At 72.0% G+C, this 56176-nt stretch carries 52 protein-coding genes (1 of these 52 cut by a window edge); 29 read left to right on the top strand and 23 right to left on the bottom strand.

Going from position 1 to position 56176, the window contains the following annotated elements:
- Window positions 1-158 carry the 5' portion of a sigma-70 family RNA polymerase sigma factor gene (locus IEY86_RS11965; protein WP_189131593.1) on the bottom strand. It extends 382 nt beyond the left edge of the window, so 158 of the gene's 540 nt are visible here — the first part of the coding sequence; the start codon lies at window positions 156-158; its stop codon lies off the left edge, out of view.
- 276 nt (window positions 159-434) lie between these two features.
- Here IEY86_RS11965 and IEY86_RS11960 point away from each other — a divergent pair, with 276 nt between their 5' ends.
- Window positions 435-803 carry an STAS domain-containing protein gene (locus IEY86_RS11960; RefSeq protein WP_189131592.1) on the top strand — a complete coding sequence of 123 codons (369 nt, stop codon included), beginning with the start codon at window positions 435-437 and terminating at the stop codon, window positions 801-803.
- Between the two features lie 19 nt (window positions 804-822).
- On the opposite strand, the gene IEY86_RS11955 is transcribed toward IEY86_RS11960, so the two are convergent.
- Window positions 823-2340, bottom strand: coding sequence for a class I adenylate-forming enzyme family protein (locus IEY86_RS11955; RefSeq protein ID WP_189131591.1), 1518 nt, complete (start codon window positions 2338-2340; stop codon window positions 823-825).
- Window positions 2341-2488: 148 nt separating this feature from the next.
- Here IEY86_RS11955 and IEY86_RS11950 point away from each other — a divergent pair, with 148 nt between their 5' ends.
- The 4 genes from IEY86_RS11950 to IEY86_RS11935 are packed head-to-tail and all read left to right on the top strand — an operon-like array spanning window position 2489 to window position 6670.
- Complete coding sequence (locus tag IEY86_RS11950) at window positions 2489-3682, top strand: amidohydrolase family protein (protein WP_189131590.1); 1194 nt, start codon at window positions 2489-2491, stop codon at window positions 3680-3682.
- Window positions 3672-4559: an SDR family oxidoreductase gene (locus tag IEY86_RS11945; protein ID WP_189131589.1), complete on the top strand. Its 888-nt coding sequence runs from the start codon at window positions 3672-3674 to the stop codon at window positions 4557-4559. The genes IEY86_RS11950 and IEY86_RS11945 overlap by 11 nt, the downstream gene beginning before the upstream one ends.
- Window positions 4559-5707 (top strand): acyl-CoA dehydrogenase, encoded by a 1149-nt coding sequence (locus IEY86_RS11940; protein ID WP_189131588.1) that lies wholly within the window; start codon window positions 4559-4561, stop codon window positions 5705-5707. Before IEY86_RS11945 ends, IEY86_RS11940 begins: the two co-directional genes overlap by 1 nt.
- A 27-nt stretch (window positions 5708-5734) precedes the next feature.
- Window positions 5735-6670: an acyl-CoA dehydrogenase family protein gene (locus IEY86_RS11935; protein ID WP_189131587.1), complete on the top strand. Its 936-nt coding sequence runs from the start codon at window positions 5735-5737 to the stop codon at window positions 6668-6670.
- Between the two features lie 31 nt (window positions 6671-6701).
- On the opposite strand, the gene IEY86_RS11930 is transcribed toward IEY86_RS11935, so the two are convergent.
- The gene (locus tag IEY86_RS11930; RefSeq protein WP_189131586.1) at window positions 6702-7991 is read right to left on the bottom strand and encodes a glycoside hydrolase family 18 protein; all 1290 of its coding nucleotides are present in this window, start codon (window positions 7989-7991) and stop codon (window positions 6702-6704) included.
- Between the two features lie 533 nt (window positions 7992-8524).
- On the opposite strand from IEY86_RS11930, the gene IEY86_RS11925 reads away from it, so the two are divergent.
- The gene (locus IEY86_RS11925; protein WP_189131585.1) at window positions 8525-9016 is read left to right on the top strand and encodes an ATP-binding protein; all 492 of its coding nucleotides are present in this window, start codon (window positions 8525-8527) and stop codon (window positions 9014-9016) included.
- A gap of 383 nt (window positions 9017-9399) precedes the next feature.
- On the opposite strand, the gene IEY86_RS11920 is transcribed toward IEY86_RS11925, so the two are convergent.
- Complete coding sequence (locus IEY86_RS11920; RefSeq protein ID WP_189131584.1) at window positions 9400-10326, bottom strand: cyclase family protein; 927 nt, start codon at window positions 10324-10326, stop codon at window positions 9400-9402.
- A 63-nt stretch (window positions 10327-10389) separates the two neighbouring features.
- Between IEY86_RS11920 and IEY86_RS11915 the strand changes: the two genes are divergently transcribed.
- The 5 genes from IEY86_RS11915 (at window position 10390) to IEY86_RS11895 (ending at window position 15853) form a co-directional block, all read left to right on the top strand.
- On the top strand, window positions 10390-11295 hold the full coding sequence (locus IEY86_RS11915; protein WP_189131583.1) for an SDR family oxidoreductase: 906 nt from the start codon (window positions 10390-10392) through the stop codon (window positions 11293-11295).
- 10 nt (window positions 11296-11305) lie between these two features.
- The gene (locus IEY86_RS11910; protein WP_189131582.1) at window positions 11306-12484 is read left to right on the top strand and encodes an acyl-CoA dehydrogenase family protein; all 1179 of its coding nucleotides are present in this window, start codon (window positions 11306-11308) and stop codon (window positions 12482-12484) included.
- On the top strand, window positions 12481-13266 hold the full coding sequence (locus tag IEY86_RS11905; protein WP_189131581.1) for an SDR family oxidoreductase: 786 nt from the start codon (window positions 12481-12483) through the stop codon (window positions 13264-13266). The genes IEY86_RS11910 and IEY86_RS11905 overlap by 4 nt, the downstream gene beginning before the upstream one ends.
- 71 nt (window positions 13267-13337) lie before the next feature.
- Window positions 13338-14786 carry an aldehyde dehydrogenase family protein gene (locus IEY86_RS11900; protein ID WP_189131580.1) on the top strand — a complete coding sequence of 483 codons (1449 nt, stop codon included), beginning with the start codon at window positions 13338-13340 and terminating at the stop codon, window positions 14784-14786.
- Window positions 14786-15853 carry a Zn-dependent alcohol dehydrogenase gene (locus IEY86_RS11895; protein ID WP_189131579.1) on the top strand — a complete coding sequence of 356 codons (1068 nt, stop codon included), beginning with the start codon at window positions 14786-14788 and terminating at the stop codon, window positions 15851-15853. The genes IEY86_RS11900 and IEY86_RS11895 overlap by 1 nt, the downstream gene beginning before the upstream one ends.
- 27 nt (window positions 15854-15880) lie before the next feature.
- Here IEY86_RS11895 and IEY86_RS11890 read toward each other — a convergent pair whose 3' ends face one another.
- Window positions 15881-17356: an MFS transporter gene (locus IEY86_RS11890; protein WP_189131578.1), complete on the bottom strand. Its 1476-nt coding sequence runs from the start codon at window positions 17354-17356 to the stop codon at window positions 15881-15883.
- On the opposite strand from IEY86_RS11890, the gene IEY86_RS11885 reads away from it, so the two are divergent.
- The gene (locus IEY86_RS11885; RefSeq protein WP_189131577.1) at window positions 17355-18368 is read left to right on the top strand and encodes a GlxA family transcriptional regulator; all 1014 of its coding nucleotides are present in this window, start codon (window positions 17355-17357) and stop codon (window positions 18366-18368) included. The genes IEY86_RS11890 and IEY86_RS11885 overlap by 2 nt on opposite strands.
- Window positions 18369-18434: 66 nt before the next feature.
- Here IEY86_RS11885 and IEY86_RS11880 read toward each other — a convergent pair whose 3' ends face one another.
- From IEY86_RS11880 to IEY86_RS11860, 5 genes are all read right to left on the bottom strand, one after another.
- Window positions 18435-19358 (bottom strand): formylglycine-generating enzyme family protein, encoded by a 924-nt coding sequence (locus IEY86_RS11880; RefSeq protein ID WP_189131576.1) that lies wholly within the window; start codon window positions 19356-19358, stop codon window positions 18435-18437.
- A 144-nt stretch (window positions 19359-19502) separates the two neighbouring features.
- A complete protein-coding gene (locus tag IEY86_RS11875) occupies window positions 19503-20114 on the bottom strand; it encodes a flavin reductase family protein (protein WP_189131575.1) in 612 nt (203 codons plus the stop codon).
- A gap of 37 nt (window positions 20115-20151) precedes the next feature.
- Window positions 20152-20991: an enoyl-CoA hydratase/isomerase family protein gene (locus IEY86_RS11870; RefSeq protein ID WP_373286999.1), complete on the bottom strand. Its 840-nt coding sequence runs from the start codon at window positions 20989-20991 to the stop codon at window positions 20152-20154.
- Complete coding sequence (locus IEY86_RS11865; RefSeq protein ID WP_189131736.1) at window positions 20988-23204, bottom strand: acetate--CoA ligase family protein; 2217 nt, start codon at window positions 23202-23204, stop codon at window positions 20988-20990. Before IEY86_RS11865 ends, IEY86_RS11870 begins: the two co-directional genes overlap by 4 nt.
- Window positions 23205-23429: 225 nt before the next feature.
- Entirely contained in the window at window positions 23430-24821 is a 1392-nt protein-coding gene (locus IEY86_RS11860; protein WP_189131573.1) for an NsdA family TPR-like regulatory protein, read from the bottom strand.
- A 248-nt stretch (window positions 24822-25069) separates the two neighbouring features.
- Here IEY86_RS11860 and IEY86_RS11855 point away from each other — a divergent pair, with 248 nt between their 5' ends.
- From IEY86_RS11855 to IEY86_RS11845, 3 genes are read left to right on the top strand one after another with little or no spacing between them, the layout of a single operon-like run.
- Complete coding sequence (locus tag IEY86_RS11855; RefSeq protein ID WP_308425132.1) at window positions 25070-26836, top strand: asparagine synthetase B family protein; 1767 nt, start codon at window positions 25070-25072, stop codon at window positions 26834-26836.
- Between the two features lie 28 nt (window positions 26837-26864).
- A complete protein-coding gene (locus IEY86_RS11850) occupies window positions 26865-27341 on the top strand; it encodes an NUDIX domain-containing protein (RefSeq protein ID WP_189131571.1) in 477 nt (158 codons plus the stop codon).
- Window positions 27342-27357: 16 nt separating this feature from the next.
- Window positions 27358-28677 (top strand): UDP-glucose dehydrogenase family protein, encoded by a 1320-nt coding sequence (locus tag IEY86_RS11845; protein WP_189131570.1) that lies wholly within the window; start codon window positions 27358-27360, stop codon window positions 28675-28677.
- A 5-nt stretch (window positions 28678-28682) separates the two neighbouring features.
- Here IEY86_RS11845 and IEY86_RS11840 read toward each other — a convergent pair whose 3' ends face one another.
- The gene (locus IEY86_RS11840) at window positions 28683-29456 is read right to left on the bottom strand and encodes a GNAT family N-acetyltransferase (protein WP_189131569.1); all 774 of its coding nucleotides are present in this window, start codon (window positions 29454-29456) and stop codon (window positions 28683-28685) included.
- A gap of 240 nt (window positions 29457-29696) precedes the next feature.
- On the opposite strand from IEY86_RS11840, the gene IEY86_RS11835 reads away from it, so the two are divergent.
- Window positions 29697-30110, top strand: coding sequence for a Zn-ribbon domain-containing OB-fold protein (locus IEY86_RS11835; protein WP_189131568.1), 414 nt, complete (start codon window positions 29697-29699; stop codon window positions 30108-30110).
- Between the two features lie 12 nt (window positions 30111-30122).
- On the opposite strand, the gene IEY86_RS11830 is transcribed toward IEY86_RS11835, so the two are convergent.
- On the bottom strand, window positions 30123-30326 hold the full coding sequence (locus IEY86_RS11830; protein WP_189131567.1) for a hypothetical protein: 204 nt from the start codon (window positions 30324-30326) through the stop codon (window positions 30123-30125).
- A gap of 179 nt (window positions 30327-30505) precedes the next feature.
- On the opposite strand from IEY86_RS11830, the gene IEY86_RS11825 reads away from it, so the two are divergent.
- Together IEY86_RS11825 and IEY86_RS11820 are read left to right on the top strand one after the other, a co-directional pair.
- Window positions 30506-31801 carry a sensor histidine kinase gene (locus tag IEY86_RS11825; protein WP_189131566.1) on the top strand — a complete coding sequence of 432 codons (1296 nt, stop codon included), beginning with the start codon at window positions 30506-30508 and terminating at the stop codon, window positions 31799-31801.
- Window positions 31798-32493: a response regulator gene (locus tag IEY86_RS11820; RefSeq protein WP_189131565.1), complete on the top strand. Its 696-nt coding sequence runs from the start codon at window positions 31798-31800 to the stop codon at window positions 32491-32493. The genes IEY86_RS11825 and IEY86_RS11820 overlap by 4 nt, the downstream gene beginning before the upstream one ends.
- Before the next feature lie 37 nt (window positions 32494-32530).
- Here the strand turns inward: IEY86_RS11820 and IEY86_RS11815 are convergent, their stop codons facing one another.
- Both IEY86_RS11815 and IEY86_RS11810 read right to left on the bottom strand, forming a co-directional pair.
- Window positions 32531-33556 (bottom strand): PLL family lectin, encoded by a 1026-nt coding sequence (locus tag IEY86_RS11815; RefSeq protein WP_189131564.1) that lies wholly within the window; start codon window positions 33554-33556, stop codon window positions 32531-32533.
- Between the two features lie 181 nt (window positions 33557-33737).
- Complete coding sequence (locus IEY86_RS11810; RefSeq protein ID WP_189131563.1) at window positions 33738-34895, bottom strand: thiolase C-terminal domain-containing protein; 1158 nt, start codon at window positions 34893-34895, stop codon at window positions 33738-33740.
- A gap of 220 nt (window positions 34896-35115) precedes the next feature.
- Between IEY86_RS11810 and IEY86_RS11805 the strand changes: the two genes are divergently transcribed.
- On the top strand, window positions 35116-36381 hold the full coding sequence (locus IEY86_RS11805) for an acyl-CoA dehydrogenase family protein (RefSeq protein WP_189131562.1): 1266 nt from the start codon (window positions 35116-35118) through the stop codon (window positions 36379-36381).
- Entirely contained in the window at window positions 36378-36890 is a 513-nt protein-coding gene (locus tag IEY86_RS11800) for a nitroreductase family deazaflavin-dependent oxidoreductase (RefSeq protein WP_229698350.1), read from the top strand. The genes IEY86_RS11805 and IEY86_RS11800 overlap by 4 nt, the downstream gene beginning before the upstream one ends.
- Before the next feature lie 206 nt (window positions 36891-37096).
- Here IEY86_RS11800 and IEY86_RS11795 read toward each other — a convergent pair whose 3' ends face one another.
- Both IEY86_RS11795 and IEY86_RS11790 read right to left on the bottom strand, forming a co-directional pair.
- Complete coding sequence (locus IEY86_RS11795; protein WP_189131561.1) at window positions 37097-37744, bottom strand: TetR family transcriptional regulator; 648 nt, start codon at window positions 37742-37744, stop codon at window positions 37097-37099.
- A gap of 4 nt (window positions 37745-37748) precedes the next feature.
- Window positions 37749-38531, bottom strand: coding sequence for an SDR family oxidoreductase (locus IEY86_RS11790; protein ID WP_189131560.1), 783 nt, complete (start codon window positions 38529-38531; stop codon window positions 37749-37751).
- A 60-nt stretch (window positions 38532-38591) separates the two neighbouring features.
- Between IEY86_RS11790 and IEY86_RS11785 the strand changes: the two genes are divergently transcribed.
- From IEY86_RS11785 to IEY86_RS11765, 5 genes are all read left to right on the top strand, one after another.
- Window positions 38592-39482: an enoyl-CoA hydratase family protein gene (locus IEY86_RS11785; RefSeq protein ID WP_189131559.1), complete on the top strand. Its 891-nt coding sequence runs from the start codon at window positions 38592-38594 to the stop codon at window positions 39480-39482.
- A complete protein-coding gene (locus IEY86_RS11780) occupies window positions 39475-40287 on the top strand; it encodes a CoA transferase subunit A (RefSeq protein ID WP_189131558.1) in 813 nt (270 codons plus the stop codon). The genes IEY86_RS11785 and IEY86_RS11780 overlap by 8 nt, the downstream gene beginning before the upstream one ends.
- Window positions 40284-41075 (top strand): CoA-transferase subunit beta, encoded by a 792-nt coding sequence (locus tag IEY86_RS11775; protein ID WP_189131557.1) that lies wholly within the window; start codon window positions 40284-40286, stop codon window positions 41073-41075. Before IEY86_RS11780 ends, IEY86_RS11775 begins: the two co-directional genes overlap by 4 nt.
- Window positions 41076-41085: 10 nt before the next feature.
- Complete coding sequence (locus IEY86_RS11770) at window positions 41086-42147, top strand: NAD(P)H-dependent flavin oxidoreductase (protein ID WP_373287007.1); 1062 nt, start codon at window positions 41086-41088, stop codon at window positions 42145-42147.
- 89 nt (window positions 42148-42236) lie between these two features.
- The gene (locus tag IEY86_RS11765) at window positions 42237-43025 is read left to right on the top strand and encodes a VOC family protein (RefSeq protein ID WP_189131555.1); all 789 of its coding nucleotides are present in this window, start codon (window positions 42237-42239) and stop codon (window positions 43023-43025) included.
- Window positions 43026-43129: 104 nt separating this feature from the next.
- Here the strand turns inward: IEY86_RS11765 and IEY86_RS11760 are convergent, their stop codons facing one another.
- On the bottom strand, window positions 43130-44281 hold the full coding sequence (locus IEY86_RS11760; protein WP_189131554.1) for an acetyl-CoA C-acetyltransferase: 1152 nt from the start codon (window positions 44279-44281) through the stop codon (window positions 43130-43132).
- Window positions 44282-44385: 104 nt separating this feature from the next.
- Here IEY86_RS11760 and IEY86_RS11755 point away from each other — a divergent pair, with 104 nt between their 5' ends.
- From IEY86_RS11755 to IEY86_RS11745, 3 genes are all read left to right on the top strand, one after another.
- Window positions 44386-45546, top strand: a complete 1161-nt coding sequence (locus tag IEY86_RS11755) for an acyl-CoA dehydrogenase family protein (RefSeq protein WP_189131553.1) — start codon at window positions 44386-44388, stop codon at window positions 45544-45546.
- Window positions 45543-46658, top strand: a complete 1116-nt coding sequence (locus tag IEY86_RS11750; RefSeq protein ID WP_189131552.1) for an acyl-CoA dehydrogenase family protein — start codon at window positions 45543-45545, stop codon at window positions 46656-46658. Before IEY86_RS11755 ends, IEY86_RS11750 begins: the two co-directional genes overlap by 4 nt.
- 157 nt (window positions 46659-46815) lie before the next feature.
- Window positions 46816-49113, top strand: a complete 2298-nt coding sequence (locus tag IEY86_RS11745; protein ID WP_189131551.1) for a serine/threonine-protein kinase — start codon at window positions 46816-46818, stop codon at window positions 49111-49113.
- 104 nt (window positions 49114-49217) lie between these two features.
- Here IEY86_RS11745 and IEY86_RS11740 read toward each other — a convergent pair whose 3' ends face one another.
- From IEY86_RS11740 to IEY86_RS11720, 5 genes are all read right to left on the bottom strand, one after another.
- A complete protein-coding gene (locus tag IEY86_RS11740; RefSeq protein WP_189131550.1) occupies window positions 49218-49760 on the bottom strand; it encodes a hypothetical protein in 543 nt (180 codons plus the stop codon).
- A 203-nt stretch (window positions 49761-49963) separates the two neighbouring features.
- Entirely contained in the window at window positions 49964-50980 is a 1017-nt protein-coding gene (locus IEY86_RS11735; protein ID WP_189131549.1) for an NAD-dependent epimerase/dehydratase family protein, read from the bottom strand.
- A gap of 152 nt (window positions 50981-51132) precedes the next feature.
- On the bottom strand, window positions 51133-51909 hold the full coding sequence (locus tag IEY86_RS11730) for an enoyl-CoA hydratase/isomerase family protein (protein ID WP_189131548.1): 777 nt from the start codon (window positions 51907-51909) through the stop codon (window positions 51133-51135).
- Window positions 51906-52379, bottom strand: a complete 474-nt coding sequence (locus IEY86_RS11725; RefSeq protein ID WP_373286998.1) for a Zn-ribbon domain-containing OB-fold protein — start codon at window positions 52377-52379, stop codon at window positions 51906-51908. The genes IEY86_RS11730 and IEY86_RS11725 overlap by 4 nt, the downstream gene beginning before the upstream one ends.
- Before the next feature lie 2 nt (window positions 52380-52381).
- Complete coding sequence (locus IEY86_RS11720; protein ID WP_189131547.1) at window positions 52382-53545, bottom strand: lipid-transfer protein; 1164 nt, start codon at window positions 53543-53545, stop codon at window positions 52382-52384.
- A 105-nt stretch (window positions 53546-53650) separates the two neighbouring features.
- On the opposite strand from IEY86_RS11720, the gene IEY86_RS11715 reads away from it, so the two are divergent.
- Window positions 53651-55351, top strand: a complete 1701-nt coding sequence (locus IEY86_RS11715; RefSeq protein WP_189131546.1) for a FadD3 family acyl-CoA ligase — start codon at window positions 53651-53653, stop codon at window positions 55349-55351.
- A gap of 199 nt (window positions 55352-55550) precedes the next feature.
- Here the strand turns inward: IEY86_RS11715 and IEY86_RS11710 are convergent, their stop codons facing one another.
- Window positions 55551-55766 carry a hypothetical protein gene (locus IEY86_RS11710; protein WP_189131545.1) on the bottom strand — a complete coding sequence of 72 codons (216 nt, stop codon included), beginning with the start codon at window positions 55764-55766 and terminating at the stop codon, window positions 55551-55553.
- Window positions 55767-56176: the final 410 nt, after the last annotated feature.

Genomic DNA, 56176 nt, shown 5'->3' with positions numbered 1-56176 from the left:
ATCTGCTCCGCGGCCTCGGGATCGTCCATGATCTTATTGGCGAGGTGGTGCACCAGTGAGGCGAACCGGTCGTACAGCTCACCGAGCGCGGACTCCTCGCCCCGGGCGAGGCGCTGCTGCATCTGCCGGTCCCAACGAAGCGGTGCTGGGCTTGCCATGGATGCCACCGTTCCTGCTCTGCCGAGGTGTGCCGTTCCTCCAGTGCGCTGTGCGTGTCAGCAGTGCTCGAATGCTGCGATGTGCTGAGGTTCTTGGTCGAATGTATCGGCGCGGCCCGTCGGCGCACGCTCCTTTGCGGTAATCGGACAGTAGGCACTCTGTTACCCGCGCTCGGCACAGCGTAAGGTCGCTTCCGGTTGCGGAAAATCTGTGTGCACCCGCCCGGATCGGGGGAAGGCGACAGTGAAACCTGCCGGACGAAGGAGATCGACCGCGTGACGCTGACAGTGACCGATGGCGAGCGGCGCGGCTGGACGGTGTTCCAGGTCGAAGGGGAGATGGACCTCGTGTCCTCTCCCGCTGTACGCCAGCGCGTGCACGCAGCCGTTGCGGACGGCCGGCGGCGCGTCGTGCTCGACCTTTCCCAGGTGAAGTTCTGCGACTCCAGCGGCATAGGCGTGCTCATCGCGTCGCGCAGGCTGATGCGGTCGTGCAACGGCGGGCTGAGGCTGGTCATGCCGGAGGAAGGGGCCCACGTCAACCGGGTCTTCGCGGCCCTCGGGGTGCGCAGCCTGTTCGACATCTACCGCGAGCTGGAGACCGCCGTCGACGACGAGGCCGAGCCGGTCGACCTCCTCGCCTGACGGACCTTCACGCCGCGCCTCACGGCCACGGCCGGCCGGCGAAGCGCTCGCGGAGTTTGTGCTTGAGCACCTTGCGCAGCGTCTCATTGCGCGGCAGCGCCTCGACGATCTCGAGCTGCTCGGGGATCTTCTGCCGCATGAGCCCGGCCCCCTCGAGGTACTCGACGATCTCGGCCAGGGTCAGCGCGGGTGCCCCCTCGGGCTGTTCCACCACCGCGCACACCCGCTCCCCCCGCGCCGGGTCCGGCAGACCGATCACGGCCGCGTCGCCGATGCGCGCATGCCGGTAGAGCAGTTCCTCGATCTCCTTCGCCGAGATGTTCTCGCCCTTGCGGATGATCACGTCCTTCAGCCGCCCGGTGAGCACCAGATGCCCGTCCGGCCGCAGATGCCCCAGATCGCCCGTGCGGAAGAACCCCTCGTCGTCGAATGCCTCGGCCGTCAGCGCCGGATCGGTGTACCCCTGGCAGACGGCCGGGCCCCTCAGCCGTATTTCGCCGTCCACGATCCTGATCTCCATCGCGGCGGGGGGACGGCCCTCGGTGTGTGCGAGCTGCTCGACGGTGTCGTGGGGCGAGCCCATGGTGATCATCGGAGCCTCGGTCATGCCGTAGCCGTGGGCGAGCGCGCATCCGAGCTCATGGACGACCTCGTGGTACAGCTCGGGCGGCTTGGGGGCGCCGCCTCCGGCGAGCAGGCGCAGGGAGGGAAGGAGCCTCGTCCCTTCCGGCAGCTTGCGCTGTTCGGCCAGGAACGCCGAGTAGAACGCGGTGCTGCCGCCCGCGGTCGTCACCCCGTGGCGCCGGTAGGCGTCGAGCGCGTCCGGCAGGGCGAACCGTTCGATCAGCAGGGACGGAAAGCCGTGCAGCAGGAGCGTGACCAAGTAGTCGGGTCCGCCGATGTGGGCGTAGGGGAAGGCGATCGAGCCGATGTCGTCGGCGCCGAGGCCGAGGGCGGAGGCGAGGCATGTGCCGCCCGCGATGAGGCTGCGGTCGGTGTGCAGGACGCCCTTGGGGTCGGAGGTGGTTCCGGAGGTGTAGTAGATCCACCGGACCTGCCCGCCCTCGGCCGCCTCCGGCGGCGGGGGGAGCGAGGAGGGGTCGCCCTCGGGCAGCGCGGTGTAGGCCTCGAGCACCCGAGGCGCCTCCAGGCGACGGGCCATCGCGGTGAAGTCGAAGCCGCGCCAGTCACCGGGGGAGAGATAGAACTCCGCGTCGGTCTGCCGCAGGGCGAAGCCGACCTCGCGGTCGCGGTGGACGGGGATGACGGGGTTCTGCACCGCGCCCAGGCGGGCCAGCGCGGCGGATACGACCACGGTCTCGACACGGGTGGGCAGTTGCCAGGTGACGCGGCTTCCGGCGCCGACGCCGAGGCCGTGCAGCCCGGCCGCGACACGCTCCGCCGCCGCCGCGAACCCCCCGAAGGTCAGTCGCCGGTCGCGCTCGTCCAGCAGCATGGGCGCGTCGGGGCTGAGTGCCGCTCGCCGTGCCACCAGCTCCCACAGGGTCCGTGCCCCGGCCGGAGAACCCGTGTCCATCGCCTGCCCCCTTCTCGCCACTCCCCGGCAGCGAATCCTGACGGTCCGTCAGTGCAAGCATTGCCCGGATCGGGCGCCGGGGATAGCCTCTGAACACAAGAACTGACGGACCATCAGATTCCATCAGAGCCGGTTCCCGGAGGCGTCGATGAGCGAGCTGCCGAAGATCATCAGTGTCGACGACCACGTCATCGAGCCCGCCCACCTCTTCGAGCGATGGCTCCCGGCGAAGTACCACGACCGGGGCCCGAGGGCGATCACCGCCGGAATAGGCGAACTCGCCTACATCGGCGGCAAGTACCAGATCACCATGGACCCCGACGGCCCGCCGACCGACTGGTGGATCTACGAGGACCTCAAGTCCCCGTACAAGCGCAACATCGCCGCCGTCGGCTTCGACCGCGACGAGATGACCCTCGAGGGCATCACCCGCGAGCAGATGCGGCGCGGCTGCTGGGACCCCAAGGCGCGCCTGGACGACATGGACCTCAACCATGTCGAGGCCTCGCTGTGCTTCCCCACCTTCCCCCGTTTCTGCGGGCAGACCTTCGCGGAGGCGCGCGACAAGGAGGTGGCGCTGGCCTGCGTGCGCGCCTACAACGACTGGATGGTCGAGGAGTGGTGCGGCGACTCCGGCGGCCGGCTCATCCCGCTGTGCCTGATCCCGCTGTGGGACGTCGGCCTCGCGGTCGCCGAGATCGAGCGCAACGCGGCCAGGGGCGTGCGCGCGGTCACCTTCAGCGAGATCCCGACGTACCTGGGGCTGCCGTCCATCCATTCCGGCTACTGGGACCCGTTCTTCGCCGCCTGCCAGGAGACCGGGACGGTGGTGAACATGCACATCGGCTCGTCCTCGCAGATGCCCGCGGCCTCCCCCGACGCACCGCCCGCCGTGCAGGCGTCGCTCAGCTTCAACAACGCCATGGCGTCGATGATGGACTTCCTCTTCTCCGGAGTGCTGGTGCGCTTCCCCCGTCTGAAGCTGGCCTACAGCGAGGGCCAGATGGGCTGGATCCCGTACGCCCTGGAGCGCGCGGACGACGTGTGGGAGGAGCACCGGGCCTGGGGCGGGGTCAAGGACATCGTTCCCGAGCCGCCGTCGAGCTACTACTACCGGCAGATCTTCTGCTGTTTCTTCCGCGACCGGCACGGAGTCGCCTCGCTGGATGTGATCGGCGCGGACAACGCCACCTTCGAGACCGACTACCCGCACGTCGACTCGACCTTCCCGCACACCAAGCAGGTCGCCGAGGAGCACATGAAGGGGCTCGACGACGAGACGGTCCACAAGCTGATGCGCGGCAACGCCATCCGGATGCTGGGACTCGACCTTGACCGCTGAGGGGCGAGTCGTCGCGATCACCGGCGCCGGGCGGGGAATCGGGCGCGAGCACGCCCTCGCCTTCGCCCGCGCGGGCGCGAAGGTGGTCGTCAACGATCTCGGGGACGCCGCCTGCGACGTCGTCACCGAGATCAGGGACACGGGCGGGCAGGCGGCCGCCTCGGCAGACGACATCGGTACATGGGCGGGCGCCAAGGCCGTGGTCGACGCGGCCGTGGAGGCCTTCGGCCGGCTCGACGTCCTGGTCAACAACGCCGGAATCCTGCGCGACCGCATGCTCGTGTCCATGGAGGAGGACGACTGGGACGCGGTCGTGCGGGTCCACCTCAAGGGCCACTTCGCCACGCTCCGGCACGCCGCCGCCCACTGGCGCGCCCGCGCCAAGGCGGGGGAGCGCGTGGACGCCCGGGTGGTCAACACCGGTTCCGGGGCGGGGCTGCTGGGCAGCGTCGGGCAGGGCAACTACGCTGCGGCGAAGGCCGGGATCACCGCGCTCACCCAGGTCGCCGCGGTGGAGATGGCCCGCTACGGAGTGACGGTCAACGCCATCGCCCCGGCGGCGCGCACCCGGATGACCGAGCAGGCCATGCCCGGCACGGTCGCCGCGCCCGCCACCGGCTTCGACCACTACCACCCCGGCAATGTGAGCCCGTTGGTCGTCTGGCTCGCGAGCCCCGAGGCCCGCGAGGTCACCGGACGGGTCTTCGAGGTCGAGGGCGGAAGGATCTCGGTGGCCACCGGATGGCGGCACGGCCCGCACGCCGACGCGGGAAGGCGCTGGGCGCCCGAGGAACTGGGGCCGGTCGTGGCGACGTTGCTGGCCGAGGCACCGGTCCCCGAACCGCCGTATGGATCGAGCCCGGCGGGAGAACGGTGATGGACCTGAGCCGGACCCCGGCCGAGGAGGCGTTCCGCGCCGAACTGCGGCGGTGGCTCGCCCATGTCCTGCCCCAACTGCCGCCCGCTCCCGACCCCGGCGACTGGCCCGGCCGGCGCGCCTACGACTGCGCCTGGCAGCGCATGCTCCACGACGCCGGATACGCGGGCATCCACTGGCCGAAGGAGGTGGGCGGGCGTGGGGCGGGACCCGCCGAGCACCTGATCCACCTCGAGGAGACGGAGAAGGCGGGAGCGCCCTACGTCGGTGCCAACTTCGTCGGGCTCCTGCACGCCGGCCCCACGATCGCCGCCGAGGGCACGGCCGAGCAGCGCCGGCGCTGGCTGCCGCCGATCCTGCGCGGCGAGCAGGTGTGGTGCCAGGGCTTCAGCGAACCGCAGGCGGGCTCGGACCTCGCCTCCCTGCGCACCAGGGCGGTCCGCGAAGGCGACACCTATGTGGTCACCGGCAGCAAGCTGTGGACCTCCCACGCCGAGGTGGCCGACTGGTGCGAACTGCTGGTGCGCACCGACCCCGAGGCGCCCGGGCACCGGGGCATCACCTGGCTCGCGATGCCCATGGACGCCCCGGGTGTCACCGTGCGGCCGCTGCGCACCCTGGCCGGATCGACGGAGTTCGCGCAGGTGTTCCTCGACGAGGTGCGGGTGCCGGTCGCCAACCGGCTCGGCGCGGAGAACGACGGGTGGCGGGTGACCATGGTGACGCTGTCGTTCGAGCGCGGCACCGCCTTCGCCGGTGAGGTGGTGGCATGCCGCAGGACTCTGGGCGAGGTCGCGGCGCAGGCCCGCTCCAACGGCGCCTGGGACGATCCGGTGGTCAGGCGCCGGCTGGGCCGCCTGGCCGCCGAGTTCTCGGCACTGTGGTCGCTGATCGCGTGGAATGTCTCCCACGCGGGCGACGGTTCGCCGGGACTCGGCGGCTCGGTCTTCAAACTCCGCTACTCGCACGCCCGGCAGGAGCTGTTCGACGCCGCCGCCGAGGTGCTGGGCCGCGGCTCGCTCTCGGCGGCGCACCGCTGGACGCATGAGCGGCTGTCCTCGCTCTCCTACACGATCGCGGCCGGTACCTCGCAGATCCAGCGCAATATCGTGGCCGAGCGGCTGCTCGGCCTGCCGAAAGGACCGTGAGACGCACGGCGAGGAAGGGGGCCGGGCGTGGACTTCCGGCTGACCGAGGAGCAACAGGCCCTGAGAGCCGGTGCGCGCGAGCTGCTGGCCGGGCGCTTCGGACGTGAGCGGCTGAGGGCCGCGGTCGAGGCGAAGGACCTGGACCGGGGGCTGTGGGCGGAGCTCGCCGGGGCCGGGATGTTCTCCATGCGTCTTGCGGAGCCGGAGGGCGGCGCCGGACTGGGGCTGCCGGAGGCGGTCCTGGTGTTCGAGGAAGCCGGGCGGGCGCTGCTGCCGGGGCCGCTGGTGGCCACCCATCTCGCCGCCGGACTCCTGGACGAGGCCGTGGTCGCCGTGGTGGACACCACCCGAAGGCCCCTGCTCGCAGAGCACTTGGCGGACGCGCAGGCGGTGCTGGTGCTCGACGGGAAACGGGTACGGCGGGCGGACCCGGCGGCGTTCGACCCAGTCCCCGAACCCTGCCTCGACCCGCTGACCCCGCTGTACCGGGTGCGGGGCGGGCCGCACACCATGGAATCCCTCGCAGTCCTGGACACCGACGTGCGGACGCTTCGGCGGCAAGGGGCCCTGCTGACGGCGGCCCTCCAACTCGGTATCGCGCTGCGGACTCTGGAGTCGGCCGTCGCCCACGCCCGTGAACGCGAGCAGTTCGGGCGGCCCATCGGCTCCTTCCAGGCGGTCAAGCACCTGTGCGCCGACATGCTGGGGCGGGCCGAGGTCGCCAGGGTCGCCGTCTACGCGGCCTCCGTCACCGGGGACGCCGTGGACACGGCCACCGCCAAGCTCCTGGCCGACGAGGCGGCCGTGCGCAACGCCCGCGACTGCCTCCAGGTCCACGGCGGCACGGGTTTCACCTGGGAGGCCGATGTGCATCTGTTCCTCAAACGGGCCTGGGTGCACGCCACCCAGTACGCCGACGCGGCCGCGAACGAGGAGACGCTCGCGGCCGCGCTGCGGCGGTAAGGGCTGGTGTGCGCCCCCGGGACCGTGAGGGTTACCCCAGGCCGGACTTGATCGCGCCGATCAGCTCACCGTTGGAGGTGTCGCCGCTGAACTCCCAGAAGAAGGCGCCGCCCAGTCCCTGCGACTTGGCGTAGCTCATCTTCGACCTGATCGTGGCGGGGGTGTCGTAGCTCCACCAGTTGTTGCCGCAGTGGGCGTAGGCCGTCCCGGCGACCGTCCCGTTGGACGGGCACTTGGACTTCAGCACCTTGTAGTCCTCGATGCCCTGCTCGTAGGTCCCGGCCGCGGGGCCGGAGGCCGTGCCTCCGGGGGCCTTCTGCGACACACCGGTCCAGCCGCGGCCGTAGAAGCCGATGCCCAGCAGGAGCTTGCTCGCCGGGATGCCCTTGCTCTTGAGCTTCTGGATCGCGGCGTCGGAGTAGAAGCCGGGGGTGGGGATGCCCGAGTACGAGGTCAGGGGCGAGTGCGGGGCGGTCGGGCCATTGGCGGCCCAGGCGCCGAAGTAGTCGTAGGTCATGGGGTTGTACCAGTTGACGTACTGGGCGCCGCCCGCGTAGTCGGCCTTGTCGATCTTGCCGCCGGAGGTGCCGTCCGCGGTGATGGCGGCGGTCACCAGGTTGCCGGAGCCGAACCGGCCGCGCAGCGCCTTGAGCAGGTTCTTGATCGAGGCCGAGCCGCTGGTGTCGCAGCTGAGGCCGCAGGCGTTGGGGTACTCCCAGTCGATGTCGATGCCGTCGAAGACATCGGCCCAGCGCGGGTCCTCGACCAGCTTGTAACAGGAGTCGGCGAAGGCCGCGGGGTTGCGGGCCGCCTCACCGAAGCCGCCGGACCAGGTCCAGCCGCCGAACGACCACAGCACCTTGATGTTGGGGTACTTCTTCTTGAGCTTGCGCAGCTGGTTGAAGTTGCCGCGCAGGGCGCCGTTGTCCCAGGTGTCGGAGGTGCCGTCCACGCTGGACGCGGCGTCGTAGAACTTGTCGTAGTCGGCGTAGGCGTCGCCGATGGCGCACTTGCCGCCGGTGACGTTGCCGAAGGCGTAGTTGATATGGGTCAGCTTGGCGGCGGAGCCGCTGGTGACCAGGTTCTTCACGTGGTAGTTGCGCCCGTAGACGCCCCACTCGGTGAAGTAGCCGAGAACCTTGCCCCCCACGGCCGTGGGGGAGGCCGGGGCGGACACGGCGGCCGGTGCCCGGCCGGGGGAGTGGGCGGGTATCTTGGCCGAGGCGGGGCCGGTGAGAGCGCCGGAGGCCAGGACGGGTGCGATGACCGCGGCTGTGCCGTAGGCGAGCACCTTGCGCCAGCGGGTTCGGAATCCGAGCATCGTTCTCCTTGGGGGGCGGGGCGGCAGGAGACGCCGCGTCAGGAGATGGGGCTGAAATCCCGGTCACGGTAGTTGGACTAGACCAAACTGGTCAATGGTTTGGACCAAGTTCGATGTTCGTTGCGTCGATGTCACTGTCCGTTGGCTGGATGTAGTCAACATCGATCAGTGGGCCGCTGCGGACGGTCACCAATGGCCCGCCAATCGATGATCGGTCGCCGATATCCGGTTGTGTCCGTAGCGTGACTCGTCACGGGCTGGATGTGGCCTCGATTGCCGGTACGCTCCATCGGGTGCGAAGGGCTCGGCTGCATGAACATCCCGGTGGTGCCGCGGACGCGGGCTGCCGGTCGATGCTGCTCGACGAGGAGCGCCGCACAGTGTGCGGCACGCGCGGCCTTTCGCGTCGGAATGGGCCCGAAGCGCTTGTCGGGGTGACTGTCCGTCAATCATCCTTGGATCCGCGCGAGTCACTCTCGGTAGCGCTGCGAAAGCGTGGGGCTGTGTGTCCGCAGGTTCGGGTGGTGTGAGCGGTGCAGGTTCTTCAGGAGCAGTTGACGGTGGAACCCGACCCGGCCGAGGTCGGCCGCGCGAGGCGCTGGGCGCGTTCGCGCCTGGCGGGATCGGGGGTCGGACCCGATGAGCCGTTCACCGAGACCCTGGTCCTGATCATCTCCGAGCTGGTCACCAACGCCGTTGTGCACACCGGCTGTCCGGCTGTCCTGCGCCTGCTGTTCGGCGATGCCCCCTCCGGCTGCCCGGAGGGCACCGTGCGGGTCGAGGTCTGCGACGCGAGCGGCTGCCCGCCGAGGCCGCGTCATGCCGAGCGGGACGAGACGGGCGGGCGCGGCCTGGAGTTGGTGGACGGCCTGGCGGACCGCTGGGGCTGGCATCCGGACGGCGCCGGCAAGCGCATCTGGTGCGAGGTGGACCGCACCGCCGCGGCGTTCGCGGCAGGCGCGCCCGCGTTCATCAACAGCGCCGCCGGGCTGGACAGCAGGGTCACGGCCACCTGGAGCCTCTGACCGACCGTCGCTTTCCTGTACATAACGGGCCGTCTGCGGGACGCCCGTTGACGTGACGTGTGCGGCTGTTCACCCTGGGGTTGAGCGGTTCGTTGCGAGGGGACGTCGAGGGGTGGCAGAACCAAGTCCTCGGCGAGTGCGGGTCGCGGCACGGCGCAGCGCCTTTGATGTCCAAAGGTCGGGGCAGCTCGCCGGAGCCGGGTGGTGGAGTGCCGTACCGCGCTCGAGGTGTGCACGGCTCCCCGCCACCCGGCATCAGCCCTCGCGCGGCCGCCCTGTCCCCTGTTCGCGCGGCCGCCCTGTCCCGTGTTCTGTGGCCGCACTGCCAGGCGCTCGCGTGGCCGCACTGTTCCCATGTTCGCATGGCCGCTCACGGGTGGTGCCTATTTGACCGCCACCGGCGCCACCGGGCTTCCGCTCCCCCCGGTGAACGGCTCCGGGTTCGCGGCCAGCAGGAACTCGTAGACCCCGTCGTCGGCGCAGGCCAGTGCCAGTTCCTCCAGATTCCAGTTCTGTCCCTGGAGCATGCCCATCTCCACGAGGTGCAGGGCGTGCACCGGCATCCACAGGTCGTCCATCTCGGGCGGGAAGATCTCGAAGGTCAGGGTGTCATTGGCGACCGCGGCCACGTCCCTGGCGTGGAACCACTCGGGCGCGCGCACCGAAAGGCCCGGTGACGGATGGGCGTAGCCGTGCTTGTCCCCGGCGAGGAGGACCTGAATCTGGCCGGTGCGGACCAGGACGATGTCCCCGGCCCGCACCCTCGTTCCCGCCAACTCCTCGGCCGCCGACAGTTCCTCGGGGCCCACCGCCTTGTCACCGGGCAGCCGTTCGACGCCCGCGGCCCGGGCCGTGTCCAGCAGTACCCCTCGGGAGAGGACGCGGGTCGCCTTCTCCACTCCGCTGAAGCGCGCTCCCTCGTGGGCGGTCACCGAGTCGGCCGGGCGGCCGTTGTAGAGGCGGCCGGAGTGCGAGACGTGCGCCAGCCCGTCCCAGTGGGTGGCGGCCTGAAGGCCCATGGTCACGACGTCGTCGCTGGTGGCCACCGTGTCCGGCCCGAACATCTCGAGGTTGAGCGCGACCATCGTGTGCAGGGGATTGACCCGGCCCGGAACGACTCCGGTCTGCACCCCGTCCTGGCACAGCGGGAGCGCCAGTTGGAAGCGGCGGCCGGTCCTCACGCACGCGGCGGCGGCCCGCACGGTCTCGTCGGTGATCAGGTTCAGCGTGCCGATCTCGTCCTCGGGGCCCCAGCGCCCCCAGTTGTTGACCCGCTCGGCGATGTCGTGGAACTGCTGCGGCAGCGGCATGGCGTTATCCCTTCTGCGTTCCTAGAATCTAACGGTCCGTCAGAAACGCGGGAAGGTGAAGGCGTGAGCGGCTTCCTCCAGGGAAAGGCCATCGCGGTGACCGGCGCGGGCCGCGGCATCGGACGGGCCGTCGCGCTCGCCGCCGCCGCGCACGGCGCGAGGGTCGTCGTCAACGACTACGGGGTCGGCGTCGACGGCAGCGAACCCACCAGTGAGATCGCCGCGGCCGTCGTCAAGGAGATCGGGGCCGCGGGCGGCGAGGCCGTCGCCGTCGCCGACGACGTCTCCTCGATGGAGGGCGGGGAGCGCATCGTCCGCACCGCCGTCGAGACCTTCGGGCGGATCGACGGCGTCGTGTGCGTGGCCGGCATCCTGCGCGAGCGGATGCTGTTCAACATGACCGAGCAGGAGTGGGACCCGGTCATCGCCACCCATCTCAAGGGGACGTTCACGGTCTTCCGTGCGGCCTCGGCCCTCATGCGCAAGCAGGGCGGCGGCACCCTCATCGGCTTCACCAGCGGCAATCACCAGGGCAGCGTCAGCCAGGCCAACTACAGCGCCGCCAAGGGCGGCATCATCTCGCTGGTGCGCAGCGCGGCCCTCGGCCTGCACAAGTACGGGGTCACCGCCAACTGCGTCGCCCCCGTGGCCCGTACCCGTATGTCCGCCAATGTGCCGATGGAGCTCACCGAGATCGGCGAGCCCGAGGACGTCGCCGCCCTCGTCGTCTACCTGCTCTCCGACGCGGCACGCCGGATCACCGGGCAGGTCTACACGGTCGCCGGGCCGAAGATCGCCGTATGGGCCCAGCCGCGTGAACTGCGCGCCGGGTACGCCGACGGCGGCTGGACCCCCGAGAAGATCGCGGCCTTCCTGCCCGGAACCGTCGGCACCGACCCCATGCCCATGCTGGAGCGGCTCGAGGCGATGGCCGAGGCGGCGGCCGACGGCCAGCGGCCCAACGCCTAGGGGGCGAGCGATGGACTTCCGTTTCGGGCCCGAGGACGAGGCGTTCCGCGCCGAGGTCGCGCAATGGCTCCGGGAGCGACTGACCGGCCGGTTCGCCCATCTGCGCGGGCTCGGCGGCCCCGGCACCGGGCACATCGGTGTGGGCGAACGGCTGGAGTGGGAGCGCGAGTTGGGCGCGGCGGGCTGGATCGGCCTGTCCTGGGACGGGTCCTACGGCAACCGCCGGGTGCCGCTGACCCAGCAGGTCGTCTTCAACGAGGAGTACGCCCGCGCCGCCGCCCCGGCCCGCGTCGGCCACATCGGCGAGAACCTCCTCGCCCCCACCCTCGTCGCCCATGGCACCCCCGAGCAGCGCGAGCGCTTCCTGCCGCCCATCGCGCGCGGGCGGGAACTGTGGTGCCAGGGCTACAGCGAGCCCGGCGCCGGCTCCGATCTCGCCTCGCTGCGCACGATCGCCGCCCGCGACGGTGACGGCGCCGGGGGCGAGCCCCGGTACGTCGTCACCGGGCAGAAGGTGTGGACCTCGCTCGCCCACGAGGCCGACTGGTGCTTCGTCCTCGCCCGCACCACCCCCGGCTCCCACCGCCACCGCGGCCTGTCCTTCCTGCTGGTGCCCATGGACCAGCCCGGTGTGGAGGTCAGGCCGATCCGGCAGCTGACGGGGACGGCCGAGTTCAACGAGGTGTTCTTCGACGGCGCCAGGGCCGAGGCCCGCGTCGGGCAGGAGGGCGAGGGCTGGAAGGTCGCCATGTCACTGCTGGCCTTCGAACGGGGCGCGGCCACCCTCGGCCAGCAGATCGGCTTCGTCAGGGAGCTGGACCGGGTGGTGCGACTCGCCTGCGCCAGCGGGGCGCTGGACGATCCCGTGCTGCGCGAGCGTGTCGTGCGCGCCTGGGCGGAGCTGAAGGTGATGCGGTGCAACGCCCTGCGGACCCTGGGTACCGCGGACCCGGGCGCTGCCAGCACCGCGAAACTGCTGTGGGGCGGCTGGCACCAGCGTCTCGGTGAACTCGCCATGGCCGTACGCGGCGCGCAGGCCACCGTCGGCCGGGCACTGCCCTACGAACTCGACACCGATCAGCGGCAGTTCCTGTTCAGCCGCGCGGACACCATCTACGGCGGCTCGGACGAGATCCAGCGCACCATCATCGCCGAACGCGTCCTGGGCCTGCCCAGGGAGCCGCGGTGAGCGGGCGGACACGCCCCGACCACGAGCCGCCCCACGGCCTGCTCGCCGGGCGGACCGTGCTGGTCACCGCCGCCGCGGGCAGCGGTATCGGCTTCGCCACCGCCAGGCGCTGCGCCGAGGAGGGCGCGGTGGTCGCCATCAGCGACCGGCACGAGCGGCGTCTCGGGCAGGCGGCGGGCGAGCTGGAGCGGATGATGGGCAAGCGGCCCGTCGCCGTCCCCTGCGACGTCACCGACGAGGACCAGGTACGGCATCTGTTCGCCGAGGTCACCGCTGAACTCGGCGGCCTCGACGTCCTGGTCAACAACGCCGGTCTCGGCGGCACCGCTCACCTGGCCGAGATGACCGACGAGCAGTGGCACACCGTCCTCGACGTGACGCTGAACGGCACCTTCCGCTGCACCCGGGCCGCCCTGCGCCATATGCGGCCCCGCGGCACCGGCGTGATCGTCAACAACGCCTCGGTGCTCGGCTGGCGGGCGCAGGCAGGGCAGGCCCACTACGCCGCCGCCAAGGCCGGGGTCATGGCGCTGACGCGCTGCGCCGCCGTCGAGGCCGCCCCGTTCGGCGTGCGGGTCAACGCGGTGGCCCCCTCGCTCGCCATGCACACCAACCTCGCCCGGGTCACCAGTGACGAACTGCTGGCCGAGCTGGCCTCCCGCGAGGCGTTCGGCCGCCCCGCCGAGCCGTGGGAGGTGGCCAACGTGATCGTCTTCCTCGCCTGCGGCTACAGCTCCTACATGACCGGCGAGGTCGTCGCGGTCTCCTCCCAGCACCCGTAGAGCACCCCTGAACCGAGCACCTTCGCACCCGCACCCCTGGGCGGGCACCTTCGGACCGGAAGGCAGGCGTCATGGAGAACCACGGGCTCTGGATCGACGGCCGGTGGCGTGAACCCCCGGCCGGCCGCTACCCGGTCGTCAACCCGGCGACGGAGGAGGTCGTCGGCCACGCCCCCGAGGCATCACCGGCCGAGGTGGAGGAGGCGGTCCTCGCCGCCCGCCGCGCGTACGAGACATGGTCTCGCTCCGACACACGCGAGCGGGCGGCGATCCTTGACCGCACCGCGGACCTGCTGAGCGAACGGGCCTCCGGAGTCGCCCCCCTTCTCCAGGCCGAGACCGGTGCCACCATCCGCGTGACGTCGACGATGCAGCTTCCAACCGCTGTTGACAGGTTCCGCCGGTACGCACGGGGAGCACTGGAGCCGGACTCGATACCGCTGCCGCCGCAGCCGGCGCGGTCCGGCCCGCTCGCGCCCGGCGGCCTGATCGGCGCCGCCGCGCTCCGCCGCCCGGTCGGTGTGGTCGGCTGCATCACGTCCTACAACTTCCCCGTCGTCAACCTCGCCGGGAAGATCGCCCCCGCGCTCGCCATGGGCAACACGGTCGTCGCCAAACCCGCCCCGCAGGACCCCCTCTCGTGCCTCCTGCTCGGTGAGATCCTCCAGGAGGCGGGGCTGCCCGACGGGGTGTTCAACGTGGTCACGGGCTCGGGACCGGCCGCGGGCGAGGCGCTCGTCGCCTCCGCGGGCGTCGACATGATCAGCTTCACCGGCTCCACCGCGGTCGGCAAGAGGATCGCGGAGGCGGGCGGCCGGACCATGAAACGGCTCCTGCTCGAACTCGGCGGCAAGGGCGCCGCGATCGTCCTGGAGGACGCCGATGTGCGGACCGCGGTGGCGAGCGCGGGCTCCACATGGGCGTTCCACTCCGGCCAGATCTGTACCGCTCCGACTCGTGTCCTTGCCCACCGAAGCGTCTACGCCGATGTCGTAGAAGGGCTGCGCCGCTACGCCGCCGCGCTCGAGATCGGCGACCCGCTGCGCTCCGGCACGGTCGTCGGACCCTTGATCAGCGCGGCGCAGCGCGACCGCGTCGAGGCGTACATCGCGGGCGCCCGCGAGCAGGGCGCGAGGATCGTGACCGGTGGGACCCGGCCCGACCTCAAGCCGGGCTTCTACGTCGCGCCCACGCTCGTCGCCGACGCGGCCCCCGGCGCGACCGTCGCCCAGGAGGAGATCTTCGGGCCGGTGGTCGTCGCCATGCCGTTCGAGGACGAGGACGAGGCCGTTGCGATTGCCAACGGCACCGCCTACGGCCTCCACGACTACGTCTTCTCGGCCGACACGGGCCGGGCCTGGCGGCTGGCCGCCCGGCTGCGCAGCGGCAATGTCGGCATCAACACCGTGCAGCGCCACCCCGAGACCCCGTTCGGCGGGTTCAAGGACAGCGGGGTGGGGCGGGACGGGGGCTCGTTCGGACTGCACGCGTACAGCGAACTCCAGGCGGTGGTGTGGTGATGCGAGGTGTGGTCTTCGACGGCGGGCGGGCCAGGGTGGTGGACGACCTGGAGGTACGCGGTCCGGGACCCGGCGAGGTCCTGGTGGCGATAGCGGCAGCCGGCCTGTGCCACAGCGATCTGTCCGTCGTGGACGGCACCATCCCGTTCCCCGTGCCGGTGGTGCTCGGGCACGAGGGCGCGGGTGTGGTCGAGGCGGTGGGGCCCGGTGTGAGCCATGTCCGCCCCGGTGACCATGTGGCGCTGTCCACCCTGGCCAGCTGCGGTACCTGCTCGCAGTGCGACCGGGGGCGTCCGACGATGTGCCGACGGGCGATCGGGCGGCCGGGGCAACCGTTCAGCCGGGGCGGGCAGCCGCTTTTCACCTTCGCCTCGGCGTCGGTCTTCGCCGAACGGACGGTGGTCAAGGCCGTCCAGGCGGTGCGGATCCCCGACGCCGTCCCGTTCACCTCGGCCGCGCTGATCGGCTGCGGTGTCCTGACCGGTGTGGGCGCCGCGCTCAACCGCGCCCGGGTCGGCCGGGGCGACTCGGTGGTGGTGATCGGCACCGGGGGCATCGGCCTCAATGTGATCCAGGGCGCCCGGATCGGTGGAGCGCTGCGGATCGTGGCCGTGGACACCAACCCGGCGAAGGAGGCCCCCGCCCGGGAGTTCGGCGCCACCCACTTCGTCAACGCCGCCGAGGTCCCCGACACGGTGGCCGCCGTCCGGCAGATCCTGCCCACCGGCGCCGACCACACCTTCGAGTGCGTGGGCAGCACCGCGCTGATCCGCCAGGCGGTCGACCTGCTCGACCGGGGTGGGCAGGCGGTGCTGCTCGGTGTGCCGCCGGCGGACGCGGAGGCGTCGTTCCTGGTCTCCTCGATGTACCTCGACAAGTCCATCCTCGGCTGCCGCTACGGTTCCTCCCGCCCCCAGCACGACATCGCCCTGTACGCCGACCTGTACCGGGAAGGCGTGCTGAAGCTAGACGAGCTGGTGACGGCGACCTATCCGGTCGAGGACTTCGCGAAGGCCGCCGACGACGCGCACCACGGGAGGGTGGCCCGGGGGGTGCTGACCTTCTGACGGGGAGGTCTGCGGGCCGCGAGGTCTCTAGGCCGGGACCGGCACCGCGGTGGCCGTGGTGCGGCGGCGGATGACCAGGGACATCACGGCCGCGACCGCGCACAGCGCTCCCGCGCTGTACCAGGCGGCGTCGTAGTCGCCGAGCCTGTCGCGGGCGAAACCGGCGAGGAAGGCGACCAGGCCGGCGCCCACCTGGTGGGAGGCGAGCACCCAGCCGAAGACGATGGGGCCGTCGTCCCCGAAGTGCTCACGGCACAGCGCGACGGTCGGCGGGACGGTGGCGACCCAGTCGAGGCCGTAGAAGACGATGAAGAACAGCATCGGGGGGTGCACGCCTTCGGCGAAGAGCACCGGCAGGAACAGCAGGGACACCCCGCGCAGGGCGTAGTAGACGCCCAGCAGCCTGCGCGAGTCGAAGCGGTCGGTGAACCAGCCCGAGGCGATGGTGCCGATCAGGTCGAAGACGCCGACCACGGCCAGCAGGCTCGCGGCCGTCGTCGTCGGCATGAGGTGGTCGTGCGCGGCCGGGACGAAGTGGGTGCCGACCAGGCCGTTGGTGGTGGCGCCGCAGATGGCGAAGGTGCCGGCGAGCAGCCAGAACGCCTTGGTGCGGGCCGCGCCGAACAAGGCGCCCAGGGCCCGCCCGGCGGCGCCGCCCCTGACGGCGGGTGCCTGCGCGGGTGACTTTGCGGGTGCTTGAGCGGGTGACTTCGCGGGTGCTTGAGCGGGTGCCGTCGCGGGCACGTCGGTGGGCGCGGCCACCACGGGTATCGCCGGCTCGGCTCCGTAGGCCGTTGTCCCGACGTCCTCCGGGCGGTCCCGCAGCAGCCACAGCACCAGCGGCACCACGGCCAGCGCCGCCAGGCAGACGGTGAGCGCCGCCGTCCGCCAGCCGCGGTGGTCGGCGATCACGGCCAGGAGGGGCAGGAAGACCAGTTGCCCCGCGGCGCCGCCCGCCGTGAGGATGCCGGTCACGAGCCCCCGGCGCTTGACGAACCAGCGGCTGGTCACCGTGGCCACGAACGCCAGCGCCATCGAGCCGGTCCCCAGCCCCACGAGCACGCCCCAGCACAGGATGAGCTGCCAGCTCGCCCCCATGAAGACGGTGAGCCCGCTGCCCGCCGCGACCAGCGCCAGCGCCGAGGCGACGACCCGCCGCATACCGAACCGCTCCATGAGGGCGGCGGCGAACGGCGAGGTCAGCCCGTACAGAACGAGATTGACCGAGACGGCCGCCGAGATCGTTCCGTGCGACCAGCCGAACTCGTGGTGCAACGGGTCGATGAACACGCTCGGTGTGGCACGGAAGCCGGCCGCGCCGACGAGCGCGACGAAGGAGACCGCGGCGACCCACCAGGCTCGGTGGATCCGGGGCGGACGGGGAGAGGCGGCAGCATCGGCCGGCGTGGTGAGGGCGGTCGTCTCGGTCACGCGCCCATCCTGGGCGAGCGCTGGGCCGGTAACGAGTGGCCTGATGGCCGAGATATGCAAGGATCGGGCCATGCGCAGCGATGGAGTGACCGGCAGGCACCGGGTGGCCGTGCTGGTGATCAAGGGCGTCATCCCGTTCGAACTCGGTATCCCCTCGCGGATCTTCGGCTGCCGTTTCGGCGGCAGCCGTGACCCCCTCTACGACGTGGTGACCTGCGCCGCCGTGCCCGGCCTGGTCGAGACGGACATGGACTTCCCGATCGTCGTGGAGCGGGGCCCGCAGACCCTGGCCACCGCCGACACGGTGATCATCCCGGCCACGCACGACCAGGGCCCGGAGTGCACCGAGGGCAGGCTGTCCGACGCGATGGCCGAGGCGTTCGAACACATCCGGCCAGGCACCCGCATGGTGTCGATCTGCACCGGCTCCTACTTCCTGGCCGCCGCGGGACTGCTCGACGGCCGCCCGGCGACCACCCACTGGCAGCACACCGACCATTTCCAGCGGACCTACCCCAAGGTCAAGGTCGACCCCGAGGTGCTGTTCGTGGACGACGGGGATGTGCTGACCTCGGCCGGGGTGGGTTCGGGGCTCGACCTGTGCCTGCACATCGTGCGCCGCGACCACGGGACGGACGTGGCCAACCGCATCGCCCGCCAGTGCGTGGTCCCGCCATGGCGCGACGGCGGCCAGGCCCAGTACATCGAGCGGCCGCTGCCCCCGCCGACCGCGGCCACCACGGGGCCCACCCGGGCGTGGGCGATGGAGCGGCTCGACCAGCCGCTGCCGCTGACCGAACTGGCCTCGCACGCGGGGATGAGCGTGCGCACGTTCACCCGGCGCTTCCGCGACGAGGTGGGGGTGAGCCCCGGCCAGTGGCTCACCCGGCAGCGGGTCGAGCAGGCCCGGCGGCTGCTGGAGTCCAGCGACCTGACGGTGGACCTGATCGCCCACCGGACGGGCTTCGGGACGGCGGCCTCCCTGCGCCAGCATCTGCACGCCGTGATCGGGGTCTCCCCGATGGTCTACCGCCGTACCTTCCGGCCGGCCGCCGGCCCCGCCGACTTCCGGGCCGTCTCATGACGTGCCCGCTCTCACGGGCCCGCTGGTGAAGCGGCTCGTCAAGCCCTCGCTGACCGGCGGGCGTTCTCAGGCGGCGTCGTAGACGCAGCGGAAACCGGCCGTGTTGCTGCGCGCGGTCAGCAGTTCACGGCCCCGGTAGTAGGTGGTCAGGCACACCGAGGGTGAGGTCCAGGTGCCACCCCTGATCGCGGGGAACGCCTCGGGCAGGTGCGCCAGTGACGAGCGTCGGGACTTGAACGCGGGCCTCATGTCCCGCCGTGTGTAGAAGTTGGTGCGGGTGAACTCCCAGACGTTTCCCGCCATGTTGAGCACGCCGTAGGGACTGGCCCCCTGCGGCATGGAGTCGGCGGGGACCACCGGGCGCGGCGGCCACGTCGGCGAGGTCTGCGCGAGCAGCCGCTCCAGATCGAGCCGGTCCCGCAGCGCGTCGCGGCCGAAGGCGCTCAGGACGCTCTGCGCCATCGCCGGATTCCAGTGGTTGCCCCAGGGGAATTTGCGGGCGTCCTCGCCGCGGGCCGCCTTCTCCCACTCGTCCTCGGACGGCAGCCGCCCGTCGGCCCAGCGGGAGAAGGCCCAGGCGTCGTACCAGTCGACCCCGACCACGGGATGCGAGGGCTGGTTGAACCGCGGGTCCAGCCAGTGCGCGGGTATGTGGTCCTTGCCCTCGGGCTCGTCGGGGTGGCAGAAGGGGCTCGGGCGGTCCTGGACATGCTCGCAGGCGGAGAGGAAGCGGGCGTAGCGCTCGTTGGTCACGGCGGTCCGGTCGATGCGGAACGACGTGACCTCGGCGATCCGCTGGGGGTTGTCGGTCTCCCGGGTGCCGAAGGGGTCGTCGGTGTGCTCGGCCGCTCCCGAGGACCCGGCGACGAACGGGCCGCCGGGCACGAGCACGGTGTCGGCGCCGTCGTGCGGCGAGTGCGTCCCGACGACGGACGGCGCGGGAGAGCGGGGGGACGTGCGGTGGTGCGGACCAGGGGAGAACGCAGGCATCCGGCGGGGCCTTCCAGTTGGCGATGTCAACCCAGTGCGTCCATCCGACGATCCGGTACGACGGCGGTAGGGAGGCCGTCGCTATCGCACCGCGTCCTCTTCACAAGCGGAAGGGGATTATGCGCCATATGACTTCCCTTTTTCCTATCGGTCGAAAAGGTGGAAGCTTCCCCGGAAGTAGAGCAGGGGGTCACCGCCCGCCGCGTCGAGGTCCTCGACCCGGCCCACGACGATGAGGTGGTCGCCCCCGGTGTGCACCGCCTGGATGGTGCAGTCCACCCACGCCAGGCATCCTCGCAGGCGCGGTGAGCCGGTGACGGCGGCGGGGTCCCAGTCCACCCCGGCGAACTTGTCGGCGCCGCTGACCGCGAACGCCCGGCAGAGCTCCCCCTGGCGGGAGGAGAGGACGTTGGCGCAGAACACCCCGGAGCGGGCGATGCGCGGCCAGGTGGCCGAGGTCCTGGCCACCTGGAAGGAGACCAGCGGGGGTTGGAGGGAGAGCGAGGAGAACGACTGGCAGGCGAAGCCCGCGGGTCCGGACTCCCCTTCGGCGGCCGGGGCGGTGACGACCGCCACCCCGGTGGGGAAGTGGCCCATCACGCGCCGGAATTCAGCCGGGTCGAGGGGCGTCCGCTCGCTCGGGCACACCGTCCTCAGCAGCGTCGGCGGCGCGGCCGCGGCGGGCTCGTCCGGCGGCGGGACCCCCGCCGAGCGCAGATAGCGGACGGCGGCGGCCGCCATGCCTTCGTGTCCCATACGGGGTGCTCTCCTTCACTGCGGAACGGATCCAGTGTCAGCGACCGGTGTAGTGCGGCGGGCGGCGTTCGGTGAAACTGCGGATGCCCTCCCGGGCGTCGGCCGTGCCCATGTTGATCTCCTGGGCCGCGGCCTCGGCGGCGAAGGCGGTGGCTCGGTCCACGCACAGGGAGTCGTTCACCAGGCGCTTGGTGAGGGCGAGCGCCCGGGTGGGACCGGCCGCGAGCCGCCCCGCCCAACGCCGTGCGGTCTCCTCCAGTTCGTCGTCGGGAACCACCGCGTTGACCAGGCCGAGGCGCTGGGCGTCGGCGGCCTTGAGGTCGTCGCCGAAGAAGAGCAGTTCCTTGGCGCGCTGCGGGCCGACGAGCCTCGGCAGCAGGAAGGCGCCTCCGCCGTCAGGGACGAGGCCGCGGCGGACGAACACCTCGATGAATCGCGCCCGTTGGGCCGCCACGACCAGATCGCAGGCGAACGCGACATGGGCGCCGATCCCCGCGGCGGTGCCGTTGACGGCGGCCAGCACCGGCTTCTCGCAGTCCATGACGGCGGCGATGAGCCGCTGCACTCCCAGCCGGAGCATGCGGGAGATGTCGCCGGGCACCGGATCGGTGCTGGGGGCGCTCCCCTTGAGATCGGCTCCCGCGCAGAAGCCCTTGCCGGTGGCGGTGATCACGACGGCTCTGACGCCGGGGTCCGCACTGGCGGTGCCCAGCAGTTCGATGACCCGCTCGCGCTGGTCGTGGGTGAGGGCGTTGAGTGCGTGGGGGCGGTTGAGCGTGATCCAGGAGACGGCGTCCTCGAGGCGGTGCAGCACCTCGGGCTCGGGTCGTGGCCGGGCGTCCGCCCCCGTCCCGCCGACCGGGCCGTGGCCGCTCACCGGCACACCGCGAGGGCGTCCAGGGCCACCGCACCCTGTCCTCGCGGCAGCACCATCAGCGGGTTGATGTCGAGCTCCGCGATCTCGTCGCCCAGCTCCAGCGCCATCCGCTGCACGCGCAGGACCACCTCCACCAGCGCCTCGAGATCGGCCGGCGGGGCGCCCCTGACCCCCTCCAGCAGTGGGTAGCCGCGCAGTTCCCGCAGCATCGTGTGGACATCCCGCGCGTGGAACGGAGGCACCCGCACGGAGGCGTCACCGAGCACTTCCACGAGGACCCCGCCGAGTCCGACGGTGACCGTGGGGCCGAACAGCTCGTCGTGTGAGAGGCCCACCACCATCTCCACACCCGGCTCCACCATCTGGCAGACCAGGACGCCGTCCAGCCGCCCCACCCCGTGGTAGGCGGCGGTGTCGGTCAACTCCCGGTAGGTGTCCCGGACCTGGCTCGCGGAGGTGAGCCCGACGCGGACCAGGCCCAGCTCGGTCTTGTGGCCCAGTTGCGGGGCGCTGGCCTTCATCACGACCGGGTACCCCACAAGTGCCGCCGCACGCACGGCCGCCGCCGCGCTCGTCACCAACTGCTCGCGCGGCACCCGGATGCCGTAGGCCCGCAGCAACTGCTTGGCGGCGTGCTCGCTCAGCCGCTCGGCGGGGCGCAGCAGCGGGCGCGCCTTGAGCGCGGAGGGGGACAGGGTGCGCGGAACATCCGGGAAGGGACTGCGGTAGTCGGCGACGAAGCGGTGGTGGTCCAGGTACGCCTTGACGGCGGTGACGCAGTTGCGAGACGTGCGGAAGGTGGCCACGCGGGAGGAGCCCAGCAGGGTGGTCCGGTAGGCGTTCTCCGTGCCGACCGGCGAGCCCCAGACGACGCAGATCAGCTTGTCCGTCGACTCGGCGGCGTCGACCAGGTCCTGGGCGAGCTTGTCGCTCATGGGCGGGAAGGGGCCGGTGATGGGACAGATCAGGACGCCGATCGAGGGGTCGTCGAGGATCGCGTCGAGGATCTTGCGGCCGCGCCAGTCGCCCACCGGGTGGCCGCCGTTGTCGATGGGGTTGGCGACGCTCAGGTACGGCGGGATCCACTGGTGCAGTTCGGCCTGCTTGGCCTCGTCGAGCCGGGGCAGGGGCAGCCCCGCGGCGCCGGCGAGGTCGGCGAAGTGCGCGCCCGTGCCGCCGGAGATGGAGTAGACGGCGACACCCTCCGCCCGAGGGGGCTTGGCGCGCGCGAGCAGCGCCGCGGTGTCCTGGAGCTCGTCGAGCCCTTCGACGCGCACCACACCGAACTGCCTGAGGGCCGCGCCCACCACGTCGTCGGCGCCGGTGAGCTTGCCGGTGTGCGAGGCCACGGTGCGCGCTCCGGCCTCCGTGCGGCCGACCTTGACCATCACGATCGGCACCTTGCGGCGGGCGGCGTGGTCGGCGGCGAGGGTGAAGCTGCGGCCGTCCTTGAGCCCTTCGACATAGGCGGCGATGACGCCGACCTCGGGGTGCTCGGCGAACCAGTGGATGAAGTCGGCGGCCTCCAGGTCGGCCTCGTTGCCGGTGGGGGCCCAGTGGCTGAGCCGCACACCCAGATCCTGCATGGCGAAGACGGGCCGTCCCTGGTGCCCGCTCTGGGTGATCAGGGCGATGGCGGGGCCGTCGAGGTCGTCCCGGAACCGTTCGAAGGCATTGAGGTTGGTGTTGGGCCCCATCAGGCGCAGCCCCGAGCGGGAGACGATCTCGGCCAGCCGCTCCTGCGCCGCCGCCCCCTCCGGCCCGGTCTCGGCGAAGCCGGAGGCGAACGCGACGGCGAACCGCACCTTGGCCTCGCCCAACTGCTCGATCACGGGCAGCGGGTCGGCGACGAGCAGGACGGCGAGATCGACGGGGTCCGGTACATCCGCGATGGACGGATAGCAGCGCAGTCCGTCCACCTTCCGGCGGCCGGGGTTGACGGGGAAGAGCCTTGCCCCGACCCGTTCCGCCCAGCCCAGCAACTGCCGGGTGATACCGGTATTGGGCCGCCCCTCGGCATCGGAGGCGCCCACGACGGCGACGGTCCGGGGGTGGAAGAGCCGCTCCAGATCGGGCGCGGGCGCGTGCAGGGGTCTGCCGCTGACGTCGAGATCGGGCAACCCCTGGGCGGTCGGCCCGGGGCGCTGACCGCACGAGACGGCATAGGCGTGGAGGGTCCCCGTGGCGCGCGTGCCTCGCGTCGACTGAAGCATGGTCGTCACCCGCTCCTGCTCGCCGGCCAGAACTGACGTACTGTCAGATTACCTAGCTGACACACCGTCAGGAAGTCCCCGCGAGCCCCGTCCGACACGAACGCTGACGCAACGGGCGGCTCTGCGGCATGCGACCCACGCCTCGGACCTACCACTCAGTAGTACCCGGCTGAGCGCCCCCGATACCCACGCGCCCCGGCCGCCCGGGTGGCCGGGCGTCTTCGGTCAGGCGGCGACGCCCAGTTCCCTGCGGGTCCGGTGGACGAACTCGCGTACGGCCGGTTCGCGCCGCCATGGGGCCAGGGCGTCGTTGAACTCGCGTACGTAGTCCAGGGCGCGGATCGACTCGACGCGGGCGAGGATGTCGACTGAGCGGTTGCCGAGTTCGAGGCCGCGGTCGAGGTCGCGGGCCTGGAGGTGAGCGGTCCCGACGATGGCCAGGCGCATGCCGACGGAGCGGGTGAACACCCCGGGCGGCATCGCGGCGGCCTGCCGGTTCCAGGCGAGCACCGCTCTGGGGTCCTTCAAGTCGCGGAAGACCTCGGTGGCATCCGCCGACAGGCGGGCATGGTCGTAGAAGTCGATCCACACGGGCTCGTCACCGCTGCGCTCGTTCGCCCGGGCGAGGAGATCCTCCGACCCCGCCAGTGCCCGTGAGGCCGAACGGGGGTCGCCCCCACGGGCATGAGCGCGCGCCTCGATCAGCTTGGCGAACGCCAGCACTTTGGGCACCGCGTTGTGCTTCGCGCGCTCGAAGGCGCCCTGAGCCATGTCGACCGCCTCGTTCGTGAAACCGCGAAGGAGTGACTGCATGGCCATGGTGGTCAGGACGTAGCAGCCGAGTTGCACATCCGCGCCGGCGCGGGCGAGGCGGAGGGCTTGGATGAAGTGCCGCTGCGCGACCTCGTGCTCGCCGACGTCGAAGGCTGTCCAGCCGGCCAGCCTGGACAGCTCGGCGGTCACGCTGAACAGATCCCGGCCGACGTCGTCCGAGAAGGAGCCCCGCAGCAGTGGCGTCGCCCTTTCCCGAAGGCAGGTGGTGACCGATCCGGCCTTCCAGTTGCCACCCCCGTACCTCGAGTCCCAACGGCGGGCGTCGTCGGCTGCCTCGCGCAGTTCGTCCAGGTCGGCGCGGCCGACCCGCCTGCCGCCGGCGTGATCCGCGGTGTCGTCGGCGGGGGAGACGAGCCAACGAGTGACGGGGACGGTGAACGCGGACGCGGCGAAGCCGGATCCGGCCAGGAAGTCGCGGCGGTTCACGGAGCTCCAGAACGAAGTGGCGGTGCGAATGGCATCGGTGGGGTCTCGCGGAAAATCCAACCCCACATTCGCATCAGGTGCCTCCGCCTCGCCCATACCGATCTCCTCGAGCCGAACGGGCCGTCCCAGCCGCTCGGCGATGGCTTGAGCCAAGAGCTTCGGGATGGGCCATTTCGGCGTCATGCCGCGCCGGGCCCAGTTCGCCACGGAAGTGTGCGAGTAGTCCGTCTCGATCCCGGAGGCACGGGCGAGCTGGTTGACCCGCAGAGCCAGGGACTTGTGGCTCGCGCCCGATGCCTCGATGAGCCGGGCAAGGTCCGTATTCGGGGGACGGGTTCGACGGATCGTCGCAGCCACAATGCCTCCTCCGCTTCCTCTCGCGCGCGAGTCCCGTCGAACAGTCGCCGCTTGGCGCGCTCGGTGTCACCGAGGGTATTGCCTACCGGGCTCGCCGTGAGTGCCGCGCGAGTTGTGAGCCCCCCTGTGAGCCCTCCCCCGCGATCCCCGACCACGCTGTGATGAAGGGCCGCGGCCATTGCCGGAACGGAGTGCGCCTCCTCCAGTGGTAGCCGCCAAGTCATGCAACACGCTCGGGGGTGAACCAGATGTGCGGAGTCGCAGGCCTGGCCGGAGGCGACGCCTCCCGGCATGAAGCGACGGTTGGCGCGATGGGCCGCTCGCAGTCACACCGCGGACCGGACGGCACGAGGCACGCCGCATCGGGCGACGGGCGCGCGGTGCTGGCGATGAATACGTTGTTGATCGTCGACCCGTCGGCAACGCCCGGCCCCTACCTCGACCAGGAGACCGGGTTACTGCTGGCGTTCAACGGCGAGATCTACAACTTCCGCAGGCAGGCCGTCGCCTGGGGCATCCCGCTCGCCGCCCGGGAGACGGACGCGCACTTCCTCCTGCGGGCCTGGGTGAAGATCGGGCCCTCCTGCTTGGACGGGCTGGACGGCATGTTCGCTCTCGCGGTCTACGATCCGGAGGTCGGCAGGCTGTTCCTGGCTCGTGACCGTCTCGGTGAGAAGCCGCTCTACTGGCGCCTGGACGGCGGTCGGCTGGCTTTCGCCTCCGAGGTCTCCACGCTGACCGGCTACGGCGCCGCCCCATTGGTCCTGAGGCCGGAGATGGTTGCGGTGGAGACTCCGGTCGGCGTCGACACTCCATTCCAGGGCGTCCAACTGCTCGCCCCCGCCACCCTGCTGACTTTCGACGTCGCCACCGGCTCCCTCGACCAGCAGACCTGGTGGCGGCTGGAGGACCGGCAGCCGTTCGACGGCGACTACCGGGAAGCACTCGCGAGGTACGCATCGGTGCTTGCCGAGCAGGTCCCACTGAGAGTTCCGGCGGGTGACTTCGCTCTGCTGCTCTCCGGCGGGCTCGACTCCGGTCTGCTGGCCCACCTGACGCGTCCGCCGGTGTGCGTGACGGTCAGATATCCGGGCGAGGACCGGCACGACGAGTCGAGGAGCGCCGCAATCGTCGCCCGGGACATCGGCGCCGAACTGGTGATGGTCGAGCCGGACAGCGCCGACTTCGTCAGTGCCCTGCCGCACATGGCCTCGGCTCTGGACTACCCGATGGGCAACGCCTCGACCTTCTCCGAGTACATGGCCTATCGGAAGGTCTCGCACCTGGGTATCAAGGTCGTGGTCGGCGGGCTCGGGCCGGACGAATTCCTGATGGGCTACGTCCGTCACGCTCTGGCCCTCTTCGGCCCGGACGTGGTGCTGAACGCGGGTCTGGATGCCTATCGGCCGCTGGCTGCGAAGCTCATGCACACCGCCGGCCGGGAACTCGATCCCGCGGAGGCGGTCGCCCGGCTCGTCCTACGTGGCCCCGATATCGACGGGCGGATCCGGGACCTCGTCGCGGACTCGATCGATCGGGCGTGTGGGGACCTGGCGCGGGGGTTGACGCTGGCAGATCTGGCGACGGCCTGGAGGCCGCTGGTGATGACCAGCGACAAGCTTGCCTCCGCCTTCGCCTTGGAGCGGCGATCCCCCTACCTGGCACGCGAGCTGGTGGAGCTGTCCTACCGGCTGCCCGTCCGGTACAAGATCGCGGATCCGGTCGCGGGGAAACGGATCCTGCGGGACACCGCCAGGACTCTCGGCCTGCCGAGCGCGGTCTGGGGGAGCCGCGACAAGCTCGGATTCGCCAGCCCGGTTCCGGCTTGGCTCAACGGCCCGCTCCGGGCGTGGGCCGACGCACGGATCCATGCCGCTCTCACCGAAGCCCCATCCGGCTGGCGGCCATTGATCGAGAGAGGGCTCGATCCGGGCGGGCGGTTCGACCGCACCCGGATGCAGGCCCTCATGACAGCCGCCTGCATTTCGGACTGGACGGTCAGGGCGGCAGCGTGACCATCGTCTGCGTCATTACGGTGTCGGGATGCACTCCGACACCGCCACTGCCGAGAAGCCGTTCACCGCCCGCGGTGCTGTCGCTGTCATCGCCAATCGGCGGGGCGAACTCCTCCTGCACCTGCGCGACGACACGGACTCCATCGCGTGGCCCGCCCACTGGAGCCTGTTGGGAGGCGGAGCGGACGGCGACGAGTCCGTGGCCGACGCGATCGTCCGGGAACTCGATGAGGAAGCCGGTCTCACAGTTCCGGACCTGGTCGAGCTCTTCGAGATTCACGACGCCCATGGCTCCGGCCAGCGCATCACCTTCTTCGCGGGGACGTGGGACGGCGACGAGACCGGGCTGCCGCTGTCCGAGGGCGTCAAGCTCCAGTTCGTCGCCCCGGCAGACCTCGACATCCTCACCATCCCGCCGTTCATAAGGGACGGGATCAACCGTTTTCTGGCCGAACGGCCCGACCGACCTTCCAGAACGAGGGGGCGTCCGGCGGCGGCCCAATAGGAAGGGAAAGAAGCCCTTGAGGCTCACCGTCATCGGCTGCGGCTACCTCGGCGCCACCCATGCCGCCTGCATGGCCGAACTCGGCCACGAAGTCCTGGGCGTGGACGCCGACATGGACAAAGTCGCCACCCTCAACTCCGGCGAGGCACCGTTCTTCGAGCGCGGCCTCGACGCCCTGCTGGTCAAGCACACCGAGAGCGACCGATTGCGGTTCACCGCCTCCTACGCGGAAGCCGCCGCCTTCGGTGACCTGCACTTCATCGGGGTCGGCACCCCGCAGAACGCCGGGGACAACGCGTACGACCTTACGCAGCTCTTCACCGCCGTACGCCAATTGGCGCCCCACCTGACGGCGCCGGCCGTGGTCGTGGTGAAGTCCACCGTCCCTGTCGGCACCGCCCCCCGCGTCGCCGAGCTCCTGCGTGACCTCGCACCGGTGGGCGAGGAGATCGAGCTCGCCTGGAACCCGGAGTTCTTGCGTGAGTCGTTCGCCGTTGATGACACCCTTCATCCGGACCGGATCGTTCTCGGCTTCAACGCCCATCACACATGGGCCGAGAAGATGCTGCGGCAGTGCTTCGGGGAGATCATCGAAGCGGGGACCCCGACCATCGTCACCGACTGGGCCACCGCCGAGCTCGTCAAGTCGTCCGCGAATGCCTTCCTGGCGACCAAGATCTCGTTCATCAACGCGATGGCGGAGGTCTGCGAGGCCTCCGGCGCCGACGTCCATCAGCTCGCCGAGGCTCTCGGCCATGACACGCGCATCGGCCGGCGCGGGCTGGGGCCAGGTCTCGGGTTCGGCGGCGGCTGCCTGCCCAAGGACATCCGCGGTTTCATGGCTTGCGCCGGAGAACTCGGCGCGGACCAGGCTCTGACCTTCCTGCGTGAGGTCGACGCGATCAACACCCGGCGGCGCGAGCGCATGGCCGACCTCGCCCGTGAACAGTGCGGTGGAAGTCCCAAGAGCAAGCGCATCACCATCTGGGGCGCCGCCTTCAAGCCCGGGACCGACGACGTCCGCGACTCGCCCGCTCTCGCCGTTGCCCAGAAGCTGCACAAACTCGGGGCCAGGGTGACCGTCACCGACCCCGAGGCGCTCGACAACGCCCGCAAGGCCCACCCCGAACTCGACTACGTCGAGGACCCGGTCGCCGCTGCCGCGGACGCCGATCTCCTGCTCCACCTCACCGAATGGCCCCAGTTCGACGACATCGATCCGGGAAGGCTTGCCACCTGTGTCAGGACGGCGAAGGTCATCGACGGCCGGGGCACCCTCGACCCGGACCGCTGGCGCGAGGCCGGCTGGACCGTCCGTGTTCTCGGCCGCCCGTGATGCCGCTACAGGTGGATGTACGGAGTCGTGGTGGTCAGCGGGGTGAAGCCCAGGCGCTGGAGGATGGGGCGGCTTTCGTCGGAGGCGTCCACCTGGAGGTAGGGGTAGCCGTGGGTGGCGGCGATGCGGGTGCGGTGGGCGACCAGGGCTCGGTAGATGCCGCGGCCGCGCCACTCCTTCGTGGTGCCGCCGCCCCACAGGCTCGCGAATCGGGTACCGGGGTGGAACTCCATGCGGGCCGAGCACACCGGGACCTCGCCCGCCATCGCGAGGACCGCGCGGAGGGTGTCGGGGGCGTGGGTGAGCTGGGCCACCAGGCGGTGCCTCAGACGGGAGGCGTCCGTGCCGAACGCCTGCTCGTGCACGTCAGCCACGAGGTCCACATCCGCCGCGTCGGTCACGGTGCGCAGATGGACACCCTCGGGGAGGTCGACCTCGGTGGGCAGGTCCTGGACCGCCGCGACCATCAGCGTCTCCGTGGGCTCGGGGGTGAACCCCGCCGCGGTCAGGCGCTCCCCGAGGTCGTCCGGGTGGTCATGGGCGTAGAGCTTCCACTCGAACTCGAGCCCCGCCGAGCCGAAGTGCCGCACCTGCGCCTCGATCGCCGCGTCCGCCGTGGCCTCGTCGAGGTCGGACCAGACCACGCCGTTCCAGCCGCGCTCACCGCCGACCTGGCGCACCACGGCGCCGACGCGCTCGATCCGCGCCCCCGGCCCGTCGGCCCGTGCGTCCCGCCGCATTTCCTGGTCGAATGCCGCCAGCACCGTATCCCTGTCCATCCGTCCACCTCAGCACCGGACGTCCGGACCCGGCAACACGGTTTCCCTCGGCTGCGGAACGCTGAACGCGCAGGTGAGAGCGGCGGGCCGGTCGGTGGAGGGGGAGAGGCCGGCCGGCCCGCCTGTCGAGAGGTCGGGGCGCGCATCGCTATTGGACGGTTACCCATGGGAACGTGCTTTCTACCACTCCAGGATGCCGCGCCCTTGCGCGGCAGGCTGCCGATCGCGTCAACTGACTCTATGTCAGATACGTTCGCGCTGCCTGAAATCGACCCCTTCACCCGCCCTTACTGGGAGGCGGCGAAGGAGGGCCGTCTGCTGATCCGCCGCTGCGGCGCCTGCGGCCGGGCCCACCACTACCCCCGGGAGTTCTGTCCGCGCTGCTGGAGCGAGGACGTGGTGTGGGAGCGGGCGAGCGGCCGGGCCGTCCTCTACACCTGGTCCGCCGTCCACAGGAACGACCTTCCGCCGTTCGGCGACCGGGTTCCCTACATCGCGGCCGTGGTGGATCTGGCCGAGGGCCCGCGCATGATGACCGAGATCGTCGGCTGCGCACAGGAGCGGCTACGGGTCGGCGCGGCGCTGCGACTCACCTTCCGCCAGGATGCGGGCGACCTCGCCGTTCCCGTCTTCACCCTCGCCGCGCAGGAGTGATCGTCAGGGGCCTCACGCCTTCACGGAGTCCGAGGCGATGATCACCGCCACCCCGAGCACGGCCAGGACGACGCCGGCGAAGATCTCGTAGCCGTCGAGGAAGCCCAGCCGGGGCAGGACCACCCAGAAACGGAACCATCCGAGGCGGTGGTGGACGATCCCGCCCACCCCCTGCAGCAGGAGGGCCAGCCCGGCAGTCTCGAGGAACTTCTTCATGGCGACGACGCTAGGCCCGCCCCGCGCGGCCGCGCCTCGCCCATGAGGGCGCACCGCACCGACCGAGGAACGGCGTTCGGGGGAACGGAGACGCCGAAGGTATCCGGTCGCGCGACTTTGGTCGCTTCGGGCGGCAAACCCTGTGCCCGCCGGTCGGCCCCTCAGTACATTCAACGGACATGGGCGGCTCGCGGAACTGGTACGCGCGGATCCGGGCCGGGGGCTCCCGGCGCACCGGACGTGACTGGGCCGTGGACATCACCTGCCTGGTCCTCGCGGCCGCCTTCGCGGTGCTGAGCAACCCGGAGGCCACCCGCGACCCCTCCGTGCCGCACCCCATGCTCGTCGCCGACCAGCTCGCCGGCGCCCTGGGCTGCGTCCTGCTGTTGCTGCGCCGCCGCCGGCCGGTGGGTGTCGCACTGGCGGTCTCCGTGCTGTCGGCGTTCTCCCTGCTCGTCCAGGGGGCGACGGCGGTGGCGATCTTCACCGTCGCCGTCCACCGCCCGCTGCGGGTGGTCGCCGCCGTGGGCGCGTTCAACCTCGCCGCCGCCGGCCCCTACATCGTGATGCGGCACGACCGGGGCCTGACCTACCTCGGCGAGGTGCTCATGAGCCTCGGCCTCTATCTCGCCGTCACCGGATGGGGCATGTATGTGCGCTCGCGCAGACAACTCCTGCTCTCCCTGCGGGAGCGGGCCCGCAATGCCGAGACCGAGGCGGCGCTGAGGGCGGAAGGGGCGCAGCGGTTGGCCCGGGAGCGCATCGCCCGTGAGATGCATGACGTGCTCGCGCACCGCCTGTCGCTGCTGAGCCTGCACGCGGGGGCTCTGGAGTACCGCCCGGACGCCTCCCCCGAGGAGGTGGCACGGGCGGCGGGGGTCATCCGCAGCAGTGCGCACCAGGCGCTACAGGATCTGCGGGAGGTCATCGGGGTGCTGCGCGCGCCGGACGGGGGCGCCGGTCCCTCGGAGGACGGCGACCGCCCGCAGCCCACGCTGGCCGACCTGCCGAGGCTTGTCGAGGAGTCCCGCCAGGCCGGAATGCGGGTGGCGCTGGAGGAGCGGGTGGACGATCCCGGGGCCGTGCCGTCGGCCGCCGGCCGGACCGCCTACCGGATAGCGCAGGAGGGGCTGACCAACGTACGCAAGCACGGGCGTGGCGCGGAGGCGGCGGTGACGGTGGCGGGCCGCCCCGGTGACGGGCTGACCGTCGAGGTGCGCAACCCGGTGGCCGTTCCCAGGACCGCTTCCCTCGCGCGCGCAGCCAGTGCCGCCGCCTCCGGTGCCGGTCCCGTCTCCCACGCCGGTGCGGTCGCGGACAACGCGCCCGGCCCCGCTTCCGCGCAGATCCCCGGCGCGGGCCGGGGCCTCATCGGGCTGTCCGAGCGGGCCGCCCTGGCCGGGGGACGGCTGGAGCACGGCCGCACCGCCTCCGGTGACTTCCGCCTCTTCGCCTGGCTACCGTGGCCCGCATGACCGCCTCGCAGTCCCAGCCGCCCGTCCGTGTCCTGCTCGTGGACGACGATCCCCTCGTGCGCACCGGGCTGCAGTTGCTGCTGGGCGGCACCCCGGACATCCTCGTGGTCGGGGAGGCGTCGGACGGCGCCGAGGTGCTTCCCCTGGTGGACCGGCTCGCCCCCGACGTCGTGCTCATGGACATCCGCATGCCGACCGTGGACGGCCTGACGGCCACGGAGCGGCTGCGCGGGCGCGAACGCTCGCCGGAGGTGCTGGTGCTGACCACGTTCAACGCCGACGAACACGTGCTTCGGGCGCTGCGGGCAGGAGCCGCGGGGTTCCTGCTCAAGGACACCCTCCCCGCCGACATCGTCTCGGCCGTGCGGAAGGTGGCCAGTGGCGAGCCCGTCCTGTCGCCGGCCGTGACCGGCCAGCTCATCGCCCATGTCGCCGACCCGGGCCGCGCCGAGCGGGCCACCAGGGCGTGGGCGCGGATGGAACGGCTCAACGAGCGCGAGCGCGAAGTCGCCTTCGCCGTGGGGCAGGGGCGGTCCAACGCCGAGATCGCCTCGGACCTGTACATGAGCGTGGCCACGGTGAAAACGCATGTCTCACGCATCCTGGCCAAGCTCGACATGAACAACCGGGTCCAGATCGCCCTGCTCGCCCACGAGGCGGGGCTCGCCGAGGACCGGCCCCAACGGTCCTGACGGCCCCAACGGTCCTGACGGCGTGCCCCCATCGCCCTCACAGCGGATCGAGCACGCCCTTGATGCGCACGGGCCCGGTGTAGTCGTCGGATCCCGGCGCGCTCTGGCGGGTGTGGCGCAGCATCCCGTCCGGCCCCTGGGCGAAGACCTCGAGCCTGCCGTCCGCGCCGCGGTTGACCGCGGGGTCGCTGATGGCGTGCAGATCGAGCGTCGCCCACTCCTTCTGCCAGTCGCCGCCCGGTTCGCTCTGGGCGAGGTGGTGGACCCGCCCGTCCGTGCCGCGGGCGAAGACCTCCAGCCGCCCGTCGCCGTGGTGCGCCACGGCCGGGGTGCCCACGACCGAACCCCCGATGGAGCCCGTCGTCCAGGGTGCCGCCTCCCCAGGTCGCCGCGCGTAGACAAGGTCACCGTCGGTGCCCCTGGCAAGGATTTCGACCCCGCCGTCGGCGTTGGTGGCGACGGTCGGAGCGCTGCTGATCCGGCACTCCAGCGTCGACCACGGGGCCCACGCTCCGGTGACTGCCTCCCGTTGTGAGACGTGCACCAGCGCGCCGTCCCATCGCCGGGCGGCGACTTCCAACTGGCCGAAACGATTCCGTGCGACGGCCGGAGCACCGATCAGCGTTCCGTCCAACCGGGCCCAGGTGGACCACTTGGAGTGCGGTTCGCGCTGCCAGAAGTGGTACAGAGACGCGAACTCGCCGATGACGAAGACCTCCAGGCCTTCGGCGGCATTGCGCACGGCCACCGGTGGACTCACCGTCATCGGTCCGCCGAGGGTGGCCCAACGGGTCCAGCCGCCGCCCGGTTCTGTCTGCCGGGCATGCCAGATGGTCCCGTTGATGCCTCGGGCGAATACCTCCAGGAGGCCGTCGACGAGGGGGCATACCGTGACATTGGACAATAGATTTCCGCCCACCGCGGACAGCCGGTCGGGCCAGTCGCCGTCCGGTCCGTTCTGGCGTCCGTGGTACAGATGCGCGTCGGATCCTCTGGCGAACACCTCGAGGACGCCGTCCCGGCCGCGGGCGACGGTGATGGCGGAGGGGTAGTGGCTGAGCATGGTGCCTCCTGACAGGGCGAGGGCAGACGGGGGAGGGCCGCCGGGTCCCGGGGCCTGTGCGTCCCCGGGGCCCGGCGGCCCCTGCTTCACCGTTCAGTGGTCTTCAGCGCACCCTGGCAAACGGTGGCCAGGCTGTCACCCGGTGTGCACCACAAACCGGCCAGACCGAGACGCGCCGCCGCTATCCGCGTCCGAGGACCACTGTCGCCGCGGAGCAGAACCAGCCCCCCGTCGCCGATGCGACGGCCAGCCGGGGGGAGCCGGGGACCTGGTGCGGGCCGGCCTCGCCGCGCAGTTGGCGCACCGCCTCGACCAGCAGGAACAGCCCCCGCATTCCGGGGTGGCAGGCGGACAGCCCGCCGCCGTCGGTGTTGGTGGGAAGCCCCCCGTCGTGGCGCAGGCGCCCCTTCCCGATGAAGGCCCCGCCCTCGCCCTTCGCGCAGAAGCCCAGATCCTCCAGCGTCACCAACGTCATATAGGTGAAGGCGTCGTAGATCTCGGCGATGTCGATGTCGGCGGGGCGCACCCCCGCCCGCTCGAAGGCCAGCCGCCCGGAGACGGCCGCCGGGGAGACGGTGAAGTCCTCCCACTGCGACATGGTGGTGTGGGAAAGGCTCTCGCCCGTGCCCAGCACCCACACGGGAGGCTTCGCGCAGTCGGCCACGTATTCGCGGGCCGCCAGTAGGACCGCGCAGCCGCCGTCGGAGCGGATACAGCAGTGCAGCTTGGTGAACGGGTCGGCGATCATCGGCCCGCCGAGCACGTCGTCCACGGTGATGGGGGCGCGGTACATCGCCTCGGGGTTGCGGGCGGCGTTGGCACGCGCCTGGACGGCGACCTCGGCGAGCTGTTCCAGCGTGGTGCCGTACTCGTGCATGTGGCGGCGGGCGGCCATCGCGTACTTGGCCACGAGCGTGTGGCCGTGGGGGACTTCGAACTGGAGGGGGCCCCGTGCGCCGAAGGAGAGGTTCGCCGTGCGGCGACCGGCCCTGATGTCGGCCCGGGCGGTGGAGCCGTAGACGAGCAGGACGGCGTTGGCGTGCCCGGCCGCTATCGCGTCCGCGGCGTGCGCGGCCATGACCTCCCAGGTCGCGCCGCCGACCGAGGTGGAGTCGGTCCAGGACGGACGCAGCCCCAGGTACTCGGCGACCTCGACGGGAGCGAGCGTGCCCAGTCCCGCTGAGGCGAAGCCGTCGACGGCTTCGCGCGGCAGCCCGGAGTCCGCGAGCGCCCGGCGGGCGGCCTGGGCGTGCAGCGCGTAGGGCGTGCTGTCGTCCACCCGTCCGCAGTCGGCGAGCGCGACGCCCACCACGGCCACCTCACGTCCGGAGTCAACCATGTTTCTGACGGTACATCAGATCAGCTGTCGGGTCGCTGCCGTCGGCGCCGCCCGCGTCGGGGATGAGCCGCGGGGCGGAGTGCTCCGGGGCCGGGGCCGGGGGAGGGGCCGGGGAAGGGGGAGGGGGAGGGTCGCGGCGCGTTCGGCTCCATGGGCGCATCGCCCCGGAGCGGCTAAGATGACGGACCGTCAGATCTGCCGCAGGGGAGGGGCCCCGCCCATGGATGCCGAATTCACCGCGGAGCAGGACGGGATCCGGCGGGCCCTGCGGGACTTGCTCACCAAGCGCTGCGGACCGGGAGAGGTCAAGGCCGCGGTGCGGACCGACGCCGGTTACGACGAGGGGCTGTGGGAGCGGCTCGCCGGGGCGATGGGACTGCCCGGGCTCGCCCTGCCGACGGAGTACGGCGGGGTCGGCTGCTCCATGACGGAGCTGGCGCTGGCCTGCGAGGAGACCGGGCGGGCGCTGCTGCCCTCGCCGCTGCTGGCCACGGCCCTCCTGGCCGCCCCGGTGGTCGCGGCCCTCGGTGGCGACCACCAGCGGAACGGGATCCTGCCCCGCCTCGCCTCGGGCGAGCTCACCGCGGCCCTCGCCCTGCCGGGTGCTCCGGGCGCGGCACTCGGCCTGGTCCCCGGCGGGTGCGAGGCGGGTGGAGGCCGCGCCGGAGGGGTGCAGGCGAGGCGGGAGGGGGACGGCTGGCTGCTCTACGGCCAGGTGGACCAGGTGCTCGACGGGCACCGGGCGGGCCTGCTGGTGGTGGCCGCGCACACCGGCGGCTACACCCGCGGGCGGACACTGCTCTTCCTCGTCGACGGCGCCGCCGAGGGCCTGTCGAGGGTGCGGTCGGCCACGCTGGACGAGACCAGGGCGCAGGCACGGGTGGAACTGCGCGAAGTGCCCGCGGTACTGCTCGGGCACGACGGCGCGGACGTCGCGGAGGCGCTGCGCCGAACGGGTGACGCTGCGGCGGCGGCGCTGGCGGCGGAGGCGGTCGGGGCCGCGGACCGGGCGCTGGCCAACACGGTGGCGTATGTGCGGGTGAGGGAGCAGTTCGGCCGGCCGGTGGGCTCGTTCCAGGCGGTCAAGCACCGGCTCGCCGATCTGTATGTGCGGGTGCAGGCCGCCCGTTCCGCCGCGTACTACGCCGCCTGGGCGGCGGGGGAGGAGCCGGAGGAGCTGCGGACGGCGGGGCCGCTGGCGCTCGCTCAGGCGCTGGAGGCTTCGCGGGCCGCGGCGGGGGAAGGCATCCAGCTGCACGGCGGGGTCGGCTTCACGTGGGAGCACGACGCGCACCTGTACTTCAAGCGGGCGGCGGCGGACGAACTGCTGTTCGGCCCCGTCCATCAGCTGCGGGCGACGGCGGCGGAGCGGGCGGGGGTGTTCCGGCGGGGCGAGCGGGGCGAACGGGGCGAACGGGCTGAAGGGTCCGAGCGGGGTGAACTGGGCGAGCGGGGTGAACGGACCGAGATGGAGGCGATCGGGTGATCTCGCGGCTGGCGGACGCGGTGACGGCGATGGGGCGACCGTTGTTGCACAGGGTGGCGAACGCTGACGCGTTCGTGAAGGTGGCTCCGCATGTCTTCCCGGTGGCGGACCGGATCGTGCACCGCCTGACCGGGGGGCGGGTCATGATCACCGGGCCGCTCCTGCCCGTGACGCTCATGCTCACCTCGAAGGGCGCCAAGAGCGGGCGGACCCGGAAGACGCCGCTGCTGTGCGTGCCGGAGAAGGACGGCTCGTTCCTCCTGATGGGGAGCAACTTCGGCCGGTCGGGCCACCCCGACTGGAGCGCCAACCTCGTCGCGCACCCGGACGCGCCCGTCAACGCGGTCCACTACCGGGGCCGCGACATCGCCTGCCGCAGCGAGCTCCTCCAGGGGCAGGCACGCCAGGACGCCTGGGCGAAGCTGGTGAAGACCTGGCCGCCGGCCGTGGAGTACGAGAAGAAGGCCGACCGGCAGATCCGGCTGTTCCGGCTCACACCCAGGGGCTGACAACGGCCGAGGGCAGGTCGGCTCGCGTGCCGTGCGAGGGCTCACGCGCGAGGGCAGCCGCGAGCGGGCAGCGCGCGGCTCGGCCCCGCGGCCCGCCCCGCACCGCTGTTCCGGCTCCGTGAAGCGGCACGGGCGCCGGTCCGGCAACCTCCCCCGAGGACCGGTCGGCGCCCGTGACGAAACGACAGGCAGGACAGCGGCAGGCGCTACTTCGTGGGCTTCTTGCCCGTGACGCCGAGATGGGCCAGCAGCGCCAGATTCGGCCGGAGCTCGGCCTGCTTGACGCCCCAGGACTGGAACCCCTTCTGGTGGGACGCGACCGCCGCCAGCATGGCGACGAGCGAACCCGCCACGGCCGCCGGATTGACGTCCTTGTCCACCCGGCCCTTGGCCTGGAGATCCTTGATGGAGTCGGTGAGCGAGTTGGTCACCGGATTGAGGACCTTCATCCGGATCTTGTAGAACCGTTTGTCCCCTTCCGCGGCTCCGAGGTCCACGACGCGAAGGATCGCCTCGTGCTTGCGCCAGAAGGAGAGGAAGCCCTCGACCAGCTCCTGAGCGGTCGTCCAGCCGGCCTTGCCGGCCCACGACCGCCCGGCGACAAGGCCGGTCAGGCTCGCCCCCTCCTTGGCCATCTCCTCGGCGATCTCGAGGACAGCGCCCTCTACGTCGGGGAAGTACTGGTAGAACGTTGCGGGGGAGGTTCCCGCCATCCGGGCCACGTCAATCACCTTGACGTCCCGGTAGGCCGAGGTCGCGAGCATTTCGCGGAGGCAGTCCAGCAGCTTCTGCCGCGTCGCCTGCCCCCGCCGCCCGGCCACCCGGCCGTCGACGGTGCGAACTTGTCCTGTCATGCCGTCAGTTTACCGAGGGGTGATCAGGGCGCGATTCGGTGGCCTGCAAATGGGTAGGACGTTCGCCGCCTCCGTGAACAGCGAGTTCTGCCCCGGTTACATACCGTGCGTCATGAGATGCCAGGAACAGCACGGGACCTGCGATTTCGTCCACCGAGGCCAGCCGTCCCAGCGGAATGGCCGCGCCGATCCCGGCCTGCGCGGCCGCGTCCCCGTAATGGTCGTGGGACTGGTCCGTCAGGACCAATCCGACGACGAGGCAGTTGACCCTGACCCGCGGGGCCCACTCCGCCGCCAGGGAGCGGGTCAGTGAGGCCAGGCCCGCCTTCGCGGCCCCGTAGACGGCGGTCCCGGGAGAGGGGCGGGTACCGCTGACGCTGCCGATGTTGACGATCGATCCGCCCTCCGGCTGGCGCCGCATCACCGCGTAGGCCGCCTGGGCGCAGTGCAGCGGGCCGAGGAGGTTCAGATCGAGGACGGCCCGGGAGAAGCGGGGGGAGGCGGTGGCGGCGTCGGCGCGGGGCGAGCCGCCGGCGTTGTTCACCAGCAGATCGAGCCGCCCGAATGATCGTTCGACGTAGGAGACGAGATCCCGGACCTGCTCGGGGTCGCGTACGTCCGTGCGGTGGAAGACGGCCGCACGGCCGTCGGCGGACGGCGGCTCCCCGGGGTGGTTGCGCCCGCACACCACGACCTCGGCGCCGGCGGCGAGCAGCCGCTCGGTGATACCCCGGCCGATACCGCGTCCACCGCCGGTCACGAGCGCCACCTGTCCGTTCAGATCCATGCGCGCTCCTAGTACTCTCGTTTGCTGACGGTGTGTCAGATGCTAATGGGAGGGCGGACGATGGGCATACGCCAGGAACGCCTCGACTCGGGCGTCGTGGAGGTGGTGCTCGACGCCCCGCCGGTCAACGCGCTCGACGTCGGCGGATGGTTCGACCTCGCCGAGCGGCTGAGCGGGGCAGGAGCCGACGAGCGGACCCGGGCCGTCGTCCTGCGCGCCGAGGGCCGCGGCTTCTGCGCCGGGGTGGACATCAAGGAGATGCAGACGACACCCGGCTTCGACGCCCTCGTCGGGGCGAACGAGGGCTGCGCCGCCGCCTTCGCCGCCGTCTACGACTGCCCGGTGCCGGTGATCGCCGCGGTCCAGGGCTTCTGCGTCGGCGGGGGTATCGGCCTCGTGGGCAACGCGGACCTGGTCCTCGCCTCCCACGACGCCTGGTTCGCCCTGCCCGAGGTGGACCGGGGAGCCCTCGGGGCGGCCACCCACCTCGCCCGGCTCGTTCCCCAGCAGCGGATGCGGCACATGGTGTACACGGCGGCCGGTGCCACGGCCGCCGAACTGCACGGTTACGGCTCCGTGCTCGCCGTCGTCGACCGGGACAAGCTGCGTGACACGGCCCTGGAGGTCGCCGAGCGCATCGCCGCCAAGGATCCGGCGGTGCTCCGGGCGGCGAAGCGCTCACTGAACGGGATCGACCCGGTGGACGTCAAACGCAGCTACCGCTACGAGCAGGGGTTCACCTTCCAGCTCAATCTGACCGGGGTCTCGGACCGGCTGCGTGACGCCTTCCTGGACCGGTCGGCGGGGACGGGGCCGACGCGGACGGGGTCGGCGTGGACGGGGCCGACGGGGACGGGCCCGGCTGGGGCGGAGTCGGCTGGGGCGGACCGTGCCGGGCATGCCGAGGGGCCGACGGCCGGGGCCGCGCTGGAGGGGGACGGCTGTGGCTGACAAGACGATGACCGCCGACGAGGTGGTCGCCCGCCTCGAGGACGGGATGACCGTGGGGATCGGCGGCTGGGGGCTGCGGCGCAAGCCGATGGCACTGGTCCGGGCCGTCCTGCGCTCGTCGCTGAAGGATCTGACCGTCGTCTCCTACGGTGGCCCCGACGTCGGCCTGCTGTGCGCGTCCGGGCAGGCCAGGAGGGTCGTCCACGGCTTCGTCTCCCTCGACGACCACCCCCTGGAGCCGCACTTCCGGGCGGCCCGCGAGTCCGGGACGGTCGAGGCGGTCGAACTCGACGAGGGGATGTTCCTGGCCGGGCTGCGGGCCGCCGCGCTACGGCTGCCGTTCATGCCCGTGCGTGCCGGGATCGGCTCGGACATCCTGCGGATCAACCCCTCCCTGAGGACTGTCGCCGACCCCTACGGCAGCGGTGACGAGGTGGTGGCGGCCAAGCCGCTGCGGCTGGACGCGGCGCTGGTGCACACCAACCTCGCCGACGCCGCCGGGAACGCCGCCCTCACCGGCCCCGACCAGTTCTTCGACGACCTGTTCTGCCAGGCGGCCGACCGCGCCTATGTCTCCACCGAGCGGATCGTGCCGACCGGGGAGCTGCTCAAACAGGCTGGATGCGTGCACGCGCTCGTCATCCACCGGTACATGACGCATGGCGTGGTCGAGGCCCCCGGGGGAGCGCACTTCACCGAGTGCCGCCCCGACTACGGCCGCGATCTCGAGTACCTGGCCGCCTACGTGCGCGATCCACAGCCTGTGGAAACTTTCCTGGCGTCCCGAGAGGCGGAGCCACGGTGACCGCGACCCGTGCCGAGGTGTGTGTGGCCGCCTGCGCCGAGGCGTTCCGGGGGGACGGGGAGATCCTGGCCGGTGCCATGGGGGGCCTGGTGCCGTCCCTCGGGGCGCGGCTGGCCAGGGCCACGTTCGAGCCCGACCTGGTGATCAGTGACGGGCAGGCCTACCTGGTCGACGCCGAGCAGGCCGTCGAGGGCTGGCTGCCGTACCGGGCGGTCCTCGACCTGCTCGCCTCCGGTCGCCGCCACGTGATGATGGGCCCGGTCCAGATCGACGCCCACGGCAACGCAAATATCTCCTGCATCGGCCCCTGGGAGCGCCCCAAGCGGCAGTTGCTGGGCGCCCGGGGAGCGCCGGGCAACACCGTCAACCACACCACCAGCTACTGGATCCCCCGGCACGCGCCCCGGGTGCTGACCCCGCGGGTGGACCTGGTCTGCGGCATCGGCTACGACCGGGCGGCGTCCGCGGGGTACGCGGCCCGCTTCCACGAGATCCGCCGGGTCGTAACCGATCTCGCCGTGCTGGACTTCGCGCCTGCCGGGCCCATGGCAGGGGACGGCGGTGGGGGCTGCGGCGGCGTGGGCTGCGGCGGTGGCGTGCCCCGGATGCGTCTGGCCTCCGTCCACCCCGGTGTGACCGTCGACCAGGTGGTGGAGGCGACGGGCTTCGAGCTCACCGTTCCCGGCGATGTGCCCACCACCCCCGCACCGGACCCGGAGGCGCTGCGCATCCTGCGCGACGTCCTCGACCCTGCCGGGGCCCGCGAGGCGGAGGTGCCGGGGGGATGAGCGCATGAGCATCGAGACCGCGCTGACCCGGCTGGCCGGCGTCGAGCATCCCGTCGTCCAGACCGGGATGGGCTACGTCGCCCTTCCGGCCCTGGTCGCCGCCACCGCCGAGGCCGGGGGGCTGGGCATCCTGGCGTCGGCGACGCTGTCGTACGAGGAACTGGTCCGCGCCGTCGCCGAGGTGCGGGCGGCCACCGATCGCCCGTTCGGCGTCAATGTGCGCGCCGACGCACCCGACGCCGCCCGCCGCATCGACCTGATGGCGCGCGAGGGCGTCCGTGTGGCCTCGTTCGCCCAGGCGCCCACCAGGGAGCTCACCGAGCGCGCCCATGGCCACGGCATGCTCGTGATGCCCTCCGTAGGCGCCAGGCGCCACGCCGAGAAGGTGGCCGCCTGGGGGGTGGACGCGGTCGTGGTGCAGGGCGGGGAAGGCGGCGGCCACACGGGGGCGGTGCCGACGACGCTCCTGCTGCCGCAGGTGGTGGACGCCCTGCGCGGCAGCGGGGTGTGCGTGGTCGCCGCCGGGGGGTTCTTCGACGGCCGCGGGCTGGTGGCGGCGCTGGCGTACGGGGCGGACGGGATCGCCATGGGCACCCGCTTCCTGCTGACCAGCGACTCCCCGGTGCCCCCGGCCGTGCGGGAGCGCTACCTGGCGGCGGAGGTCACCGGAACGGTCGTGACGCGCGAGGTGGACGGCGTCGCCCACCGGGTCCTGGCCACCCCTTTCGTCTCCTCGCTGGAGCGCGGTGGCGCCCTCGCCCGCTACCCGAGGGCGGTCCGCAACGCACTGCGCTTCGCCCGCCTGTCGGGGACGCCGCTGCGGGCGATGCTGCGCGAGGGACGGGCGATGCGGCGCACGCGTTCACTCACCTGGCCGCAAGTGCTCATGGCGGCGAATACGCCGATGCTGCTGCGCGCCGCCATGGTCGACGGCCGCGCGGACCTGGGGGTGATGGCGTCGGGGCAGGTCACCGGAGTGATCGAGGACATGCCGTCGTGCGCGGAGCTGCTGGCCCGGATCGTCGCCGAGGCGGAGGGGGTGCTGGAGGGCCTGGCGGCATCGAAGAATTGACCATATGTTCGAATCCTCTCCGAGCGGGATGCCCGATCTGCCACTAGCGTGCGAAACAAGACATCCCCTCAAGCAGGAAGAAGCGGACCATGGCCGACTTCCCTGAAGGCGCACCCTGTTGGGTGGACGCGATGTTCCCCGATCTGGAAGCGGGCAAGCGCTTCTACGGCGAACTCCTCGGCTGGACCTTCGAGGCGGGCTCGCCCGAGTACGGCAATTACACGCAGGCGTTCTCGGACGGCAAGAACGTCGCGGGGGTCTCCCCGACCATGCCGGGTATGGAGGGCACCCCTCCCGCCTGGACCGTCTACCTGGCCTCGCCCGACGTCTCCGCCACGGCCGAGAAGATCACGGTCAACGGCGGCCAGGTGATGATGGGCCCCATGGAGGTCGGCGAGTTCGGCAAGATGCTGATCGCGCAGGATCCCGGCGGTGTGGTCTTCGGTGTCTGGGAGGCCGGGACCCACAAGGGCTTCCAGAAGATCGGCGAGCCGGGATCGTTCGCCTGGGTCGAGTTCATGGTCCGGGAGACCGGGGGCGTCGACTCGTTCTACCCGGCCGTCTACCCGCTCCAGACGCGGCAGATCGGTGAGGGCAAGGAGTTCGACTACCTCGTCCTGGAGGCCGGCGGCAAGCCCGTGGCAGGCCGCTACAAGATGGACGAGACCATCCCGGCCGAGGTGCCGTCGCACGCCCTCGTCTACTTCGCGGTCGACGACTGCGACGACGCCGTGGACAAGGTCCGCAAGCTCGGCGGCCAGGTGCGCACCGCCGCGCGCACCACGCCGTTCGGCCGGATGGCGGTCGTCGGCGACCAGCAGGGCGCCGTGTTCGCGGTGATCGACCCCAGCACGACCGAGGGCGAACCGCCGATGTAGTGGCCGCGCCTGCCGGTCGCCGGAACCGGACCTGCCGGCGGGCAGCGCCGATGGCTGACCACCGGCCCCGGGCGCACCCCCGGGGCCGGTGGAGTCGTGTGCGGTCACAGCCGCTCGATGATCGTCACATTCGCCTGGCCGCCGCCCTCGCACATCGTCTGCAGGCCCCAGCGGCCGCCCGTGCGCTCCAGCTGGTGCAGCAGCGTGGTCATCAGCTTGGTGCCGGTGGCGCCGAGAGGGTGGCCCAGGGCGATGGCGCCCCCGCAGGGGTTGACCTTCGCCGGGTCCGCGCCGGTCTCCTTCAGCCAGGCCAGGACCACGCAGGCGAACGCCTCGTTGATCTCGATGGCGTCGAAGTCGCCGATCGACATCCCGGTCCTCGCCAGCGCGTGCTCCGTGGCGGGGATGGGCGCGGTCAGCATCATGATCGGGTCGGAGCCGCGCACGCTCATGTGGTGGATCCGGGCGCGCGGGGTCAGCCCGTGCTCGGCCACGGCTCGCTCGGAGGCGATCAGCATCGCCGAGGCGCCGTCCGAGATCTGCGAGGACAGGGCCGCGGTCAGCCGCCCGCCCGGGGCCAGCGTCTTCAGCCCGGCCATCTTCTCCAGCGTGGTGTCCCGGCGCGGTCCCTCGTCCACGGCCAGCTCGGGCAGGGGAGCGATCTCCTTGTCGAACCAGCCGCTGTCGATCGCGTGCAGCGCCTTCCGGTGGCTGGCCAGGGCGAACCGCTCCATGTCCTCCCGGCCGATGTCCCAGTGCCGGGCGATCAGCTCGGCCCCGTGGTACTGGCTCACCGGCTGGTCGCCGTAGCGCTTGCGCCAGCCGACGGAGCCCGAGTAGGGGTCCTCGAAGCCGTACTCCTGGCCCGCGGCCATGGCGGCGGCGATGGGGATCCGTGTCATGTTCTGCACGCCGCCGGCCACGACGAGGTCCTGGGTGCCGCTCAGCACGCCCTGCGCCGCGAAGTGCACGGCCTGCTGCGACGAGCCGCACTGGCGGTCGAGGGTGACGCCGGGGACGTGCTCGGGGAGCCCGGCGGCGAGCCAGCACGTGCGGGCGATGTCCCCGGCCTGGCCGCCGATGGTGTCCAGACAGCCGAAGACGACGTCCTCGACGGCGCCCGGGTCGACCCCGCAGCGCTCGACGAGGGCGGTCAGCACGTGCGCGCCCAGGTCGGCCGGGTGGACGGCCGCAAGGGAGCCCTTGCGGCGGCCGACCGGGGTGCGTACCGCTTCGACGATGTACGCCTCGCCCATGGTGGGTTCCTGCCCCTCGTTTCCGCGTTACCGGCAAGTAGGTGTGCGTCTTCAGTGTGCACCCGGCCATTCAATCTGACGCAGTGTCAGTTTAGGGTGACTCCATGGACCTGGCCTACAGCGCGTCCGAACGGCGCTTCCGCGACGAGATACGGGCCTGGCTCGCGGCCCATGTGCCCCCGGAACCGCTTCCCTCCATGGACACCGCCGAGGGCTTCGCCCGGCACCGGGAGTGGGAGCGCGGGCTCCACGAGGCCGGGTGGGCGGTGGTGAGCTGGCCCGAGGAGTACGGGGGGCGCGGGGCCTCCCTCACCGAGTGGCTGATCTTCGAGGAGGAGTACCACCGCGCGGATGCCCCTGCCCGGGTGACCCAGAACGGCATCTTCCTCTTCGCCCCCACCGTCTTCGAGTACGGCACCCCCGAACAGCGCCGCCGCGTCCTGCCCCCCATGGCCTCGGGCGAGCAGGTGTGGGTGCAGGGCTGGTCGGAACCTGAAGCCGGATCCGACCTGGCCGCACTGCGCTCGCGCGCGGAGCGCGCCGACGGCGGGTGGTTGCTTTCCGGGCAGAAGACCTGGAGCACCCGGGCCGCGTTCGGGGACCGCATGTTCGGTCTGTTCCGCACCGATCCGCGGGCGCGGCGGCATCACGGGCTGACCTACTTCATGGTCGATCTCGCGGCGCCGGGGATGACCGTCCGGCCGATTCGGCAGCTCGGCGGGGGGACGGGGTTCGCCGAGGTGTTCCTCGACGAGGTGTTCGTGCCCGACGAGGACGTCGTGGGGGCGGTGGGGCAGGGCTGGGCGGTGGCGATGTCCACCACCGGCAGCGAACGCGGGCTCAGCCTCCGCTCACCCGGCCGGTTCCTCGCCGCCGCCGACCGCCTGCTCGGCCTCTACCAGGGCGTGTGCGAAGGAACCGTTCCCGGCGGCGGTCGGCCGCACGACCACCGCGACGCCGTGGTGGACGCGTGGATGCGGGCCGAGGCGTACCGGCTCTACACCTTCCGGGCCGTCACCGGGCTCGAGGACGGCGGGACGACCGGCGCCGAGTCCAGCCTCAACAAGGTGTTCTGGTCCGAGCTCGACCTCGACCTGCACACCACCGCGCTGCGCCTGCTCGGCCCCCACGCCCACCTGCCCGGCCCCTGGCTCGACGGCTATGTCTTCGCCCTCGCGGGCCCGATCTACGCGGGGACCAATGAGATCCAGCGCAATGTGATCGCGGAGCGCCTGCTCGGCCTGCCCAGGGAGCCTCGACCATGAGATTCGCACCCACGCCCGAGCAGGAGGAGTTCCGGCGGACCGTGCGCGACCTGCTCGCCGGGCCGGGCGCCGCCGGCAAGTCATGGGCCGGCAAGTCATGGGCGGGCAAGTCATGGGCGGGCAAGTCATGGACCGGTAAGTCATGGGAAGGCGAGCCCGGCGCCGCCGACGGGCCCGGGGCGGGCGAGCCCGGCGCCGCCGATGGGCCCTGGCGGGCGCTGGCCGACGTCGGCGCCCCCGCCCTCACGGTCCCCGAGCGGTACGGAGGGCTCGGCCTCGGCGCCGAGGAGCTGGTCGCGGTGCTGGAGGAGACCGGCCGGGCCTGCCTGCCCGAGCCCCTGCTCGAGAACACGGTCGCCGCCCGGCTCCTCGCCGACGCCGCCCCCGACTCACCGCAGGCCGCCCACTGGCTGCCCCGCTTCGCCGCGGGCGAGGCCCGCCTGGCGTTGGTGCTGCCGCCGGAGCCCTTCGCCGTGGGCGGGGCGGAGGCGGATCTGGTCCTCGTGGGGCAGGGCGGCGAGCTGTACGCGCTCGAAAGCGGCCACGCGGTCCCCGTTCCGGGGGTGGACCCCGGCCGCCCTCCGGCCAGGATCGAGCTGCCGAGCGGCCGCGCGCCGCTCGCCCCCGCGTGCGGACCGGCGGTGGAGCGCGCGGCCCTCCTCGCGGCGCTCGGGGCCGCCGCCGAGCTCCTCGGAGCCGCCCTGCGCATGCTCGAGCTGGCCGTGGCGCACACCGGCGCCCGTGAGCAGTTCGGCCGCCCCGTCGGCTCCTTCCAGGCGGTCAAGCACCACCTGGCGGATGTGCTCATGGCGATCGAGTTCGCCCGGCCGGTGGTGCTGCGAGCCGCTCATTCGTTCGACCGGGGCCTCCCCTCGTGGGCCAGGGACGCCTCCATGGCCAAGGTCTTCGCCTCGGACGCCGCCGAGCGGGCCGCCCGCTCCTGCCTGCAGGTCCACGGCGCGATCGGCTACACCGAGGAGCACGGCCTCGCCCGCCTGATGCGCCGCTCCTGGACGCTGTCGGCCGCGTGGGGCGACGCGGGCCACCACCGCGCAGCCGTCGCCGCGGACCTGCTGGGACCGGCCCCGGCCCCGGCCTGCCCACCGCGCTGAGCCGGTCCGCCGCATTCGCCCGGAACGACGCCGACACGGCGAAAACGCCCCCTGGGTTCGCAACCGGCACCCCGGACAGGAAGAATCAATGCCGTACCCCCAATGGGTAGGCGGTGAGACGCTGCACGGGGGACCCGACGGGGAGGTGGCACTACCAGTGGAGCAGCTGACGCAGCACGACCCGAGACGGATCGGCCCTTTCGAGGTGCTGGGCCGTCTCGGCGCCGGCGGCATGGGGCTGGTCTATCTCGCGCGCTCGGCCTCGGGGCGGCGCGTGGCCATCAAGACGGTGCGGGCGGAGCTCGCGGAGGACCAGCTCTTCCGGGTCCGCTTCACCCGTGAGGTGGAGGCGGCCCGGGCGGTCAGCGGCTTCTACACGGCGGCCGTCGTGGACGCCGACCCGCGCGCCGCGGTGCCGTGGCTGGCCACCGCGTACGTTCCCGCGCCCTCCCTCGAGGAGATAGTGGACAAGTGCGGCCCGCTGCCGGTGCAGGCCGTGCGCTGGCTCGCCGCGGGCATCGCCGAGGCCCTGCAGTCCATCCACGGTGCCGGGCTGGTCCACCGCGACATGAAGCCCTCCAATGTCCTGGTCGTCGAGGACGGCCCCCGGGTCATCGACTTCGGTATCGCCAGCGGTGTGTCCAACACCCGCCTGACCATGACCAACGTGGCCGTGGGCACCCCCGCCTACATGTCTCCCGAGCAGGCCCGCGACAGCCGCAGTGTCACCGGCGCCAGCGATGTCTTCTCGCTCGGCTCCACCCTGGTCTTCGCCGCGACCGGCCACGCTCCCTACCACGGGGCCAACCCGGTCGAGACGGTCTTCATGCTGCTGCGGGAGGGTCCGGACCTGACCGGGCTGCCTGGGGACCTGCGCCCGCTGGTCGAGTCCTGTCTGAAGATGCAGCCGGAGAACCGGCCGTCCCCCGCGGACCTTCAGCAGCAGCTCGCCCCCCATCTGTTCTCCACGGGCGACGACGAGAGCGAGGCGTCGGCGTGGCTGCCCGAGCGGGCGCTGACGCTGATCGAGTCCCGCCGCGGCCGCCGGGCCGCCGCTCTCCAGCAGGCCGCCGCGCAACCCGTCGTGGCGCCGCCGCCCCCGCCGCCCGACAACGAGCCCGATGCGACCCGAGGGCACGGCGGGCCGGTTCGGCTGCCCGGTTCCAAGGTGGCCATAGGCCCGGGCCCCCGGGCCACCTCCGGCCACGACCGCTCGGCCGCGCCCGCCGCGGGTACCGACTGGGTGCGCCGGGGCGGCAGCCCCAAGGCGGGGGCTCCGGCCCCGGCGGGCGTCCCCTCGGCCCGCGCCCGCAACGGCGACGCCGCGCCCTCGCGCTGGCGCCCGTGGCGCTTCCGGATGTCCAACGACGTCTACGGCACCCCGATCGTCTCCCGGGGCCGTCTGTACGTGTCCTCCTTCGAGGTGCACGCGCTGGACGTGGCCACCGGGCGGCGGGAGTTCCGCACCCGCGACGTCGCCTGGACCATGGCCGTCTCCGAGGGGCGGCTCTACGCCTCGGACGGCCCCAGCCTGTACGCGCTCGACGCCGACGACGGCAGCGACCGCTGGCGGGCCACGCCGGACGGGTGGGTCTACTCGCTCCAGGTGGACTCCGGCTCGGTGGTGACCGGGGTGCGCGGCGGCGGTGTCCAGGTGCGTGACGCCGCGACCGGCGATCTGCGGTGGCAGCAGTCGGGAGCGCAGACGGACTTCGAATCGCCCGACTCGGGGCCGCTGGCCGCCGCGGGCGCGGTCTACTGGTTCGGCGGCGGGCGGCTGCACTGCGTGGACGCCCACACGGGCCGGGAGCGGTGGACCTTCCCGGTCGGCGAGGACTCTCCGGCCCGCCCGGTCGAGGCCGACGGCACGGTGTACCTGACCGCGGGCACCAGGGTGTTCGCTCTCAACGCGTCCGACGGCCGGGAGCGGTGGCGGTTCGACGCGCCCGCGGTGATGTTCACCCGGCCCACCTTCGTCCCGGGTCCCGGCGTCTCCGGCGGAGGCGTCTACACCGTCGACTACCTGGGCACCGTCTACGCCCTCGACCCCGCCAACGGCCGCGACCGCTGGCGGGTCGCCACCGAGAGCCGCCAGGGCAACGAGCCCGTGGTGGTGGCCTCGGGCACGGTCCACCTGGGCAGCGGGAACGCCCTGTACACACTCGACGCGGTCACTGGCACCCCACGCTGGCGCTTCGCCGCCCAGGGCGAGGTGGTGGGTGCCCCGGTGGTGGCGGAGGGCAGAGTCCACTTCGGTTCCAGGGACCACTGCCTGTACACGGTGGACGCGGCCGGAGGGCAGCTGCGCTGGAAGCTGGAGACCGGCGGAGAGATCACCGGCTCGCCGGTGGTCGCCGACGGTGTCGTGTACGCGTGCAGCAAGGACCGATGCGTCTACGCGCTGGACGCGGTCAAGGGAACGGGGGCCGGCGGGCGCGCGGCGGCGGCCCGCTAGCGCAAGGCGCTCCCGCGGTCGGGTTCGCAGCGCCGGACAGGCGGCGCCGGTCCGTCACGCGGCCTGCCGGGCGGCGCCCGGAACATGCCTCGGGCTGTGCTGTCTCAGCTGGTGTCGCCCGGGCGCCACGCCTGCGGGGTGTCCAGATGCCCGCCGGGCTCGGTGTCCTCGGGCGGCCGGCCGTCCCCGTGCCCTCCGGCCGGGGGTTCGGGCGGGTACACCTGCCCGGCGCGGTGCCGCGCCCGTCTGCGGCGCCGCCCGTTCATGACGACCGCCCCGATCAGCAGGAGCAACCCGCCGCCGAAGGCGAGCACCATCCCCTCGCCCACCAGATCGCTGTGCAGCGCCTGCGGGGTGTCCGCCTGGCGGGTCAGCCACAGCGCCACCATCAGCAGGACCAGGAGCCCGCTGAGCGCGACCAGGACGCGTGAGCGCAGCACCACCCCGATGACGGCGACGAACGCGGCGAACGCCATCGGCAGGAAGACCGACGCCAGCAGGTCGGCGTCCACCATCGTGATGCCGTTGAACAGATCCTGCACACGCAGGTCCGAGCCGTGGCGGCCGTCGTACCCGGCACGGAAGGGGCTCAGGACGGCGGCTGCGGCTCCGAGGAGGGCGATTACGGCGCCGACGATGTTGCGCATCGCGGGGATCCTCACGTTCCGCGGTCTCCCCTGCTGCCGACGCTACGCCCCAGGCGGGGCATACGCCACAGGAGGCCGCTGGAACCCGTCCAGCACCGGCCCGGAGCACCCGCGGGGGACGGACGGCGTCCCGCCCCACGCCCCGCAGCGCCCACGACCTGCGGGGCCCACGCCCCGCGGGGCCCGCGGCCCGGACCGGCCGCCTACCGGCGGTTGCGCCAGGCCGTGATGATGTCCCGTTCCTTCTCCTCGGCGATGCCCACCCGGGGCCGTTCGCGGTAGCTGGGGAGAAGGTCCGGGACGTCGCCGCTCCCGAGCCAGGTCCAGGTGTCGCGTATCGAGTCCTCGACGGCCCGGCAGGACAGGCCCGCCTCCAGCGCCTTGCCGGAGGAGGTCAGCCACACCCCGGCGAAGTCCGGCCGTGCGGGCGCCCACAGCGGAAGCTCGTCCCAGACCCCCACCTCGTGGTCGAGCAGGAAGTCGTCGTCGATCCAGACGGGTTCGGCGTCGGACCCGGTGGCCTCCACGCAGGTGGAGATGAGCTCGCCCCAGGTGACATTCCCGTGGATGCCGGTGGTGAAGTAGCGGCCCTCGTAGCCCTTCTCGATCCCGTTCATGGTGAACTCGGCGATGTCGCGGGCGTCGATGAGCTGCATCGAGCGGTCCGGGTGGCCGGGCGCGATGAACGGCCCGCCGCGGGCGGCCCTGCGCAGCCAGTACGGGATGCGCCCGACGTTCTCGTGCGGGCCCACGATCAGTCCGGGGTTGATGATCAGCGCGGTGCCCTCGAACCCCTCCTCGACCGCCCGCTCGCAGCCCGCCTTCAACTCGCCGTAGTTCCCGTCCTCGGGACCCGCGTCCGCGGGGCAGTCCAGCCTCGGTGAGTGCTCGTCGACCGAGGAGGCCTTCCGGAAGGCGTAGGCGGAGACGCTGGAGACGAAGGCGTAGGTGCCGGCCGCCGGGGACAGGGCCCGCACGGACTCGCCGACCACGCGCGGGACGTACCCGCAGACGTCCACCACGGCGTCCCACGGCCCGAGTCCGGCCAGCCGGGCCAGGTCGCCGGCGCTCTCGCGGTCGCCCCGGACGCTCTCGGCGCCGGGCACGTCGGTGCCGGTCACACCGCGGTTGAACGCCGTCACGTCCCAGCCGCGCGCCAGCGCCGCCTCGACCATGTGCCGGCCCAGGAAGACCGTGCCGCCCATCACCAGAAGCCTCATGCGCGAAGCCTGCCCAAACGGCGGCCGGGGCGGAAGAGGTTTTCTCGGTGGGCGCAATCACAGTGTGGCGGGAACAACGCGGGGGGTAGTCGACGTTCTCGTGTGTTCCCACCCGGCTGACCGGCGCCCTCAAGCGCCCGTTCCCGGCGGTCTCAGCGGATGCGGAACTCCCGCGAGCGCGACGCGAACAGCCCCTCCTGGCGGTCGGCGGGCAGATTGCCCAGCCGCACCAGATGCGGCGCCGTGGCCAGTGCCTGCGACCGCGTCATCTCCCGTGCCGCCCACACCGCGCGGACCGTCCCCTGCACCGCTTCCGGGGGATATCCGGCGATGACCGACGCCGACCTGGCGGCGGCGCCGGGCAACTCCTGCGCCGGGACGACCTCGGAGACCAGTCCGTTCTCGTACGCCCGGCGCGCGCTCATGCGCTCCGCCGTGCCGAGCAGGGCCAGCCGCATCACCTCGCCCAGCGGCATGCGCTGGGCCAGGTGCACCGCCTCGAAGGCATTGACCATGCCGTAGGTGGTGTGCGGGTCGAAGAAGGTCGCGTGCTCGGCGGCGATGATGAACTCGCACTCGCCGAGCAGGTAGAACGCGCCTCCGCACGCCATCCCGTTGACCGCCGCGATCACCGGCTTCCACAGATCGGCGCTCTTCGGTCCGAGGCGGAGCGCCGGGTCCTCGACCATGAAGGGCGAGCTGGGCTGGGGCACTTCGACCGAGCGGTCGATGCCGGTGCAGAACGCCCGGTCCCCGGCGCCGGTCAGCACGACCACCCGCACATCGTCGTCGTAGCGCAGCGCCCGCCACAGGCCGTTGACCTCGTCGACCATGGTGAGGTCGAAGGCGTTGTGGCGCTCGGGCCGGTTGAGAGTGACGGTCGCGACGCCGTCCTTCACCTCGTGGAGCAGGGTGCTGTACGCGCTCACCGGTCCTCCAGCAGCCAGCGGGGGACGGTGACGCCCTCGGCCATGTCGTGGAAGCACACCCGCACGGGGGCACCGATGCGGAAGCGGTCGGCCGGGACCCCGTTGAGCGGCCCGTCGGCGATGGCCACGACATTGCCCACGAGCCGCAGCCGAGGATCCTCCGCAAGCTCGACGACGACGGCGTTGTACGGGGCCAGCCGGGCATAGGCGGGCAGGAGCGGAGGATGGGGGAAGACATAGGACCAGATGCGCCCGCGCCCGCTCATCAGCGTCCACTCGCCGTCGAACGAGTGGCAGTGCGGACAGCACGGCCGGGGCGGGAAGCGCAGCCGTCCGCAGGCCGAGCAGCCCTGCATCCGCAACTCGTGCCGCCCGGCGTACTCCCAGAAGGGCGCCCCGTCGGCGTCGGCCCACGGCAGGAGCATCCCCCCTGGTGTGGTGGAGGCAGGTGCGGTGGAGGCAGCCGTCATCGTCAACTCCTCAGCAGCAGGGCGGAGGTCGGGACGCCCTCGCCCGCCGTGACCAGACAGGTGGCGGCGTCCGGGACCTGGGCGGTGGAGGTGCCGCGCAATTGCTTGACGCCCTCGGTGATCAGGTTGAAGCCGTGCACATACGCCTCGGAGAGCCCGCCGCCGCCGGTGTTGATCGGCAGCCGTCCGCCGATCTCCAGCGCCCCGCCCTCGGTGAACGCCGCGCCCTCTCCGCGTCCGCAGAAGCCGTATCCCTCCAGTGACAGGGGGATCAGCGGGGTGAACGCGTCATAGATCTGGGCCACATCGACCTCCTGCGGCCCGAAGTCGGCGTTCTTCCACAGATGGCGGGCGGCGGTCCAGGCGGGGCCGGTCAGCGGGTCGTCGTTCCAGTAGTTGACCATCCCGTGGTGCTGGGCCGGCAGGCCCTGGGCGACGCAATGGATGTACACGGGCTTGTGGCGGCAGTCGCGGGCGCGCTCGGCCGGGACCACGACGCAGGCCAGGGCGCCGTCGGTCTCCAGGCAGTTGTCGAACAGGCACAGCGGCTCGCAGATCCAGCGTGCCGTCATGTACATCTCGCGGGTCAGCGGGCGCTCGTACATCATCGCGTCGGGGTTCTGGTTGGCGCGGTTGCGGCAGGCGAGGGCCACATTGAACAGGTGGTCGCGAGTGGCGCCGTACTCGTGCATGTAGCGGCGGGCGAGCATCCCGATCTCGTCGGCGGGCCGCAGCAGGCCGAAGGGGCGTGTCCACTGGGCGGGGGTGGGCAGTTGGACGGCGGTGCTGGTCCACGGGCGGATGCCCGAACCCCGCTTCCTCGACCGCCAGGCGACCCCGACCGAGGCCTGCCCGGTCGCCACCGCGGCGACGAGATGGGCGACGGTGGCGCACGAGCCGCCCCCGCCGTAGCCGACCTTGCTGAAGAACGTCACATCGCCCGCGCCGATCGCCTTGGCGACCTCGACCTCGTCGGTCTCCTCCATCGTGTACGAGGCGAAGGCGTCCACTTCGGAGGGATCGATCCCGGCGTCGTCGAGGGCGGCGAGGACCGCCCGGCAGGCGAGGGCCTTCTCGGGTTCGTCGAGGCTCCTGGAGAACCGGGTCTGTCCTATCCCCGCGATGGCGCACACATCCTTGATCGCGCATACGTCCTTGACGGGCACGGCCCGCACCTCCGCTCGCCCGTGACGGCAGTAGGCAGTCGTGCTGACAGGGCGTCAGGCTACCGATAATCTGACGGATAGTCAGCTAGTGGTGAGGTGGATCCGATGCGCGGCGATCTCCAATGGGGCTCCATACCCGGGCTGGTGCGGTACGCGGCGCGGCGGTACGCCGACCGGGAGGCGGTGTGCGACGGCCGCACCCGGATCACCTACCGGGAGCTGGGTGAACGGGTCGAGCGGGCCGCGGCCGCCGCCGTCGCGGCCGGGGTGCGGCCGGGCGACCGGGTCGCCGTCTGGGCGCCCAACACCCCTGAGTGGATCACGGCCGCCCTCGGGGCCGTCACGGCGGGCGGGGTGCTCGTCCCCGTCAACACCCGCTTCAAGGGCGCGGAGGCCGCCGACATCCTCGCCAGGACCCGGGCCCGCCTCCTCTTCGTGACGGGCACCTTCCTGGGCACCTCCTACGTGGCCTCGCTGCGGCGGGCGGCGGGCCGGGGCAGCGCGAACGCCCCGCTGTCCGGCCTGCCCGACTTGGCGGAGGTCGTCGTCCTGTCCCGGGACGCCCCCGAGGACTTCCGCTCGTGGAAGGACTTCCTCGCCGGAGGGCGGGCCGTGGACGCCGAGGCGGTCCGGCGCCGCGCCGACGCGGTGGACGGGGACGCGCCCTCCGACATCACCTTCACCTCCGGGACGACCGGCAGCCCCAAGGGCGCGGTGATCACGCACGCCCAGACCCTGCGGGTGTACGAGGTGTGGAGCGACCTCGCCGGACTGACCGAGGGGGACCGCTACCTCGTCGTCAACCCGTTCTTCCACACCTTCGGCTACAAGGCGGGCATCATCGCCTCGCTCATGCGGGGGGCCACGATCGTCCCGCAGCCGGTGTTCAACGTGGACACGGTCCTGGCCAATGTGGCCGCCGAGCGGATCAGCGTCCTGCCGGGACCGCCCACCCTCCACCAGTCGATCCTCGACCACCCGGGGCGGGACAAGCACGACCTGTCGGCGCTGCGGCTCGTGGTCACCGGGGCCGCGGTCGTACCGCTGGAACTGGTGGAGCGGCTGCGCTCCGAGCTGAGGATCGGCACCGTGCTGACCGCCTACGGCCTCACCGAGGCGTCGGGAACGGTGACCATGTGCCGCAGGGGCGATCCGGCGCAGGCCGTCGCGCGGACCTCGGGGCGGGCGATCCCCGACACGGAGGTGCGGATCGTGGACGGTCGGGGAAGGAGCCTGCCGGCCGGGGAGCCCGGCGAGGTGCTCGTGCGCGGCTACCACGTGATGCGGGGGTACTTCGAGGACCCCGAGGCGACGGCGGCGGCCATTGACGCGCAGGGGTGGCTGCGCACGGGGGATGTCGGGGTCCTGGACGGGGAGGGGAATCTGAGGATCACCGACCGGATCAAGGACATGTTCATCGTCGGCGGCTTCAACGCCTACCCGGCGGAGATCGAGCAGATCCTGTGCCGCCACCCGGGCATCCGGGAGGCGGCGGTGGTGGGTGTCCCGGACCGGCGGCTGGGGGAGGTGGGCAAGGCGTATGTGGTCCGGAACCCGGACGCGGTGCTCACCGGCGACGACGTGATGGCGTGGTCGAGGCGGGAGATGGCGAACTACAAGGTGCCCAGGGAGGTGGAGTTCATCGCTGAGCTGCCGCGGAACGCGAGCGGCAAGGTGGTGAAGGGCCGGCTGCGGCAGGGGGTGTCCCGGGCGCGGACGGCGCACATGGCAACGGAGGACGACCGTGGCGTTCCCCCTCCGGCCGCCACGACCGTCCTCCGCCACCCGCCCCGCGAGAGCCCCTGATTCCCTCGCGGGGGCGGGCCCCTGTCGCACAGCGGCTTGCTTTTCCGCTGTTGGAGGGCTGACCCCTGGCGCCCCCCAGCGCCAGGGGTTTCCCTCATTCCCCCTGGCGCCCCCGACGCCAAGGGATTTCCCCCGATTCCCCCGGTCCCCCCGTGTGTGACTCCGGTGAGTCACACGTCCAACGGCTTGGTACCGGCCCCTACGCCGGGTTGGCGTCCGTGCTGTCGGGCTTGATTTCACCCGGGTGCCAGTTGTCCGGCTTGATGATGGGCTTGATGTCGCCCGGGTGCCAGTTGTCGGGCTCCACGACAGGGGCGACGGGCTTGACGTCGCCGGGGTGCCAGTTGTCGGGCGTGGGCTGGGGCGTGACCGTCGGCTCCCCCGAGCCGGTGGTCTCCGGAGTCGGTGTGCTCATGTTTCCCTCTCCCCTGATCGTTCTTCCGTGCTGTGCTCACGGTCCCTCGGCACTGCGCGGTCGCGGCCGCTGAGACGTGCGCGGCGACTACCCCCGTCAGCCACCGAGCGGCCTCTGGCGACCGCGCCACAGTAACCGCGCGAGCCTTGACCGAGTGCTGCTCGCTCCGAACGGTTGCAGTCTCGAAGCGATGCAGCGGCGGATCCGTGACGACTACACTGCATCGAGGCAATCAGCAGCCGATAAACGAGCGATAAACGACCCGCTGATCAGCGGGGAATGGCGCCGTCCACCGCGAGAAGGGCTCGTACTTCCTCGGCCTCGGGAGCGCCCAGCCCCTCGAAGAGGGCGAGCGCTTCCTGCCAGCAGCCCCTTGCCCGGTCGGTGTGACCGAGCCCGTCCAGCGCGTG

Source organism: Wenjunlia tyrosinilytica (assembly GCF_014646055.1).
GTDB classification, from domain to species: Bacteria; Actinomycetota; Actinomycetes; order Streptomycetales; family Streptomycetaceae; genus Wenjunlia; species Wenjunlia tyrosinilytica.
This window is presented reverse-complemented; position numbering and strand designations above follow the sequence as displayed.

Excerpts from the sequence above, each read along its gene's own strand:
- IEY86_RS11955 (WP_189131591.1), bottom strand. The coding sequence starts at position 2,340 with ATGGACACGGGTTCTCCGGCCGGGGCACGGACCCTGTGGGAGCTGGTG.
- IEY86_RS11950 (WP_189131590.1), top strand. The coding sequence starts at position 2,489 with ATGAGCGAGCTGCCGAAGATCATCAGTGTCGACGACCACGTCATCGAG.
- IEY86_RS11940 (WP_189131588.1), top strand. The coding sequence starts at position 4,559 with ATGGACCTGAGCCGGACCCCGGCCGAGGAGGCGTTCCGCGCCGAACTG.
- IEY86_RS11930 (WP_189131586.1), bottom strand. The coding sequence starts at position 7,991 with ATGCTCGGATTCCGAACCCGCTGGCGCAAGGTGCTCGCCTACGGCACA.
- IEY86_RS11920 (WP_189131584.1), bottom strand. The coding sequence starts at position 10,326 with ATGCCGCTGCCGCAGCAGTTCCACGACATCGCCGAGCGGGTCAACAAC.
- IEY86_RS11910 (WP_189131582.1), top strand. The coding sequence starts at position 11,306 with ATGGACTTCCGTTTCGGGCCCGAGGACGAGGCGTTCCGCGCCGAGGTC.
- IEY86_RS11900 (WP_189131580.1), top strand. The coding sequence starts at position 13,338 with ATGGAGAACCACGGGCTCTGGATCGACGGCCGGTGGCGTGAACCCCCG.
- IEY86_RS11895 (WP_189131579.1), top strand. The coding sequence starts at position 14,786 with ATGCGAGGTGTGGTCTTCGACGGCGGGCGGGCCAGGGTGGTGGACGAC.
- IEY86_RS11885 (WP_189131577.1), top strand. The coding sequence starts at position 17,355 with ATGCGCAGCGATGGAGTGACCGGCAGGCACCGGGTGGCCGTGCTGGTG.
- IEY86_RS11890 (WP_189131578.1), bottom strand. The coding sequence starts at position 17,356 with ATGGCCCGATCCTTGCATATCTCGGCCATCAGGCCACTCGTTACCGGC.
- IEY86_RS11880 (WP_189131576.1), bottom strand. The coding sequence starts at position 19,358 with ATGCCTGCGTTCTCCCCTGGTCCGCACCACCGCACGTCCCCCCGCTCT.
- IEY86_RS11875 (WP_189131575.1), bottom strand. The coding sequence starts at position 20,114 with ATGGGACACGAAGGCATGGCGGCCGCCGCCGTCCGCTATCTGCGCTCG.
- IEY86_RS11865 (WP_189131736.1), bottom strand. The coding sequence starts at position 23,204 with ATGCTTCAGTCGACGCGAGGCACGCGCGCCACGGGGACCCTCCACGCC.
- IEY86_RS11855 (WP_308425132.1), top strand. The coding sequence starts at position 25,070 with ATGTGCGGAGTCGCAGGCCTGGCCGGAGGCGACGCCTCCCGGCATGAA.
- IEY86_RS11850 (WP_189131571.1), top strand. The coding sequence starts at position 26,865 with ATGCACTCCGACACCGCCACTGCCGAGAAGCCGTTCACCGCCCGCGGT.
- IEY86_RS11840 (WP_189131569.1), bottom strand. The coding sequence starts at position 29,456 with ATGGACAGGGATACGGTGCTGGCGGCATTCGACCAGGAAATGCGGCGG.
- IEY86_RS11835 (WP_189131568.1), top strand. The coding sequence starts at position 29,697 with ATGTCAGATACGTTCGCGCTGCCTGAAATCGACCCCTTCACCCGCCCT.
- IEY86_RS11830 (WP_189131567.1), bottom strand. The coding sequence starts at position 30,326 with ATGAAGAAGTTCCTCGAGACTGCCGGGCTGGCCCTCCTGCTGCAGGGG.
- IEY86_RS11825 (WP_189131566.1), top strand. The coding sequence starts at position 30,506 with ATGGGCGGCTCGCGGAACTGGTACGCGCGGATCCGGGCCGGGGGCTCC.
- IEY86_RS11820 (WP_189131565.1), top strand. The coding sequence starts at position 31,798 with ATGACCGCCTCGCAGTCCCAGCCGCCCGTCCGTGTCCTGCTCGTGGAC.
- IEY86_RS11815 (WP_189131564.1), bottom strand. The coding sequence starts at position 33,556 with ATGCTCAGCCACTACCCCTCCGCCATCACCGTCGCCCGCGGCCGGGAC.
- IEY86_RS11810 (WP_189131563.1), bottom strand. The coding sequence starts at position 34,895 with ATGGTTGACTCCGGACGTGAGGTGGCCGTGGTGGGCGTCGCGCTCGCC.
- IEY86_RS11805 (WP_189131562.1), top strand. The coding sequence starts at position 35,116 with ATGGATGCCGAATTCACCGCGGAGCAGGACGGGATCCGGCGGGCCCTG.
- IEY86_RS11795 (WP_189131561.1), bottom strand. The coding sequence starts at position 37,744 with ATGACAGGACAAGTTCGCACCGTCGACGGCCGGGTGGCCGGGCGGCGG.
- IEY86_RS11790 (WP_189131560.1), bottom strand. The coding sequence starts at position 38,531 with ATGGATCTGAACGGACAGGTGGCGCTCGTGACCGGCGGTGGACGCGGT.
- IEY86_RS11785 (WP_189131559.1), top strand. The coding sequence starts at position 38,592 with ATGGGCATACGCCAGGAACGCCTCGACTCGGGCGTCGTGGAGGTGGTG.
- IEY86_RS11765 (WP_189131555.1), top strand. The coding sequence starts at position 42,237 with ATGGCCGACTTCCCTGAAGGCGCACCCTGTTGGGTGGACGCGATGTTC.
- IEY86_RS11760 (WP_189131554.1), bottom strand. The coding sequence starts at position 44,281 with ATGGGCGAGGCGTACATCGTCGAAGCGGTACGCACCCCGGTCGGCCGC.
- IEY86_RS11755 (WP_189131553.1), top strand. The coding sequence starts at position 44,386 with ATGGACCTGGCCTACAGCGCGTCCGAACGGCGCTTCCGCGACGAGATA.
- IEY86_RS11750 (WP_189131552.1), top strand. The coding sequence starts at position 45,543 with ATGAGATTCGCACCCACGCCCGAGCAGGAGGAGTTCCGGCGGACCGTG.
- IEY86_RS11740 (WP_189131550.1), bottom strand. The coding sequence starts at position 49,760 with ATGCGCAACATCGTCGGCGCCGTAATCGCCCTCCTCGGAGCCGCAGCC.
- IEY86_RS11735 (WP_189131549.1), bottom strand. The coding sequence starts at position 50,980 with ATGAGGCTTCTGGTGATGGGCGGCACGGTCTTCCTGGGCCGGCACATG.
- IEY86_RS11725 (WP_373286998.1), bottom strand. The coding sequence starts at position 52,379 with ATGACGGCTGCCTCCACCGCACCTGCCTCCACCACACCAGGGGGGATG.
- IEY86_RS11715 (WP_189131546.1), top strand. The coding sequence starts at position 53,651 with ATGCGCGGCGATCTCCAATGGGGCTCCATACCCGGGCTGGTGCGGTAC.
- IEY86_RS11710 (WP_189131545.1), bottom strand. The coding sequence starts at position 55,766 with ATGAGCACACCGACTCCGGAGACCACCGGCTCGGGGGAGCCGACGGTC.